We start from the raw sequence: 56,912 nt of genomic DNA, 5'->3' as shown, positions 1-56,912 counted from the left end.
ATTCCCTTTGATGAGTTGATGAAAAACGGGGCCAGTGTTGATAGATGGAACGAACGGCTTTTTGTCTTCAAGAAAGACGGAAAAACTTTTCAAGTGTCTGATAGTGATTATCCGGATGTGGTCCAAAAATTATGCGAAATTTTGGATAAGTTGGCGGAAAAGGATGTGGTGCAGGATGAAGGGCTTGAATATGTGATTTATAAACCATTGGTGAATATTGGCGGAAAAAGCAGGATTGCAGTAGGCCTTGTTGGCGCTTCTTTCATAGCTTTCTTTTTCCCTTGGGAAAATGCTCTTTTTATTGCATGTTACGCTATATTTGTATTTGGCTATTTCTGTGTCGTGTATGACGGTGTGAAAGCAGTTCTCAAAATAAAGTGGTTCAGTGATAAGTTCGTGCTTTGCACTCATTTTGGTGAAAAATCTTTTTTGTTCGAAAAGACTGCACCCCGTAAAATAAAGTACGACAAAAACGGCAATTGCCGATTTGTTTTCAAAAAAGGCTGGTTGACTTTCGCGGTCGATGAACGCTATTTTCCCGAAGTTGCCGCAAAATTGAAGGAACTTTATTCCGAAAAATGATGGAGTCGACGCTTTATGTCGAAGGCTCCGCTGGGGGATCCTCTTTACGAATGAGGTTTGCTTTCTTGGCGGTCATCAGTAGCTCAAGTTGCAGGCAGAAGCCGTTCATGGCGGGTAGTAGGTAACCGACGGTAGATCCGATAATCACGGCCAGGGGCATCATCGACAAGTTCGTTCCGCAGGCTGAAAAAAGAATCGGCAAGACGGCGAATGCAGAACCCGGAATAGGGGGCGCTGCAATGGCGATAATGACTGAGACGAGGACGAGCTTCAAGAGTACAATGATGTCGACTGCTCCTAGGGAAATGTCCGTGAGAACCCAGACGATCGCTCCGAGCATGATAGCCCCGTTGGGCATATAGAAAACGACGCCGAGCGGCAGACCGAAATCGGTAAACTTCTGGTCGATGCCCCATTTTTCCTTGCAGCATTTCATGGATTCCGGCATGGCGGACATCTGCGAACTGGTTGTCAGGTTTATTAGTAGCGATGGTAACTGGGCCGAGAAAAGTTTCGAAAAGGGTTGCTTGGTAACGTATAGGGTGCGGGCGATGGTAATTCCGATGGTGATTGCGGCCCCGGCAAGCGAAATGACAAAGATGCGCGATACCAGGTACACTTGTCCAAGCATATTGCTCAGGAGAAGGTTTGTGACGCCGAGATAAACAAATAGGGGAAGAGTCTTACAGACAAAAGCCATCATCTGGTTGATAATGCTTCCGGCCTCGTCGCAAAATTTTCGGACGATGCGGACCTTGTCGCCCAGCAAAAGCAAGACGATACCGATAAAGATTGCGATGACAATCACCTGCATGTCGTTGTCGGTTTGGAAGGGCGTAATGAGATTGCTCGGGATGATGTCGAGTACAAGTTTCAGCAAGTCGGAGAAAATGTTGCCGCCTTCGCTTGCGGCGTGGGTGGGGACAAGCCCTATGGCAACCCCCACGACCACCATGGCTATCATGGCGATAAAGTATGTACCCATCATGCGCTTGAGGAGGCTTCCGCCTAGCTTACCGAAGGTGGATACCCCTCCGATGCCGCAGATTCCGGAAACCACGGCGAAAAATACAAGTGGCGTCGCCAGTTCCGAAAATACGGAGGAGAGCTTATCGAATGAATTGCTGATGGTTGGAATCAAGTATTCGTTACGCACCGTTTCGGGCATAAACGAAGAGGAAAACCAGGTCAACAGGGCTAGAAGTACGGAAATGAAAATGCTTATGAGGAGCGCGTTTTTACGGGGCTTGAGCGGGACGGGAATAGAAACTTTATTGATGCCATTCTTGTATTCGTAATTGGGCCGCATGTTCAAGCGAACGAGAATGTCGTAGGACAGGTCGTTTTCTTGATCGATGTCAAGTGGATTGTGGTAGGGGCCCTTTTGTGAAACTTCGAAACGGATGTTTCCGAAACTTTTGGTGCCGTATAGGCGGCAACGGCTACCTGTTCCGTATAGTTCGCGAAAACGTAAGAGGATTTCTTCCAGTGAAAGTCTGAATGCGGTTGTGTTGACGGCTCTTTTCTTGGCGACCTGCTTGTAGGCGCTTTCGGCCTCTCCAATCCAGTTGTAGATTTGCTCGTCAGTTAAATATGCGTTTTCCTTGAACAATATCATGCTTCCACCTCTTTTCGATAATTGTAATATATATAATTTTTGGAGTGAGCGACTATTATTATATTTTCGCTTATATGTCCTTGCTGTTGTCCCTTTTGTTTTTGGCGCTGTTCGTAAGTGCCGTTGTCCGTGGAAAGTTTTCCTACGGCAAGGCGGACTATGACTTTCACGAGCATCCGGTGCAGTTTGTTATCGTCGTCGTATTTATTCTGGGGGTGTCGGCGCTTTGCTTTTACCGTTTTCTTGTTGAAATGGAATTTATACGGTAATTTTCTACATTTGGGCGCGCCATGCTCCAAAAGAAATCCCTCATTGTATTTGACCTCGACGGTACGCTGTTCAATACCCTAGGCGACCTTGCCGTGGCGGTAAATTATGCGCTGCGTCATTTCGGCCTCCCGGAACATGACGAACAGCGTGTGCGGACTTTTATTGGAAACGGTTCGATGAAGTTGATCGAGCGTAGCATGGGGGAGGCGGCGCTCCCTGAAAATATGGCTCGCACGGGCATAACCATTGAAATGGTTCACAAGGTCTATTCGGATTTTTACTGGGAACACTGTACCGAGCGTACGCACCCGAATCCGGGAATAGTCGATTTCCTGAACCGCACCACAGTCCGAGTGGCGATGCTTACGAACAAGCCGCTTCGCCCGAGCGAAAAGATCCTCGAACATTTTCACCTCCGCGACCGCTTTGAATTTATCCTTTGCGGCGATACGACGCCTGAACGAAAGCCAAGTCCCGCGGGTCTCCTGAAGATTATCGAGATGGCGGGGGTATCGAAAGAAGAAACGGTGATGGTGGGGGATGACCAACCGGACATTCTTGCGGCCCGCAATGCCGGTGTCGATTGCATTACGCTCCTTTGTGGCTTTGGAAAACCGGTAAACCTGTTGCCGCTCACGCCTGAAAATACGGTCGAAAGCTATGAAAGTCTTTGTAAACTATTGTTAATGGTTTGATATTTAGTTTGTGTAAAAAAATGGAAAAACTTCTTTGACTAATTGTCCATGAAAACGCTTGTCTTTTGTGGAATAGTTTCTGCTTTTAGAGATATATTCACAGATACAGTCATAAGGAGTTTCTATGAAAAAGAGTGTTTGGGAACCTTTTGCTCTGGCCTGTGCCATGGCGGTATCGGCGAATGCTTTTACCGTCTCGGGCAAGGTCAGTGATTCTGAGGGGGCTGCCGTTAGTGGCGCTTCGGTTTCGCTTTTGCAGAACGGTCTTTCGACGCAGACCGATGCTAATGGCGAATTTAGCTTGCATCAGGATTCGTCGACAGAATCGATTATGAGTCGAGTGATGCCGGGCTATATTAGCGTGAATAACGGGGTGCTTTCGTTTTCGCAGCGTTCTAGCGAACCCGTCCAGGTGCAGATTTTTGATATGATGGGCAACCGCCTGCTGAATGAAACCCTGTATGGCAATGGAAGCCTTGATTTGCAGGCTTGCGTCAAGGCGCAGGGAGCCTATTATGCCCGTGTAAAGATTGGCTCTGTCCAAAGGGATATCCGCTTTACTTCCCGTGGTAATTATGGCGCTGCATTTGCGGGCAAACCGGCAAGTACCCGCAACGCTCTTAAAAAGGAAGGCGAATCCGACAATCTTCGCGTGGTTGCAGAGGGCTTTGATACGCTTACCGTAAGCCTTTCGAATTTGGATACTACGCTTTCGCTCAAGCTTACAAAGTCTACTCCGCAGTATGCGTACGGCTGGGGGCTCAAGAACGATCCCGTTCCTACCCGTGGATGTGGCAAGACTTGGAATCGCGTAAAGTCCGGCAGCTACGATTTTCAGTGGAGCAAGGGTAAGCGCACCATCCGCATCGATATTCCCGATAACTATGACAACAACAAACCTTACCGTTTGGTGTTCGGTATGCACTGCATGGGCGGCTGGGCCGGTGGCGTGCAACAGGAAGGCTACTATGGCCTGAAACCGCTCGATACCGAGAAAACGACGATTTTTGTGGCTCCCGAAGGTAACGGTAACCAGGCTCCGTGGGGGCAAGATGACTACCTACTTTTCGATGAACTTCTGGCAGACTTGCAGAGCAATCTTTGCATCGATTCTAGTCGCGTGTTCTCTACGGGCTTCAGCTACGGTTCCATGTTCAGTAACGGTCTTTCCTGGAACCATCAGGATGTACTCCGAGCCGTTGCAGTGTACGAAACGGCTGAACGGAATATATGGCTCCCGCAGCGTGAAAATAAGGGAATCGGCTGGATGGGCGTTCTGGGGCTCGATGACAACCTCTGTACTCCTGAAATGGGCCGCAGCGCCCGCGACATCATCTTGACGCTCAATTCTGAAGGTGGCCAGGCCAAAAATGAGCAGGCAGAAGAAGCTCCGCGCAATTCTCCGCATAAGTGCTACGACTACAAAACGGTCGAGGAACGTTTCCCGGTTCGCTGGTGTACGCAGTCTGGCGGTCACATTTGGGATCATAAGGATCCGGGACAGCAACGATCTTGGGTTCCTGAGACCACTTGGGAATTCTTCAACAAGTTCTAGTTTTACCTAAAACACCTCCCAACGCCCTCCCGCTAAAAAGCGGGAGGGCGTTTTCTCCCTTGTCAATTTTGCTATTTTTGGAAATATGGAATTCAAGCGTTTTGAGGCCTTGATCGAAATGTTTCCGCGGGTGCAGATTTTCAGCACCGAAGGCGAGGACCTGGATCGGGTCATTACTCATTTTTTGAACCAGCAGGAAAATGTCTCCACGATGTCGGAGGCGATGCAGCGTAAAATTCAGCATGCACTTGCGCCTTTTTTTCAGCAACGCTTTATTAGCCTGCACGACGAAGAAGCTCCGCTGGTGCGTCATCTGCTCTTGAAGAAAAAGTTCTTCTTGCAGACGGACCGCTATATCGATGATATGGCATGGCCCGAGACGGACCCCGTGAAGTTGGATGAGGCGCTTTCGATTGCGGATTTGTCGGTCGAAATCTTGGACCGTAAACTGCTGAGCCTTTCGAACGGGGAACTGCGTCGCGTACTTTTGGCCCGCATGTGGATGGAAAAGCCGGAATGGGTGTATTTCAACGATCTGTTCGGAGGGCTTGATCCGGAGTACCGCAGGCATTTGGCGACAAGTGTGGTGGCGCTTTCGAAACGCCCGGGCCTGAAGGTGGCTGTGCGCTTGGCCCGTGAAGATGAGCTTCTTCCAGACATCCCTGCGTTTGTGTATGCAAACAAGACTTTCTCTCAGTACGTGGGTGAACTTCCGCGTGAAATGGCGGCGCCCAAGTACACCAAGAAGGAACTCAAGGACTACGAGATTGTTGATCTTGGCTCTCCCGATACTTCGGACCCGGAAATCCTTTTTGACTTGAAAAACGTGAACGTTCAATTTGGCGATACGCTCGTGCTCAAGAACCTGAACTGGACAGTCCGTAAGGGTGAACACTGGGCGGTCATGGGCGAGAACGGTGCTGGCAAGAGTACACTCCTTGGAATGCTCACGGCAGACCATCCTCAGATTTACAAGAACGATATCACGCTTTTGGGGGAACGCCCGGGGCATGGCCTGAACATCTGGGAACACAAGGCGAAACTCGGATTCTTCTCGCCGGAACTGGCGCTCCAGTACCGCGAGGACTTGAGCTTGTCCGAGGTCCTGTGCACAGGCTTTACGTCGAATCTCTGCAAGGCGGAAAATACCACCTGGGAAGAACGTGCAAAGGCGAAGGAATGGCTCAATTATCTCGGTTTCGAAGATGTTGACGCCCGTTACCGTAGCTTGTCGCCGATTGACAAGCGAGTGGTTCTGATGGCTCGTGCGGCGATTAGGCCTCCCAAGGTGCTGTTGCTCGATGAACCGACGCAAGGTCTCAAGGGAGAATACCGCGAAAAGATTTTCAACCTGTTACAGCTACTTTCGAAGGAGACGACGATTATCCTGGTGAGCCACTACGAAGAGGAATGGCCGCCTTGCATGACGCACCTCCTCCGAATGCCGAAATTCTCGATGTAGGGTCATAAACATATTATGCAACTGAACGAACAAACGATACTCAAGGCCCTGCAGGCGGTTCAAGATCCCGACCTGCACAAGAACATTGTCGAACTGAACTTTGTTCAGAATTTGAAAATTGAAGGCGACAAGGTGAGTTTTGATCTGCGCCTTACGACGCCCGCGTGTCCTATCCGTGACAAGTTCAAGGACCAGTGCATTGCGATTGTGAAGTCTCTCGGTGCCTCCGATGTGCAGGTGACGTTTACCGCCCAAGGCCGCGTGGAAAATTCCAATACGGCCTCGCAGGCTCCAAAGGTCTCTTACATTGGCGATGTGGCGCACGTGGTAGCGGTTGCTAGTGGCAAGGGCGGTGTCGGAAAATCGACCGTGACGGCAAACCTCGCGATGGCGCTCAGTCTTTCCGGTGCCCGCGTGGGAATTCTGGATGCCGATATTTATGGCCCGAGCATGGGACTCATGTTCGGTATCGACCGAGCTCCCGAAGTTTTTGAAGACAATACGATTGCCCCGGTCGAAGCGAAGGGTGGCATCAGCATCGTTTCGATGTGCATGTTTGCCGATTCCGACAAGGCGACCATTTGGCGCGGCCCGATGGTGTCGCAGATGATCCAGCACTTTATTCATCATGTGCGTTGGGGAAAGCTTGACTACCTGCTGGTAGACTTTCCTCCAGGAACGGGCGATATTCAGCTGACGCTTACGCAGAACTGCCCGATGGCTGGGGCCGTTGTGGTAACGACTCCGCAGGAAGTGGCTTTGGCCGACTGCCGCAAGGGACTTGCCATGTTTGATTCCGTGGGAGTTCCGGTGGTGGGCGTCGTTGAAAACATGAGCTACTTTATTTGCGACCAGTGCGGCAAGGCGCATCACATTTTCCGCGAAGGAGGTGGAGAGCGCATTGCGAAAAGCTGGGGAGTGCCCGTGATTGCGAAGGTGCCTCTCGAACCTGCCGTTGCCGACTGTGGCGACCAGGGAACCCCTGCCGTGTTGCGCTACCCGAATTCGGAATCGGCCAAGTCGTTTATGCAGGCTGCCGATGCCATGGTGCGTACGCTCGCGGTATTCAAGACCGAAGGTGACGGTGTGCTCAAGACGTTCAACTACGAATTCGCGGAACTTCCCGAGGAGGATGTATGATCCAGCCTAAAAAAGTTTTCAGGACAAAGGATGGTCGTCTTGGCTTTGAATGGAATGACGGTTCTCGCGGAGCGTGTCCCGTTCGCGATTTGAGGCTTGCGTGCCCCTGCGCCCTGTGTGTTGACGAACATACGGGTGAAAAGCTTTTGGATGAATCTACCGTGCCTTCCGATATTGCGCTTGTCAAGGTGCAGTCTATCGGTCGCTATGCGGCGGGCCTCACCTTTAGCGACGGCCACAATTCGGGAATTTACCCTTACGAAAAGTTATACGCCTTGACGAAAATAAAGTAAAAAGACATATTTGGATTGTCTGCAAGAAAGTTATCTTGAAGAATCGAAGGTATGTGTTTCTATGAGTGATGCAAACGAAGCGCTTTATTTCAGGGACCTGAACCGGTTTCCTACCCTGAGTCCTCAGGAAGAGGAGGCTCTTCTTGCGATTATCAAGAGCGACCAGGCGGAAGAAATCCGTAAGACAGCCCTGCAGCGTCTTATTCGCGGCAACCTCCGTTTTGTGGTGAGTGTTGCACGAAAGTACCAGGGGCGCGGTCTTTCCCTGTTGGATTTGATAAACGAAGGTAATATCGGTCTTTTCAAGGCGGCTAAGCGCTTTGACATGGGCAAGGATGTCAAGTTTATCTCCTATGCCGTCTGGTGGATTCGCCAGTCTATCCAGAAGGCCCTGTTTGAACAGGTGGGTGCGGTTCGAATTCCGCCCAACAAGCTTGCCTTGGTGAATCGCTTTAAACGAGCCCTGATGCAAAATGACGGCGATTACGACCGTACCATTGCGATGGATGAGTTTGCTCCCTTCGAAAAAGACATCGTCGAAGTCATGGAAAAGATCGTGGACATCTCGTTGGATGCTCCCATTGGCGATGGTCCGAATGTCGGCGGTAACGGCGATACCGTCAGCACCTTGATGGATGTCTTGGGCTCCGACGGCAATCAGGACGAGGATATGGAAAAGGATGAACGCAAGAAACTCATCCAGGAAACCTTGTCTGCCCTTCCGCAGCGTGAAGAAGAAATCCTTCGAATGTTCTACGGCCTCGATACGGTCGAGGACACCACGCTTAAGGATATTGGAGAGGACTTGAAACTGAGCCGCGAGCGTGTGCGTCAGATCAAGAATAAGACCTTGCGTCGGTTGCAAAAGAGCAAGGAGCATAAAGAAAAACTGGCTGATTTTTTGGAAAAGTAATGGCGAATTCGTCTTCGGCGGCCCGCAAGGCCGCATACTTGTTTTTGACACTCTGTTGCGGAACTCTGCTTACTTTTGCGGGTATTCGCGCTTATGATATTTATGGCCCGAGCAAGATTGTCGTAGGTGGAAACCCGTACGGACTTCCGGCGGGTTCGATGGTGGTGCGGGGCGATACTCCCGACATGTCTGCCGAGCTTCTGTCGGTCCCGGTTCAGGTGCAGACGGAACTTCGCCGTGCCGCGGAGCTTTTCCGTGCGGGTTCTTATGGAACGGCATACGATATCTACGACGGAATTGTCGTGCTTTATCCGGACCTTTTGCCCGCTCTGCTAGGGCAGGTAAATACGCTGTTCGAGATGGATTCCTTGACGGATGCCCAGCAGGATCGCCTTTTGCTTTTGGTCGATAAGATTCAGGGACGCTTTCCGGGAACGGGAATTGCTGCTTACCTGGAAAGCCGAAAGGTCTACCGTTCGGGAAACGCCACCGCCGCCCAGGAACTTGCGCGGATGGCCTCGGAAAAGGCTCCTGCACTTTACCAGACGAGACTTTGGTACGGAAAGCTCCTAATGGATGGCGGTCGTGCTATCCAGGCGTCAAATGAACTCAAGACGGTCGTGAGCCTCTCGAATGGCGATGAACCGCGGGCGTACGAGCTCCTGGCCGAAATTTACCGTCGCAGCGGGCAACTGGACAGTTGCGCAGCTATCGTCGAGTATGCTCTTTCCCAGTTTCCGGTGAACGCGAACCTTCTTCTGCTGCAAGGTTATTTGAACGAGTACCAGGGACATTTCGACGCCGCCGAAAAGATATACCAGCGAATTCTTGCGTTCAATCCCGGGTTTACCGCGGCGCGCGAAGCCGTTGCGACCTTGGGGGAAAAGTCTCCGCCGGGTTCTGGCTCGGGGGTTGTTCTTTCACCGCAGGACCGCGCGCAGGTCGCCTGCGATATCCTGGAACCCCTAGTGGAAAAATATCCCGAAAACCTCCCCCTGAAAGAGGCTCTCGGCCGCGCCTATCTAAAGGGACGCCTTTTTGACCGAGCCCGTATGCAGTTCCAGGATATCCAGAAGGTTGACCCTGAGTATCCTGAAATTCAGCAGCGCATTCAGGAGGCCAACGTGACAAGGCCTGCTCCCGTGGCGAAAGGTGACGGCTTGACCGCGAACTTGAATCGCGCGATCGATAGCCTGCGTGAAAGTATGGCGCCTGCATCGACGCACGATTTTACGACAATGCTTGGTCATTACGTTGTTCGTTATGGTGCGACTCCGAAGGAATTTTTCAAGAAGTATTCCATCGGAAATTTCAGGCCCGTTGCAAACAATGTGTGGCAGGAATCCTTCTACATTGCGCCCTATATGCATACCTATACGGTGGTGTTCGATTCGCTGAGCCATTTCCGTGAAGTCCACGTACTTGTATATGATTCCTCGTCGACGTCGAATCACCTGGGGGTCGCTCCTGAAATCTTTACCCGTTTCTTGAAGCAGAATTCCAGAATTTCGGGAATCGGGAACAGTACGGGCGAAACGGATTGTGGCGATGGCCTTGTGCTGGATGCTGCCGTTTGGGAAACCCAGGATAATTTCGAAATGCTTGCCCGCGTGGTGGGAAAGCCTGCCGAAATTCGCATGGTCCGCTTCGACAAGTCCGCTCTCCCTCCGGGACTTAAGCTCTGCGACTACACGAAGTATCTGAATCAATACTAGGGTTTAGACGAAAGAACGCTCAGGCTTCGTCTTCGCTACAGACGAAAGACGAGAGTTTTTTCTGTAAATTCCATGTGATAAATTCTTTGTTTTTAAAATTAAGACTTTAGAATCTCTCGTCTGTAGGCGGGAACCGCCGTTCTCTCGTCTATTTTTGTATCTTTATACTCATGTTACGTATCCGCTATATAGCGCTTGCCGTGTTAGCCCTTTTTTTCGAGGGGTGTACTTGCTGTGCTTATTTGAATCACCTGTTCAATGCGGAACGTCTTGACGAACAGGCGGGTGAAATGCGGGCGGCGCGTCTGGACAGCATTCCCGACGGCGAGAATTCCATGCCCGGGTTCGAGGAACGCCAAAAGTACGATAAGATTATTGAAAAGGGTTCCCGTGTCTTGGAACGTTTCCCGGATAACAAGAAACGGACGGCTCAGGCCGTGTTCCTGATTGGTGAATCCTTTAGGCACAAGCACGAGTGGAGCAAGGCCATTACCAAGTACGACGAATTTGAACGCTACTTTGCCGACCACGATTCCATGAGAGCCGTGGAATACCAGCGAGCCTATTGCCTTTACCGAAACCAGGAATACAACATTAGCCGCTTCGCCTTGGAACCGGTTGTCGCCTCCAAGGACCATCCTTACTATTTTCAGGGGCTGAACCTGCTTTCGCTCCTCGATGAACAGTCCGAGGCGCCAGACCAGGCGATTGCGTCGTTGGAAGCGCTGCTTGCCGACACGGCGGGAACCCCGTTTATGCGGGGCAAGGCGCACTTTAGACTTGCAGGACTGTATTATAAGAAAGAGAACTGGGACAAGTCTCGCGAACATTACACCGCCAAAGAAATCAAGGAACTGAACCCGCGCGAACAGCAGACGGCGGGCGAGCAGGCTGCGGAATGCCTGGTGAACCGTAAGGAATACTTGCCGGCTGCCGATGAGTACAAGGAACTCTACAAGAATCCAGACTACGAATCGAAACATCCGGAATACTTGGTTAGAATCGGTGAAATTTCGATGCTTGCGGAACGTTATCCCGATGCCATCATTATCTTGCAGAAGGTGAACTCGGAATACCCGCGTACGGAATTTGCTTCGCGCAGCTATTTCTGCCTGGGTGATTACGAACAGCACAAGCGCATTGATTACGACAAGGCGGTTGTCTATTATGACAGTAGCTTTATTTCGCGAACCATCAGCAAGTGGGGCCAAGAAAGCCGTGATCGCCGTGATGCCCTGAAACGCCTGATCGCTATGCGTAACCAGAATGACAAGGAACGCAAGGACTCGATTCCGAATGTCGACAATTTCTTCAAGTCCGAGTTCCTGATCGCGGAACTTTTCCTGTTCAAGCTGAACGAAGTGGATAGCGCCATTACGCGTCTGAATACGGTTATCGAAGAATCGGGGGACAGTGCTAAGACGTTGCGTGCAATTTATGCCAAGGCGTTTATTTACGATGAATACATGCACGATCCCGATGCCGCCGAAGAAATCTACAAGGAAATTATTGAAAAGTATCCTGACACGGAGTACGCAAAGCAGGCTCAGGTGAACCTCGGTATGCGCGTGACACTCAAGACCCGCGAAGATTTGGCGAAGGAAAAATACATGGAGGCCGAAAGTCTGTGGACTGTCGCTGCCGAAATGCCCTTGGATCAAATGGATAACGTTGATTCGGCGTATGCCTTGGCCTTTACGCAGTTCGATAGCCTTTATCGGGAATTCCCCGAAACGCAGGCGGGAATACAGGCGCTTTACATGAAGGCGATTTATTTCCAGATGAACCCGGAGCGTGCCGATAGCGCGATGGCAGTTTATAAGTTCTTGCGAGATAAGCACGGGCAGACTCCCTGGGGAAAGCAGGCGGCAAAGATGACGAATACCCGCCTTTCGCTGTCGGATCAGGATTTGGAACGCTTGCGCAAGCGCGTAAAAAGCAGCGAAGAACATATCAATAAGATGTCTTCGCAGTATTACGAGACTCTGAATAAGGCTCCCGAAGAAAAGCAGGCGGAAGTCAAGAGCAAGGAAGATGAAATCCTCGAAAATACCTACAACAGCATGTATGATTTTGAATAGCAAACATGCCTTGTTCGCGGTAAGGGCCGCCTTGATAGCACTTCTGCTGGTTGTTTCGGGGTGCGCCTCCTGGAACGAAAAAATTGCATCCCGCAAAGGGTATGTCCGTTTTCCGGGAAAACAGTACGCCGCCGGGGAAAAAGCTGAAATAGGGACCAAGATCGAAGGGGACGCGAGCTATTACGGTCCCGGATTTGATGGCAAGCAAACGGCTAGCGGTGAAATTTTTGATCAGGACGACTATACCTGTGCGCACAAAACGTTGCCTTTCGGAACCAAGCTTAAGGTAGTTCGCAAGGACAATGGAGAAAGTGTCGAGGTTCGCGTGAACGACCGCGGCCCCTATGTAGGTGACAGAATCCTTGATTTGAGTGTTGCTGCGGGTAAAAAGATTGGCCTCGATAAGGTCGGTCACGCCTATGTGACGGCGACTGTTATTGAGTGATGAAGGGGCGCAACCAAACTGGCCCCCTGCGCATCTAAATATTCGAAAAAAGGGTAAGACTTTCTATTTTTAGGTTGCGTTTATGAAAAAGCTTCTGAAAATCTTTATCATCCTGGTGATTCTTGGCGCTATCGCTTATGGCGTCAAGATGTTCTTTTTTTCGGCAAGCGCTGAAAATGCCGCAGGCCCGCTCGTAAGCACCAAGGTGGTGCAGACCACGATTTCGACGACCATTTCTGCAACCGGCACGCTGGAACCCGTCGACCAGGTGGAAGTCGGTACGCAGGTGTCGGGCGACATCGCCAAGATTTACGCCGATTTCAATTCTAAGGTCAAGAAGGGCCAGGTCATCGCCGAACTCGACAAGTCCAAGCTCAAGGCCACGCTCACGCAGGCCGAAATTGCCTTCCGCAGTGCCGAAACGGACTACAAGTACAAGGAATCGACTTACAACCGCGTGAGGAAACTTTCCGAAAGCCATTCCGCAAGCGCCGTGGAACTCGAAACCGCCGAATACAACATGAATTCGGCAAAGCTTTCCGTAGAACGCAGCCAGAACGAAGTCAACCAGGCTCGCCTCAACTTGAGCTACGCGACCATCAAGAGCCCTATCGACGGTGTGGTCCTGAAGCGTGCCGTAGAAGTCGGTCAGACGGTGGCCGCCTCCATGAGTACGCCTACTTTGTTTGTAATCGCCAAGGACTTGAGTCAGATGAAGGTGATGGCCGCCGTGGACGAAGCCGATATCGGCCAGGTCAAGCAAGGACAGCGCGTCACGTTTACCGTGGACGCCTTCCAGAACGATACCTTTAACGGTACCGTACAGGAAGTCCGCCTGAACCCGACGACCACGAGCAACGTGGTGACCTACACCGTCGTGATTACTGCCGAGAACCCGGAACAGAAACTGCTTCCCGGCATGACAGCGACCTGCACCATCGTAACTCAGGAAATCACCGACGCCATCGCGATCCCGGTGAAGGCACTCAAGTTTACTCCGGCTGACGGCACCCCGATGGCGGAACCTCCCAAGGGCATGCGCCCGCCGCACGGTGAATTCGGCGACAGTACCTTTGCCAAGGGAGATTTCCCGAAAGGTGACTTCAAGAAGGGTGAATTTCCGGCACCTCCCGCGGGAATGGGACCGCCCCCTGGCATGGGCGGCGGCGCTCCTGGAAAGTTCGGTCCGCCCAAGTCCTTCAAGAAACGCTCCGATGGCAAGAAGCCGAGTGGCAACCTTGTGTGGGTAAGCATCGATGGTAAGGCCGCCCCGCGCCCCGTCAAGACCGGTATCAGCGACGGCGTGAACATCCAGATTCTCAAGGGCCTCTCCGTGGGTGACTCCGTGGTCGTAAGCCAAGAATCCCTCGGTTCTACCAAGGAAAAATCTGCCGCCTCTAGCCCCTTCATGCCAGGGCCCCCCGGCAAAAAGAAGAAGTAATTAAAAATTGAACTATCCGGAAATTTTGGATAGCTCATTTTTTTTTCAACTAGTTGTTAAAGAAGTTTCTAGACCGGCACAAAGGTCTTGATATTCTCGAGTTCCTCGGCGATTTCGATTTTCAAGTTACGAATGTCGATATCATCTTGCAAGGAGATGAAGTAATCATCTGAAACGCCAAAGAACTTGGCAAGTCTCAAAGAAGTGTCGACTGTAATCCGTCTGCGGTCATGAAGAATGTCTTGAATTCTTGAAACAGGGACGTTGATTGCCTGGGCGACCTTGTAGGCGGACAATCCCATAGGCGTGATAAAATCTTCGTTCAGGATTTTTCCGATAGTGGGCGTTTCAATATGCTTGCTCATGGTCTGCTCCTAGTGATAATCAACAATCTCAACGTTATAAAAGAGCCCTTCGTTCATTGAGGCAGCCGTCTTGAAAACTCTTGGTTATAGACGAGTTCTGTTTCTCTGTCTGCAAAACTTTGTATCATTTAATATACCTATTTCGTATGTATACGTCAAGTGGGTATAATGTGGTGCCCTCCCTCTATTACTATACACGCTTTTTGGGGAGATTTTATGCCGATTTTCCGGAAAATTTATTTCTTTTTACAAAGCAAAATGCCGAAGTTGTTGGATGCTGGTGACAGCTAGATGCCGGGGGTGTTAGGGGGTGGAACCCCTTAGGCGAGGGGGTGGCGAAAGACTTGGACCGATGTTTTAGGCCGACTACGGGATTTGTGGCGAACGACCCCCGGTGAAACCGGCTAGCGAGTGAGTGCAAATATCGTAAGGAGGCTTTCGTTGAATAAGTCAAGGCTTTCGCCAGGGGGATTCTTCCCCCCAAATCCTAAATAAAGCTATTTGTAATTTGACTTGTATCCCGTTTTTTATTAAATTTGGGCTACTTTGAGACTAGATATTGCACAAAAACTTGTTGATTCCGAAGACCGCCGGGTGGTCTGGTCCCGCTCCGATGCCCCCGAGATCTTCGACGAACTGCACCTCAAGGGCGACCTGGTAGCCGAGGTGTTGGTAAGCCCCGAAGGCGAAAGCAAGTGCCTTGTGACAGGTTCTATCTCCGGAGTGCAAACTCTGACCTGCTCCCGCACCCTGGAGCCGTTCGACCGCCCCTTTACGACCGAAGTCGTGATCGAGGTGACGCGTACCCAGGTGGCTAAACAGGAACTGGACGAAGACGATGTTGACGTTTTTGCCTACCAGATTCCCCAGGGGCAGAGCTTCGTAGATGTTTCCGAGTGCATCCGACAGCTGGTTATATTGCAAGAACCAGTCGCGCCCGTGAAAAATCCTGACGAAGATTTTATCTTTGTAACAAACAAACAAGCCGACGGTGGTGACTCGGGCGAAAAACCCATGGATCCCCGTTGGGATAAACTCAAGGCTCTTAAGAGCAAAATGGAAAATAGGAGTTAAAAATGGCAGTACCTAAAAGAAAAACCTCGACCGCCCGTCGTGACAAGCGCCGCACCCACTGGAAGATGGAAGTGCCCGCTATGGCTACCTGCGATCATTGCGGTTCCGTGAAGCGCCCGCACCGCGTGTGCCCGGTTTGCGGCTACTACAATGGTGTCGAAGTGATCAACATGAAGGATGCCGAAGCCTAATTAACGGTTCTACTGTTGTAAGGAGATGTCCATGGTAAAAGTTGCTCTTGATGCTCTCGGTGGCGATTTCGCCCCAGACGTAGTGATTGAAGGTGCGGTTAACGCCGTCAACAAGAATGCTAACCTGCACGTGGTTCTGTGCGGACCGGAGGCCGAGGTCAAGGCTAAGCTCGAAAAGCTTGGCTATGCTGGCAAAGGCATTTCCGTGGTCGATGCACCGGATCCTGTGGCCATGGATGAACATCCTGTCGAAGTCCTCAAGAAGAAGCCCCATTCCGGCTTGGTGACTTGCGTTGCCTTGCAGAAGAAGGGCATGGTGGATGCCTCCGTGAGTGCCGGTAACTCTGGCGCCATGATGGCTAGCTGCCTTATGCTTCTTGGCCGTACTACAGACAAATTCAGCCGTCCGCCTATCGGCTGCGTGATTCCGACCGCTGACCGCCCGATCATCTTGGTCGATGCCGGTGCTAACGTCGATGAACGTGCCGCTACCTTGGTGGATTTCGCCATTGCAGGTTCCGCTTTCGCCGAGACCTACTTCGGTTACGAAAAGCCGAAGGTTGGCCTCCTCAATATGGGCGAAGAAGAACACAAGGGCCCGGCTGTGCTGCAGGAAGCTCACCAGTTGCTGAAGGCTGCCCCGGTAAACTTTATCGGTAACATCGAAGGCGAAACGCTTATCGAAGGCGTGGCCGACGTGGTGGTGACCTCCGGCTTTACGGGTAACGTTGTCCTGAAGATGCTCGAAGGCTTCTACGAACTGCACAAGAAGATGTTCGGTGTCATCGATACCCCGAATGGTCGTCGTTTCGACGAAATGTGGGACTACCGCATGACGGGTGGCGCCTTGCTGCTTGGTCTGAACGGTACCGGCATCATCGCTCACGGTCGTTCCGATGCTCTCGCTATCGAAAAGGCTGTGGAAGTGGCTGCCAAGTACGCCGAAAAGGGTGTCTCGAAAAACGTCAACGAACGCCTGCTCGCGATTAAGGATGAACCCTCCGAAGCAAAGTAAGCTCGCTGATTAGCTTATAAAACCAGGTTTAAGGACGGAATCCCAGCGGGGTTCCGTTCTTTTTTTACCTTGGTGCGCCTTAGCGCACAAGATAGGGCGGCTCGGCCATGTCAAATCCATAAATGGCTTTGCCGCGTCTCTCGCCTTTTTCTATCTTTGCGCGCAAAACTTAGTGAATAATGCCTTATAGGGATTACAAATGAACAAGAAAAAATTCGGCATGCGAGAACTGATTATTCTCCTCGTCATTGTTTTGTCGGCCTACACGGTATGGCCTTCTATCCAGGTTCACACCAAGAAGGGCGAAGAAAAGCAGACCTTCCTCAAGGAAAATCCGAAGGTGGGTGCAAAGTCCATCAACTTCGGTTTGGACCTTGCCGGCGGTACGGCCATTACGCTCGAAATCGACAAGTCGAACGTCAAGGGCGACGATATCAAGGACATTCAGGAACAGTCCCTCGAAATCATCCGTAACCGCGTTGACCAGTACGGTCTTTCTGAACCGCAGATTTCCCCGTCCGGCGACGACCGAATCGTGGTTGAACTGGCAGGCGTGGATGACTCCACTGCAAAGGCTCTCGTGGGTTCGACCGCTAAGCTCGAATTCAAGATTCTGGCCGAAGCCGAAAAGTTTACGCAGGTGGTTGGCCTCATCGACCAGTACCTGACCCGCCAGACGACCGACATCGTGGCTGATTCCGCCGCAACGGATTCTACGGCTGCGCCTGCCAAGGATTCTACGGTTGCCAAGGCTGATTCCGCCAAGGATACGCTTCCTAAGGAAGCTACCAAGGCCCTTTCCGATGACGAATTGCTCGGTAAGGCTCCTGCCGCTGAAGTCGCTGCTACCGATTCCGCAAAGGATTCTGCCGCAGTCGAGGCTCAACCGGCATCTGAGGTCGGCGTTGCCCTTTCCGCTTACTACCTGAGTTTTGGTAATGGTGGCTTTATCGCCGAAGAAAACGTTGAAAAGGTGAAGAAGCTCCTTGCTACCGACGGTGTGCAGAAGCTGATTCCGCGCGATGTCGCTTTCGCTTTCGGCAGCGGTCTCGAACCGGTGCAACGCGATTCCAAGATCAAGGCCAAGCGTCTTTACCTCCTCAAGCGCCGTGCTGAAATGGCCGGTGACGATGTGGTCGATGCTCGCCCCTACCGCGTGTCTGACGGTGTGAGCGCCGGTGAAGTGGCCGTGAGCCTCAAGTTCGGTGGCATCGGTCCGAAAAAGTTCTCTGCTGTGACTGCCGCAAACATTGGCAAGCAGATGGCTATCGTGCTCGACAACCAGGTGATTTCTGCTCCGGTGATCCGCGACCGTATCCCGAACGGCGAAGCCCAGATTACGGGTCTCGACGACATGGCCGAAGCTAACCGCCTCTCCGTGGTGCTCCGCGCCGGTGCCCTGAAGGCCCCGATGAAGATTATTGAAAGCCGCAGCGTGGGTGCAACCCTCGGTGAAGAAAACATTGTGCAGGGCTTCGGTTCCGGTGCAATCGGCCTTATCCTCTGCTTGGTGTTCATGGTTGCCTACTACCGCCTCGGTGGTTTGATTGCAAGCTTCGGTATGGTGATCAACACCTTGGTGACTGCCGCCGTGATGTCTGTGTTTAACGCTACGTTGACCTTGCCGGGTATCGCAGGTTTCATCCTCGTGGTCGGTATGTCTCTCGACGCCAACGTGATTATTTACGAACGTATCCGTGAAGAACTCAAGAACGGCCTGACTGCCCGCGCCGCTGTGGCCAAGGGTTACGAACGCGCCTTCGGTGCCATTTTGGACTCCAACTTGACTACCGTGCTTACTGGCCTTATCCTCTATAAGATTGGTACCGGTTCCGTGAAGGGTTTCGGTCTTACGCTTACGATCGGTATCTTGACTTCCTTGTTCTGCGCTATCACGGTGACCCGCTCCATCTTGGATTGGAAGCTTGCCAAGCGCGACGCAACGACCCTTTCGATCGGTGGCGGCTTCAAGGCTATCAACGAAGCTAACCTCCAGATCATTCCGAACCGCCGTCGTTTCGGTCTCATTTCTGCAATCCTCATTATTGCTTCTATCGCCTTCGTCGCAATCAAGGGCTTTGACTTCAGCATCGACTTCACGGGTGGCCAGGTCTACACCGTGCAGTATCAGGATAGTGACAAGCACGAAAAGGATTTGAGCAACGCTCTCTCCGCTGCCGGCATCTCTGGCACGAAGGTTCGTACTCTCGGTGGTACTTCCGCTAACTCCTACCAGATCAGCATGCGAGCCTCTGACGACGCACAGTTCGAAGTCAAGATGGCTCAGGCTTTCGAAAAGGCCGGTCAGAAGTGCGAAATCGTCGCTAAGGACAATGTGGGTCCGACCATCGGTAAGGAACTCCGTTTCAACGCTATTTTGTCTGTGATTCTCGCATGGCTCGGCATTCTGATTTACGTGTGGTTCCGCTTCGGTAAGTTCGGTCTCGGCTTCGGTGTCGCTGCCGTGCTTGGCCTGGTGCACGATACTGTGATTACGCTTGGCTTCATCTCTGCCTTCGGTCTTTCTTTCGACGGAGCCCTGATTGCCTCGCTCCTCACCATGATCGGTTACTCCGTGAACGACACTATCGTGAATTTCGACCGCATTCGTGAAAACACTGCCGTGTATGGTTCCAGCAATTTCGCCGAAACCATCAACCGCTCTATGAACCAGTGCTTCAGCCGTACCATGGTGACCTCTCTCACGACCTTGTTCGTGTGCGTGATCCTCGCTGTGATGGGCGGTTCTTCGATCCGCGACTTCGGCTTGGTCCAGTGCTTCGGTATCCTTATCGGTACCTACTCTTCTGTGTGCATCTGCTCTCCGATCGTTCTGTGGTGGAGCAAGCGCTTCAAGAAGGGTGTGTAAGTTAGACGAGAGGACGCTCGCGTCGCTCGCTACAGACTAGAGAACGGCGCAGTGAACGCGCCTACAGAAAATGCCCCGGCGAAAAGCCGGGGCTTTCTGTATATTAAGGCGGCCTATCTAGGCGGGGAGTTGAGACTGCCAATGAAGGCTGCTGGTATAACGAAATGGCGGATGAGGAAATGACGGATAACGAAAAAGCTCCGCTATTGCGGAGCTTTTTGAGTGGTCGATACAGAACTCGAATCTGTGACCTCTACCATGTCAAGGTAGCGCTCTAACCAACTGAGCTAATCGACCGAGGTGAGTCCAAATATAGAAAAGACTTTTTCTTTTGTCAAGGGGTTATTAGAACTTATCTTTCCGAGGCGGGAACCCAGTAACGCAGTCGGCCCTGGAGGTGTAGGGGGGCTTTGTTGTTGCTACAGGTTCCTGTGCGGCAATCCTTGAAATAGAGGTCCAGATCGGCGGTCCAGAGCGAATCGTTGATGATTTCGTCGAACTTGATGGTGCTGCTGTCTGGAATGAGGGGGGCTTCGGAGGAATACTGTTCGCGCATCCAGCTGACATACTGGTAGCCACCGTTGACGCTTGCGCGTGCGACTGGCCTGAGTTTTTTGCCGGTTTGGGGAGTGTTGACCATGAGCGATATTTGGTCGCCACGGTCGCTTTCCTGGAGGCGTGTGCGGAAAAAGAAGTAGTGGTGGCTGTTGTTTACGTAATAGGGCGGTTCTACGTCGTTTTTTGCGAGTTCGATGCTGTAAGGGCCTTCTCCGTCGATGGTGTACTTGATGTAGCCTCCACCCTTGTTTTCCCAGCTGCTGTTGATGTCTCCGCAGCCCACTAGGGAGAATGCCGCGAAGATGGTCCCGATAGAGATTATACGGGGCAAAAATGGGGCAATTGCGGCTTTTGTCTTGGTGCGGATTTTCATGCCCCTAAACTAGAAATTATCTTTGGGGCAGGTTTTGCAATGCTAGATGGATCTTGCCGATATGACGCCCGCGTTCTTCGACGCCTTGATGTGGATACTCCGCTTGGAGTGGTTCACCTGGTGGGTTTTGCGCAGAAACCGGATCATCGTTCGGTGATATTTTCCATTCTTTCGGAATTTTGTGGTGAACCCGTTACGGCTGCCGATTTGGGGGAGTCTAGGGAAAATCCCCGTCCGCATTTTGAAAAACTTGATTTTGACGTGAACTGGACGCATTCCAACGGCTACTGTGTGTGCGCGTATGGAGAGCGTGGTTCGAAGGGCCTTATGCACATTGGCGTGGACCTGGAGCGCTATTCGCCAAGGCGTCTGCACCTGGCAGAGCGATTCTTTAGTGTAGAAGAGGCTCAGCTTGTAAAGTCGCTCATGGAAAAGCCGTGTACAACGGAGAATGCGTTGGCGTCTGAAAATGCGAATGATGCTGCCGAACGGGAATTCTTTTGCCTGTGGAGCCGCAAGGAAGCTTTTTACAAGTGCGTTGGGGGCGATTTTTTCGAGGGCGTGCTTCGCCGTTCGATGCTTCAGAATCCGGTGATTGTTCCGTTCGACAAAAAAAGCCCGCCTGCTTTGCAGGCGGGAAGTTCTCGAAGCGGGAAGGTGTATCTAGTCGATGTCGATAGCGCATCGGTCGGAATGTCCGTACCCGCGTCGCTATGCGTTGCCGTTAGTCCTTTCTCTTTTTGACGGCGTTCCAGACCATGTAGCCGATAAAGAGGGCGCCAAAGGCGAGGAGCGCGATGGCGAGTTCGGAGTTGTATTTCTCGATAATGTCCTTTTGACCATGGGCGAGGTAGCCGAGCCCTGCAAGGACGCAGTTCCAGATGGTCGCACCGAGGAAGGTGTAGAGCGTGAACGGAATCAGCTTCATGTTCGCGATGCCTGCCGGAATCGAAATCAGCTGACGGATGACGGTGATGAGGCGCCCTACGAACGTGGAAATGGCGCCGTGTTCGCGGAAGTAGGTTTCCGCCTTTTCAAGTTTCTGCGTGTCTAGCAACAGGAAATGTCCGAGGCGACTGTCGGCGAATTTGTAGATGATCGGGCGCCCGAGGAACTTGGCGAGGAAGTAGTTGATGAAGGCCCCAATGAGGGCACCTGCACTTGCGGCAAGCACGATCAGCACGATGCTGAGGCCCGAACCTGGCTGCAGCGCCTTGTAGGCGGCGGGAGGCACCACCAGTTCCGACGGAAACGGAATGAACGAACTTTCGATCGCCATGAGGAGTGCAATGGACCAATAGTTCAGGTGCGCATTGTACCAGTCGATAATTTGGGTGTAAATTCCCGTGGACTTGGCCGGGGCAGCCTGCGATACCGTGTCGGCGACGGAGGCATCCGCGAAAGCCATTGTTGTAAATAAAGTAATAAGAATGGTGATAAAGATCTTTTTATTCATAGGGGTAAATATAGAAAGTTTGAATCTTCGGCTAAAACAAGGTGATGCTTAAAAAAGAAACCCCTGACGCAGCGTCAGGGGTTGTCTAAAGTTTACCGGAAGTCCTTATTTTTTCTTCTTGGACTTCTTGTTCTGTTTCTTGGCTTTCTTGTTTGCCTTCTTGGAATTCTTCTTGTTCTTGACCGGCTGTTCTTCCTCTTCGTCTTCTTCGACGGCGGCGGGCTCTTCAGCCTCGTGTGCCGGTTCGCTGTAGGTTTCGCCCGTCTGGTATTCGATAATGGAATTTTCCTGGCTGTTTGCCCTGTTGAGGGCCGCCTTCGCTTCTTCCACGTACTTACCGTTCGGGAAACGCTTCAGGTAGATTTCGTAGTCCTTGAGGCGGTTGCCGTTCTTCACCAGTTCGAAGATGCCTGCTTCGGCTTCGTCACGGAATGCTCCGTTCGGATTGTCGTTCAGGTAGGTGAGGTAGGCCTTGAAGGTGTTCTGCGCCTGGATGACGCGGAACTTGTCGTATTCGCTAAGAGAACGCAGCTTGGCTTCGACTTCGGCCCTGCGCGGGGAGTCGGGGTAGTACTGCAAGAACATTTCGAGCATTTCGGGATCGTTGGACGCCATCACCTGGTCGAAACGGGAATCTTCCTGACGGACCTGGTATTCCTTCAGCTGAACTTTGCCGCTATCGAGTGTCGCGTAGAGCAGTTCCTTGGTAGCGAGGTCTGCCGGGTGGCAGAAGGCAAGGAAGCTTTCGAGAACGTCGGCGAACTGGGTACGGGTGTAGGCTTCGCTCATGTCGGGGAGCTTTCCGTCGGCATCGAGGTAGAAGCGGTAGTCGCGTTCAATGGCCATGCAGTCCCAGTCGCTCAGGGTATCCTTGACTTCGCTGTACTTGCGCAGCACGTCGTCGCGGTCATGCAGGGCGTAGCGCATACGGCGGTCACGGCGGCTTTCGCGGCCGAAGTCAAGCGAGAGTTCTAGACCGACGCGGACGGGCCACTTGTAGGAAATTTCGCTGAACTCGAGGTCGGAGTAGGGCGACGGGGTGACTCTGTCGTCTTTCTTTCTAGCCTTGATGTTTTCGTAGGGCAGGAATTCCTTGCGGACATTGATGCCGATCTTGAGGTCGACGTCCTTGAACAGCTCGGCGATGCGGTATTCGAGTGCGGACGAGACGAAGGCCGTCTTGGCCATGACCGTTTCTTGCTTGGTGTTTCCGCCAAATTCGTCGTAGAACGAGAAGAAGTAGAAACCGAAGCCGCCCAGAACCCTGAGGTCAAGGTCGCCTACGAGGTTGAACGAGAAACCGGCGAGCACCGAGGGCGCGTAAGTGTGGAACGAAAGCTTCTCGTCGTCGAGGGGGTTGGTCGTGTCGGCGACCGTCTTACCGTTTTTCTCTTTCGTGAACGTGTATTCGGGAGAATCTTCGATGGTGCCGAACTGGAACGAGTTCACTTCGAGACCCAGCCAGAAGGTGAACGGAATGTCCGCTTTCCAGGCGGGGGTAATCAGCGGAGACCACAAAACGCCCAGCGAGACAGGGATGGTCATCAGGTCCTTGTCGATTCCCCCGTTGATCAGGGTGTGGCTTGAGTCTGCCTTGAAGTTCAAGAATGCAGGCTCTCCTTGCAGGTACAGCTGGGTACGCCAGTTGGATCGCTCAAAATCGGCTGCATACGAGGCAGCCGCCAATAAAGACAAAATGGCTAACAGTTTACGCATCGTGCAAAATTTAATTTTTCTGGAGGTTTTGGTGGAAAGTTTAACGGAAATGAGCGCCTTTTTATCGTTTTTTCGCTGTTATTCTAGAAAGTCAGGACGAATCCGACTCCCAAAAGTATAGCCCCGACACCGAGTAAAGAGCCTCCGATAATCATTTTCCGGTCGCCGCTATCGACTAGGTCCTTGTTTTTCTGGACTTGTGCCTTGTAGTTTTCTCCACCGGAGGCAGGAAAATTCAGGTTATCCTTGATGCGGTCGGCATCGTCGTAATCTACAGTGGCGAGGTAGGTGAAAAGGGCTCCTAGCAGGAAAGGCGCAATCGATGTTCCCATCAGGGTGCGTCCGATAAAATTTTTCTTGCGGATATGCTGCCATTCGTCCTGCGCGATTTGTTCCTGGATGCTTGTGATGGGGGTGAGTTCTATGTTGATATCGGTAATTTCGGTTGGCGAGGCGAAAAACATGACCAGGGTGTCGCGGAAGCCGACCTTGCGCACCTGTACGGTCGAAAGTCCCGGAAGATCGATGGGGAACTTGTTCGGCGAATATCCGATGGGGCTTGATCTTGGGGTAAGCGGAGCGGAACCGGCGTAAATTTCGGCGCCTTCGGGGGTGGTACTGACACGAATTTCCGGCCTTACCTTTTTAAGCTTGAGCGAAATCTTCGCGGTGTCTCCGGGAATGGGCTTGATGGTGGATTTTGCGCTCCACAGCTGTCGGTTCACGTTCCAGTAGGCGTACAGGATGACTTTGCCCGTGTCGGTCGTGGCGAATGTGCAAGGGCTTTTGCAGACATCTTCTTGGCCGTGGATGGCGATGCTTGCTCCCTCGGGGTCCGTTTCGACGTGGATGAGACTCTTGTTGTCCTTGGGGGGAGCGCCTGCTCCTGTTATTTTTTCTCCTTGCAGGGTGGCTACGAATAGGCTAAGCTTGCTGTCCCCTAGGGCGTCGCCGAAGGGCCTGATTGCAGATAAACTTATTTGCGCGGGGAATGTCTTGACGGTGGAATCTTCGGCGATGTAGTGTGTCGCTTGCATGGCAACGGAATCCGGTGCCCGTGCAGCGGTAATGCGCCCTGTGTATACGGATGTTGCGCCATGGGCAAAAAGGGAATCCCTGATGCATCCCGCGTCGGAACAGAAGCTAAGCGAGGCTCCCCTTGCGATGGTGATGGGGGTTCCCGATTCCTTGAGGAGTCGGACGATTAGGTTCTCAAGCTGTTCTGCGAGGACCGAGTCCCGGCTGCGTCGTTCCAGCGATACGAAAATATGCTTGCCTTCTACGGAGTCCAGGAGCGTGCGCTCCCTGGGTAAATCCTGTGCGAGTGAATCCACGTTCATGGAATCTCTGGGTGCATTCCCCTGGGTAAGGGTGTCCTTGCTTTCGGAGGAATCAGGGGCCGAAGAAGGGGCTGAAGCAGGTGCCGCGTTGGGGACGGCCGCAGTGTCGGGGGGCGGCAAGAGGCTGTTTCCCTGTTCGTCGATGATGCTTTTAAAACGGTGTACCGGAATTTTCACGACCGTGAAATGCCCCTTGATGGACCCGCCGAGGCTTACGGTATCGTTTTGAATCCCAAGGAACTGGGCGGATTGCGTCGCGCCCGATACGAGTTCGACGGTTGCCCGGACGCCCGGCATTTCGGCGGCAAGGCACCATGCGATTCCGAAGAACAATAAGGTGAATAGAAACTTTTTCATAGCCGACCTAGAATGATAAGATGAATCCGATAGTCAAAAGCGCACTTCCTAGCCCAAGTCCCGTGAGTGTGGCGTATTTTGCGTGTTTTGCTTTTTGACGGTGATCCTTGAAATCCTTTTGGGTGTCGTGGAAATGCGAACTTTCGCTGATGGCGGAATTCTTGAGGGAACTTTTGCAGTCGTTCGCCTTTTCAATTTCGTAGTAGGTGTAGGCTCCGGCGATGGCGCTTACGGCGAAGGGGATGATAGAGGCTATCATCAGTTTTCTTCCGAAATTTTTCCGAGACCTCTTGGAAAGTTCGCTGTCCTGTGCCTCGATAAGCGCCTCTTCGATGAGGGGCCGCCCCGAGACAATGAGGTACGAAGTGTCCCTGTCGGAAAGCGTAACCCTGATGGTGGTGTCGGCGAAGGTACGGTGGAATAGCGAAAGGAGTATCGTTCCCTCGATGGCCTGGTCTTCGTCAATTTCAATAAAGGCGGGCGAGACGTAGTCCGGGTTGCTTGTGTGGTCGGGAGAGATTTCGTCTAGGTAGATATCGGCGTTCGAGGGAATCGTCGATACGTGTAGAACCCGTTGCGCAAGGGCGCTACTTGCAAGAATCATCAATGCTAGCAGTAGGCGAAACATCTAGGGCTCCTCGCTTGCGAATGGTCCCGAGATAGTATAGGTATTCGACTTGTTTTCGATATACCAGTAGACTTGCGGGAGCGGGTTTCTTGCGTAGTCTTCGCCAATGATCTTGACGTTGCAGGCGAGTGTGCATTTCGCCTTGAACAGGAGCATGGGGGTGTGGAAGTCGCTTTCCACGGTGTCCCTGTTCACGACGACCTTGAGTTTCGAGGGGTTGATTCCAGAACCGTCGTCGTAGACCAAAAAGGCGATGGAATCCTTGATGGAAATGGTGGGGGCGAAGGGGGCGATTTGCGGGGGAATCGCATCGCCTAGGCGGACCGTGTCTAGCTCCAGAACGGTGTACGGAGAAATATCGATGGTTGTGCTTTCGGGGGCGTACTCCTTGCGGAACATTTCCTCGATGAAAATCTTGAGGCCGGTCTGTGCTTCTACCTTGGCAGTCACGGTGCCCGAAGGACTTTCATTGACGAGGGTCTTCAGGGTGTCCCCCTTGGCCGTTATCAGATGAACCTGGGTTTGTAGGAGCACATTGTCGCGGTACCGATCGTATACGATGGGAATCCTGATCGTCGAGGAATCGCTCAGGATTCTGGTCGAAAAATGGAAGATGCTCGAAGAATCCCTTTCACGCTTGCCGGTTTCGATTTGGGTCTGGAGAATGATAGCCCAGTAGAGTGTAAAGGAACTGTCTTGGGCGACGTATTTATTTTCATGGTATGCCACTGAATCGAGGAGCGAACCGGCGAGCAGGGCGTATGAATTGCAGTCGACATATCCGATGGGCTTGTCCCAGACGGAGTCTCGGTAATACGAGGCGAAAACTTGACACAGGGCGGTTTCCCAGGGATCGATTCCGTGGATGGTCCAGTAGAGGGGCTGCTGTTGATTGAGTTCGGGACTTGCCTGGTTGTAGCCGTCGTAGGGGTAGGTGAGCTCGATGCTGTTCGGCGTATTGACGTAGATATGGAACTCGTTTCGAAGCGTGTCACCGTAGAGGTCTACGGTTTCGAGGCTTCCGACGACTTCCCCAGCCGAATTGAACGTGTGGCGGAATGTGTTCAGGTTGTAGTCCTCGTCGCCGATTTTCCAGGAATGTCCGCCGTAGTACTGCTGCAGGGTTTCGTCGATGTAGATCTGTTCTCCGTTGGAATATCCGGCGTAGAATCGGACCGTTTGCCCCTGTTCTATGTACAGGTTCCCTAGCGGGGTAAAGTTGCCTACGATATTTCCCGCATAGCGGTCCGGAACGCCGTAGACATACTGGTGGAGTTCCCCTTCGGATTCCCTAATCAGCGAATCGTCTCCGCACGAAACCAAAAGGCACATCGATAAAAATAGAATGGAGGCGAGGAACTTATTCACTGAATACCTCCGGTAAGGTGGCGTTGGGACGGAGGTAGAATTTCCTTTGCGTTTTGTTTTCGCTATTGTCGGCAAGGGTAATGGCGATAATTCTGTAGCTCCAGTACAGGGCACTTGGGTCTAATGGAATCGCGAGCGTGTCGTGAGAAAGCGAAAGTCCCGTAAGGGTGTGGCTATCAAGCATCGCGCGAATCTTTGATAGCTGTAGAGTGCCCCCGCCGTCATAAACCTTGAAATGTAACGTATCGGCGATATCCAACGTGTCGCTAGAGGTCAAACTTTCGATGGTCGGGGGAATGCTGTCGTAAAACGTGATGGAGGGAATTTCTTTTACGGTGCCGCCCCTTAAGGTGATGTCCAGGGTGTCGGGTTTGAAATCGGGATAATCTTCTACGAGGGTGTAGAGGGTGTAGCTGCCTTCGGGAAGGGGCTTTATGGAAAAGTGGCTGTCGCTACTCTTGAATTTTTTCTTGTAGAGAGTTTGTTGCGCTGAGTCCGTCAGGAGAACCTGGAACGTGAAATCGTTTTCTCGTGTGGTGGTCTCCAGTTTTCCGCAGATGGCATTTTCTCCGTCGATTCCGGTCGTGTAGAAAATGCCTTCTAGTTGTTGCTCTGCGGCTTGCCCGAACTGGTTCTGTACGGATACTTGCCAGGTGTATTTTTGGAGCGTTTTCAGATGACCGGTATAGATAAATTGTGGTGAGTCTAGAAGGGTGTCGACCAGGAGACTGTCGGAATATTCTTCTTGCAACGTAAACCTGGAATGGAGATTCCACATGGAATCGGGGTCGTATGCTCTCCAGACGAAGCGGAGAAAATCGTTCTGCCGGATTCCTTGCGTAAGCGATGCGGGAATGTAGTTCACGTTGTCAAGCTGGGGCGGGCTTGCGACCGTGATGGTGAGGGAATCTTTTAGGGTGTCGCCGAAGAAGTCTACAAAGACGAATTCCACGTCGTGGATGCCGGGGGCCTTGATGGTGCTCTTGACGCTGAACTCGTTTGAAAAGAGTTTCCCGTCTAGGGTCCAGAAGTATTCCTGGTTGCGGATGGACTTAGAGGGAATGACGTTTGTAAGGAAAATCAGCGAATCCCCTGGCTTGATGGTGTCCGCCTTGGACCTGCTTGCCGTGGAGTCGAACGATGTGGTCACGGTCGCTTCGACCTTGATGAATTCCGTATTTTCGGTTTCGTTAAAAAGGAACTGGTCGGAATCGGTACAGGCGCATGCGAAAAAAAGGACGAGGAATGCTAGGACCGTTTTAGGGGGGAGTATTGAAAAGTGCTTCATGTGCCCCCCAAGGTGTCGATGACGAAAAATTCCTTCAATTCGGTCGAGTCCATGTCGCCGTAGGAATCCTGGACGATGATTCTAAAGGTGTGTACACCCTCGTCGAACCCCGATTGCTGTATCAGTGTCAGTCCCCCCACCGGGTAGGAAATCCCGTCTATTTCCAGAAAACTTTGCAACGTGTCGATATCGCTGTTGTCGTAGATATACCAGCGGAAAAGCATCGGGGTGGCCGAATTTCCGTAAAGGGTGTCACCGTCTGCGGGGATGGTCCTGGACGAAAGTTCGGGGGGCTCGTTGACAATGACGTGGAATTCGGTTCCCATTTCGTTTCCTTCATCGTCAACGATAGAAAGACGGTTGGGGATGAAGTTTTTGCTGATATAGCTCGACTGCATGAATTCGATCGGTATCGAATACGTGCGCCCGCTGTCCATGAGTTCATCGTCGTTATACCAATAATAGCGGACGTCATCCCTGTAGGTGTCGGGGGATACCGATGCAATCAGGCTTGCGGAATCCTTGGAACTCACCTTGAGCGGTTCGCTCTTGCTTTCGCCGAACTGACGGACATAGACATCGACTGTCTTAATTTTACCGTCGGTGTTTGGGCTGTGGGGTATGTCGAGGCATGCGACCGAAACAGCGGAGGCCGCTACGGTAAGGCTGATGCCTAAAAAGCGCTTTATGGACATACGGGGAAAACTCACTAGTTTAAAGATAACTATATTCGTTGGCATGAGTACCGAAAATCTTGAATACAAAACGGCAATGGAGCGCCTAGAAGGCATCCTTGGACGGATCGACAATTCAGAAATGGAAATCGACGAATTGGCCGGAGCGGTTAAAGAAGCGACCGAACTCTTGCGCAAGTGCCGCCAGATTTTGCTTTCTACCGAAAAGAGTGTTCAGGAAGCCCTTGCCGGGCTCGATGGTGAAACGGAGTCCGGAACCTAGCCAATGTCTTTGGATAAGCCCGAAAGAATGCCTACCGGTATTGAAAATGCGGCTCAGGGCTATGCCCTGGAGGTGTCGCATCTTACGGTGAAGTTCCCGATGCGCGGGGGCGTTTTCGGTAAGATCCAGAGCTATTTTACCGCAGTGGACGATGTGTCCTTTTCGCTTCCGCAGGGGAAAATCCTTGCCGTGGTGGGCGAGTCGGGCTGTGGAAAGTCGACGCTTGCGAAGTCGCTTGTGGGGCTTGTTCCTATGAGCTGTGGCGAGTACCGGATTTTTGGCGAAAAGGTCGAATCAGGAAAGGTCTCGGTGAAATCGACCGCTACGGAGGGTGGACCGTCGAACGGGGCTACGAGAAAGCACCGCCGAGTGTCCGATCTTGTGCAGATGATTTTTCAGGATCCGTTCAGCAGCTTGAACCCGCGGCAGACGGTCGCAGAAATCCTCACGGCGCCGCTGGTTGCGCGCGGGGTGAAACTTGAATCTGCGGAGGCGCGCGCAAAAGAACTTCTGGAGCGCGTGTCGATGCCCGTGGAATCACTCCAGAAGTTCCCCCACGAATTTTCGGGGGGCCAGCGGCAGCGCCTATGCATTGCCCGGAGCCTCATGGTGCGTCCGAAGATTCTTTTGTGCGACGAGGTGACTAGCGCACTCGATGTTTCGGTGCAGGCGCAGATCCTTCATTTGCTCGACGACCTAAGAAACGAGTTCGGACTTTCGATTCTTTTTATCAGTCACGATATGCAGGTGGTTCGCGCCTTGAGCGATGAAGTGCTGGTGATGTATTTTGGGCATGTGGTGGAACGCGGAGCCGCCGATGTCGTACTGACAAACCCGCAACATGATTATACCAAGAAACTGCTTGCAAGCGTCCCGACGATAAAGAGACCGTAGGCTGTAGGGGCCGTTACAGAGTCCCTAGAAACAGAAATTTTGAAAGAAAGCTGGGAAAAGAAAATGAAATGCTTGAAAATTGGAATGGGGGAGTGGACTTGGCTGGTTGGACTATTAGCCGTCGTCTTTGCGGCGTGTGGCGATGGTTCTACGACTGAAAAAGTGACGGAAGTCGTTCTGTCCAAGTCGGAGGTGGTATCCTCTGTCGAAGACCTTCCGAAATGCGAACGTTCCATTGAGGGCGAGCGAATCCTGGTGAAGGGGGAATCTTCGGTGCGCGTCTGTGTCGATGGTCTTTGGTACGCGACGGTTCCGACGGCTAGGGATTCGGTATCTGCGGGCGAAAATTTCTTCTGTTATTCAGAAGAACTGGATGATTCAACGGGTTTCAAGGTCGTGTGTAACGGGGACTCCATCGGAGTCGTGCTGAATGGCCTGAACGGTGTCGATGGCCCCGAGGGGGAAAAGGGCCGAAACGGAAAAAATGGCTCGAATGGTAAGAACGGCGCCAAGGGCGATCAGGGGGATTCCGGAAACGCTGGTGAAAACGGCAAGAAAGGTGCCGATGGCGAGGGATGTACCATTGTCGACCAGAGTGATTCTACGGTAAAGATTCTTTGCGACGGAGAAATTATTGAACTGAAGGGCTTTGCGCACGCAAGCGTGGAACTTGATTCGGAAAAGGTGGCGGTCGCTCTGGATTCCTTGACAGGATTGTCGCAGAAGGGGCCGTTCCTTAAGGGCGCGACGGTGTACCTGTACGAACTTTCGGATGGTCGTACCCTGAAGCAGACGAACGGAAACTTTGTAAGCTACATTACACGCGATGACGGTCGCTATAAATTTGCGAGCCGCGACCTGGTAAGCCAATATGCGCTTATCGTGGTGGACGGGGAGTATCGCAACGAGGTGACGGGCGTGCCTTCTAAGGCTTCGATTAAGCTACGTGCGGTAACGAATATGCTCATGCGAAAATCGGTGAACGTGAACCTGCTTACGCATTTGGAATACGACCGTGTATACTACTTGGTGACGCATGAAAAGATGACTGTTCGGGCCGCAAAGCGTATGGCACAATCGGAACTGATGAACATTTTCGATATCGATGCAACGGACTTTAAGACAGAATCCGAGGATATGGATGTATTTGGAAAAACGGATGCCGATGCGGCGCTCCTTGCGGTGTCGGTGCTTTTGCAGGGGGACCGCACCGAAGCGGAAATGGTCGCCCTCTTGGCCGAAATTGCAAGTGACATGGAGCAGGACGGAGAATGGAATGATGAGGCGACGAAAAGAAAATTGGTGGACTGGGCTTTACGCACGGACTTGACGGGGCGCCTGATCCGCATTCGAAATAACGTGGCCGGGTGGAAGCTTTCGGAAACGGTTCCCGACTTTGAAAAGTACTTGCGTGGGTTCTGGCAAAAGGAATTGAATGTCGGCAAATGCAGCAAGTCGATGAATGGCGATACTCTCGAATTGAAAGGAAGTGACTTGTCGGTACAGAGTCTCAAATGTGTCGATGGGGCGTGGCGCATTCATCGGATTCGAGATCTGCGCGATGGAAACGTTTATCGTGTGACTACGATAGAAAACCAGCTGTGGATGGCTGAAAATATGCGCTATGTCGATAGTGTCGGCTACCCTGCCTTGCAAGGTCGAATGAAGTGCTTTAGCACGGCCGACAGCATCTATAAGTATGGGTGTCATTATACGTGGTCTGTGGCGATGGATAGTGCCGCCGTGTTTGGCGATAATGCAAAGGGCTGCGGGTGGGAAAATGTCCTTTCGCCGACGTATCCGGTGCGGGGAATTTGCCCGGAAGGATTCCATTTGCCCGATTCGCTGGAATGGATGGCCTTGTATGAGGCTACGGGGAACAACACGGTCGCCTTGCTTTCGGACGAAATTGTGCTTGCGGATATTTCGCCTTCCTATGCAGATTGGGACAATCCGACGGATGAATATGGAATGACGATATATTTAGCGAATTACTATGATTACAGTGGCGAATACCGTAGCATTGGCACTGGAGCATCCTTCTGGACGTCGGCCCAGAATTCGTATGGTGACAATAAATCGGCATACCGATTCTATGTGTATCCGGGGTCTTCCTCTACCGCTTATTTCAATATTTATTCGAATGAAAAAATCAGTTTTCATTCAATCCGCTGCGTCCTTGGACTGGAGGAATAGATGATGTCTTATTCCCTGAAAAAATCAAGATTGGTCCTTTCGTTTAGCTTGTTTTCACTTTTGGGGCTTATGGCCTGTGGTGAGGAAACGACGACCGAGAATGTTTCCCATGAGGCCTCTCCGGTGGATATCTACGCCTCGGTGGGGGAACTGCCCAAGTGCAGTAAAAAAAATAATGGCGAAATGGCCTGGGTGAAAAATGAAGTTTCTGCACGAGTATGCGTCGACGGAAAATGGTTTGCCACGGTCTCTTCGCGCGATACGGTAAAGAAGGGCGACATCGCTTGTAGCTCCGTGGAACTTGCCGATGCGAGCGGAATCAAGATTCTTTGTAATGGAGATTCTATAGGCACGGTTCCTTATGGCCGCAACGGTGAAAACGGTCAAAAGGGTGAGCCCGGTGAAAACGGTGCTGACGGCATCAATGGCACAGACGGGCAAAAGGGGGACAAGGGCGAAGATGGTGATGCGGGCAAGAAGGGCACCGATGGCGAAGACGGCACCGGCTGTACCATTGCAAATCAAACCGATTCTTCGGTGACTATCCGTTGTGGAAAAGATTCCCTGGTACTGGATCTGTTTAATCCGCTTTCTGCGGATACGCTGGTGCTTGATTCGGAAGTGATTGCTGTGTCGCTGGATTCCCTGGTGGGGTATTCCCAGAAAGGGCCGTTCCTTAAGGGCTCCATGGTCTATCTGTACGAATTGACGGATGGCCGTACGCTAAAACAGACGAACGGCAATTTTGTCAGCTATATAACGCAAGATGACGGACGTTACAAGTTCTCTTCGCGTGACTTGGTGAGTCAGTATGCGCTTATCGTGGTGGACGGCTTTTACCGTAACGAGGTCTCGGGAAAAAATTCCGATAAGCCAATCAAGCTTCATGCCGTCAGTAATTTGCTTTCGCGCCGGTCGGCAAACGTGAATCTGCTCACTCATCTGGAATATGACCGCGTTTATCGGTTGGTGACGCAGGCGGGGATGAGTGTAAGGGCGGCAAAAAGACAGGCGCAGTCTGAAATTCTGAAAATGTTCCATATCGATGCGACGGGTTTCAAGACGGAATCCGAAGATATGAATGTATTTGGAAAAACGGATGCCGATGCGGCGCTCCTTGCGGTGTCGGTATTGCTGCTCGGAGACCGTAACGAAAGGCAACTGTCGGAACTTTTGTCGAACATTTCCTTTGACTTGGAATCGGATAGTACGTGGAAAGATACTTTAGGCAAGGTGCAAATGGCGGACTGGGCGTTAGTGGCGGATTCTTCGGGCCGGTATGCGACCATCCATAAGAATGTTGTGGGCTGGAACTTGGGAAATGTTCCGCACTTCCAGAAGCATTTGCGTAAGTTCTGGAGTATCGAAAATGGCCTTGGGGTTTGCGGAAGCGACAGTGTTCCCGTGGGGCTTGCCAAAAATGTGACGAACAAGAATTCCGCTTTCTACGCTTCGTCTTACGAGGATACGACGAATACGGAAATACGCTTTATTTGCGTGGACGCCGACAGTGCCAAGTGGCGGGTTGCAACCGATGTTGAAAAAAATACTTTCGATAAGGATTGTTCTGCCGGTAAAGATGGCGTAGTCTTGTTTGGTCGTATAGATTCGTTGGATTATTTTATATGCGATAAATCGAGTGGCTTTAAATGGCGCTATGCAACCGATATAGAAAAGAATACGTATCAGCAGGAATGTTCCGAAGTGGGAACGGTGATAGATGGCGTTGTCGATAAAGACCACAAGTACTATTGTACATCAAGCGGATGGATTGATTATTTGGCATGGAGCTGGGATGTCCCAAAGGTAATGCGTTTTAATCCAGATTTTGCGTATGATTCGATTGTCGATGCACGAGATGGCAAGGTCTATAGGACTACTAAAATTGGCGATCAGGTCTGGATGGCGGAAAACTTGAACTATGCCGACAGTGTGACGGCTCCAAGCCTAAAGGAACATAGTTGGTGCCCTGATCACATAGATTCTCATTGTGAGATCGGAGGCCGCTTGTATACATGGTCCGCTGCGATGGATAGTGCAGCTGTTTTCAGCAATAATGCTAGGTTCTGTGGCTATAACAATAGAATTGCTCCTACCTATCCTGTTCGTGGAATTTGTCCCGAAAATTGGCATTTGCCAGATACTGCGGAATATAAGTCTCTGCAAAGGTTGGCGAATCCGAGTGCATTCCAGTCTCGGACGGGTTGGGGAAGCTATGGCTTGGATGAATATGGATTTTCCGCATTACCCATAGATCGTAAAGTTTTCTGGAGCTCGACGATGTATAATGGTATTTATGCCTATGTATATTGGGGAAATATCCTTCCTTTAAAATATGATGCGTACCCGGTTCGCTGCGTAAAGGATAACTAAGTTATGAATATAAAGTACTTTATTTGTCTGTTAGCATTGATTCTTGTTGCTTGCGGTGAACAGAAAACCATTGAATCGGTGACCGAGGTGTGGAATTCCGATATGGTTGTTGCGGAGACTGTCGAAAAGCTTCCCGAATGTGGTGCCGAAAACGAAGGCTCCATGGCGTGGATAAAGAAGGACAAATCCACTCGGACCTGTTCTGCGGGAAAATGGGTAGCGACAGAGGATTCTTTCAAGGATACTTTGCATAATTGCTCCATGGCGGAATTGCCCACAAGAAATGGCTATAAGATTGTGTGTGACGGTGATAGTGTCGGCTTTATCAGTAAAGGCATCAACGGAACGAATGGTGAAAATGGTCGTAAGGGGCAAAAGGGTTCCGATGGCGAAAATGGCAAAAACGGAACCGATGGTGTTCAGGGTGATAAGGGTGAAAATGGCACCGATGGCGAAAACGGTGCGAACGGTTCGGACTGCTCCATTGTAAACCAGTCGGATTCGCTAGTGACAATCGTCTGTGGCGAAAATGAACTGACCCTGTACCTGAACCAGGTCGGGGGAGAGCTTCCTCTCGATTCGGAGGTGGTTCCCATTTCCCTGGATTCCTTGGTGGGCTATACGCAAAAGGGACCTTTCCTGAAAGGGTCGGTTGTTTATTTGTACGAACTTTCGGATGGCCGCACCCTAAAACAGACGAATGGTAACTTTACGAGTAACATTACGCAGGATGATGGCCACTACAAGTTTACTTCACGCAATTTGGTGAGTCAGTACGCGTTGCTTGTGGTGGACGGTTATTACCGTAACGAGGTGACGGGGGAACCTTCCAATGCGCCGATCAAGTTGCGCGCCATTACAAACATGCTCTCGCGTAGGTCTGCGAACGTAAACCTCTTGACTCATCTGGAGTATGATCGCGTGTACCGCCTGGTGACCCGCGACAAGATGACAGTCCGTGCGGCCAAAAGCAAGGCGCAAGCTGAATTGATGAAACTTTTCCACATCGATACGACGGGCCTTAAAACACAGTCCGAGGACATGGATGTATTTGGAAAGACGAATGCCGACGCCGCTCTCCTTGCAGTGTCGGTTCTTTTGCAGGGGGAACGTAGCGAAAGCGATATGATGGTCCTCTTGACAGAAATTTCGAATGCGTTTGAGCTGGAAGGAACGTGGGACGATTCAAAGACGAAACGTGAAATGGCTGACTGGGCGATCAATGCGGATCTGTCTGGTGGGCTCTCCAAAATTCGCGCGAATGTGAAGTCCTGGGGATATGCTTCCGTTCCTAATTTTGAAAAGTTTATACGTAACTACTGGATGAAGGAACTGAAGGTGGGAAAGTGTACGGCGTCATTGGAAGGCGATACGCTTGAAATCGCCGGAACGGATGTGTCTGTGCAAAGCCTGAGGTGCGACAAGGGGGAATGGAAAATCAACCGGATGCGCGACCTTCGCGACGGAAATGTCTACCGTACGGTCTATATCGGGGACCAGCTGTGGTTTGCCGAAAACCTGAATTACGGGGATACGCTTGCGAATCCGGGGCTGCGGGGGTGGAATTCTAGGTGCTATGATGATGCCGATAGTTGTGCCCGGTTTGGTCGCCTGTATTCATGGTCTGCCGCTGTGGATAGCGTGGGCATGTATGGAACAAATGCAAAGGGGTGCGGAGCCTATGTGACGTGTTCCCCCGTGTATCCCATTCGGGGAGTCTGCCCCGAAAGGTGGCATTTACCAGATTCTATGGAATGGAAAATTCTTTATGAGTTTATGGGGAGTAATCCCGAGGCGATGATGGCGAAAGATTATGATGAGCTTTGGTCTGGGACCGATGATTACGGCTTTACGGCAGTTCCTGCAGGCTGTTCCTATACGGGTACTCCTTCTACTCCAGGAAGCTTCTGTGATAGGAGCGACGAATTTAGGTATGCTTGGTTTTGGACATCCAGTATGTACGATTATTATGGAGCGTCAACGATACAAATTATGGCAGCCTTTAGAGAAACGACCCAAAGTATAGAAAATGGATATATGATGATGGTTATCGGAAAAGATCGCGGATATTCCGTCCGTTGCATCCATGATTGATTTTAACAAGGAGGCAGTGATGTCTATTGCAGAAGAAGCAAAAAAGTTTCATGCCGATAAGCGTGGCAACTGTGCCATGGCGGTGGCGTACGGGTATGCCCGTGGTACGGGCAAGACAGAATTGGAATCGACGGATGCCGCGCAGACGTTTCGCGGCTTTGGCGGAGGCCAGGCGCCGGAGGGGTTCTGTGGGGCGCTCTACACGGCAAAGCTCATGCAACCGGACCATGCCGATGCAATCGAGGACTTTTTCAAGCGCGGTGCAAAGGGCTGTACCAAGTGCAAGGAAATTCGCCCCAATGCGGTGATTCCTTGCAACCGTTGCGTCGAACTCGCCGGCGAAGCGCTCGATTTTTTGGACAAATGATGTTTCCTGTCGCCTTGGGCTAGGAGAATTTTTTCTAGCTTTGTTCCAAGAGAGGTTTTCATGTCTACAGATCCTATTATCGTGGTTGACTATAATGCCGGCAACTTGACGTCGGTGATGAATGCGCTTGGACGAATTGGTGCCAATGCGAAGTCTAGCCGCGATGCCGATGAAATTGCAAAGGCGTCCCGCCTGATTTTCCCGGGGGTCGGCGCTGCCGCCTCGGCCATGGAAACGCTTACCCGCACAGGTATTGGCGATGCAATCAAGACGGTGGTGAATGCCGGGAAACCGGTACTTGGCATCTGCATCGGCTGCCAGATTATCCTCGAAGAAAGCGAGGAAGATGGCGGCGTAAAGACCTTGGGACTTTTGCCTGGAAAGGCGGTGCGCTTCAAGGACGAACCGGGACTGAAAATTCCGCACATGGGGTGGAACCAGGTGGAATTTACCCGTGAACATCCGATTATGAAGGGTATCCGCAGCGGTTGCGATTTCTACTACGTGCATTCGTATCACCCGGTGGTGCCTTCTGAATACGCCTTTGCCGAAACGACTTATGGAACGCAGACTTTCCAGGGAATGGTCGGGCGCGACAACCTGATTGCCACCCAGTTCCATCAGGAAAAGAGTGGCGATGTGGGCCTTTTGATGCTCAAGAATTTCTGCGACTGGAATGTTTAACTGAAAAAAATTAAACTAGCAACCTATTAGGTTTATATGAAGAACGAAATCGAACAGAAAAAGGAATATTCCGCTCCGAAGATGGAAGTGGTGGAAGTCAAGCATCAGCTGAATCTGTTGCAGTGCAGTGATCCAGATTCGACACAATGTTATCGTGGTCCAGCAGGTTAATTTTTCGAACTTTTAAAATTGTTCCGTAAATCTTATTTTTCGGTTTTCTTGCTCGCGGTGCTGTCGGGACGTTTTTGTCTATCCCGTATTTTCTAAATTGTGGGCGAAACTTTGAAAGTGCGGTATAGCCGCAGAGGTATATATAATGTCTAAGACGATTTTGCTTTTCCCGGGCCAGGGTGCCCAGTACGTGGGCATGGGCCAGACGCTCGCTTCTACTTTTGAACCGGCCAAGAAGCTCATGCAGGCTGCCGATGAAATTCTTGGTTTCTCGCTTTCCAAGCTCATGGCCGAAGGCCCCGAAGATGTTCTGAAGAGCACCGACAACACTCAGCCGGCTCTGTTTACCGTGTCTGCCATGGTGATGGAACTCCTCAAGTCCGAAGGCTTTGCCTTTGACTACGTGGCCGGTCACTCCCTCGGTGAATACTCCGCTATTTACGCCGCTGGTGGTTTCAGCTTCGAAGAAGGCCTCCGCCTGGTGCGTACCCGTGGCGAACTCATGGCCTCTGCTGGTTCCAAGAATCCGGGTGCCATGGCTGCTATCATGGGCCAGGACGAAGCCAAGATTCTTGAACTTTGCGAAGCCGTGAAGGATGCGGGGACCGTGGTTCCGGCAAACATCAACTGCCCGGGCCAGATCGTGGTGTCCGGTGCGGTCGCTGGCGTGAACAAGCTCGTCGAAAACTGCGTTGCCGCCGGTATCAAGGCCATTCCGCTCGCCGTGTCCGGCGCCTTCCACAGCCCGCTCATGCAGTTCGCTCAGGCAGGCCTTGCCGAAGCGATTGCAAAGACCAAGTTTAACGATGTCGAAAAGCCGGTTATCGCCAACGTGATTGCCGAACCGGTGACGAAGGGTGCCGAACTTGCCGAACTTTTGGTGAAACAACTGGTATCTCCGGTCCGTTGGAATGACTGCATGAACAAGGCCATGTCCTTGGGCGTGACGCAGGGTGTCGAAGTGGGTTCCGGCAAGGTGCTCATGGGCCTGATGCGTAAGATCAGCCGCGACGTGAAGGTCACTCCGGTGGAAACGATTGAAGCTTTCCAGGCATTGAAGGGGTAATGAGCAGTGAGCGATGAGGTCGCTTCGCTCTGAGCTAAAGTAAGGCGCCGGAGGCGCGATTATAAAAAGCTCAAAGGGGCGTAGCCCCGACCTCATACCTCAAAGTGCGAAGCACGACCTCAAAGCTATTAACTACTAACCACAGGTAACTACTATGGGTAAACTTACTGGTAAAAAGGCAATCGTGACCGGCGCTTCCCGCGGTATCGGTCTTGCCATTGCGACCAAGCTCGCCAGCGAAGGTGCTGACGTCGCCATCCTTTCCACCTCGGTCAAGGAAGATTTGGCCGCCAAACTTTCCGCCGAACTTGGGGTGCAGGTCAAGAGCTATGCTTGCAACGTGGCCGACTCCGAAACGGTGCAGAGCGTGTTCAAGCAGATTATTGCTGACATGGGCACGGTCGACATCCTGGTGAACAACGCCGGTATTACCCGCGATGGCTTGCTGATGCGCATGAAGGACGAAGACTTCGACGCCGTGATCGCTACGAACCTGCGTTCCGTGTTCCTTTGCACTCGCGCGGTCGCCCGCACCATGATGGGCAAGCGTACCGGCCGTATCGTGAACATTTCTAGCATTAACGCCCTGCACGGCCAGGCCGGTCAGGCGAACTATGCCGCAGCCAAGGCTGGCATTATCGGTATGACCCGCTCCAACGCCATGGAATTTGCCTCTCGCGGTATTACCGTGAACGCCATTGCCCCCGGTTTTATCGGTACCGACATGACCGCTGCCATGGATGACGCTACCAAGGAAAAGTATGCGGCCCAGATTCCGCTCGGACGTATCGGAAAACCCGAAGATGTGGCCAATGCAGTCGCATTTTTGGCATCTGACGACGCCTGCTACATCACCGGCCAGATTCTTGGCGTCGATGGTGGGTTGAACGCCTAGGCATTTTTTACTAAATTTGAACTCAAACAATCAAATCCAAATGGAGATTACAATGAACGAAGAAATTTTCAAGAAGGTCACCGCTGTTATCGTTGACAAGCTCGGCGTTAAGGCTGAAGATGTGAAGCCGGAATCCGAATTCGGTAACGACCTCGGTGCCGACTCCCTCGACCGCGTGGAACTCGTGATGGCCCTCGAAGACGAATTCGAAGTCGAAATCCTCGACTCCGACGCCGAAAAGTTTGCCAAGGTTGCCGACGTGGTTGCCTTCATCGAAGCTAAGAAGGCTTAATTATTAGCCTCTTTCGATAAGAAACTAGACTGGGTGACCCGGCTCGGGTTACCCTTTCTGTTTATCTAAATCCTAGATGCCTATGGAACAATCTAATCTACTCCACAAAGTGCTTAAACTCTGGTTTCGCCAGAAGTCCGATGGCGGGCTTGAGGCGAAGCTCGGGTACCGGTTCAAGGATCCTGAACTCCTGGCGCACGCTCTAGTGCACCGCTCTTTCCTGACTGGTACGGACCTGCCCTACGTGAGCAACAACGAACGCCTGGAGTTCCTGGGCGATTCCGTGCTGAACATGCTTACGACGGAATTCCTCTACAAGACTTACCCCGACGATCCGGAAGGTGAACTTTCCAAGCGCAAGAGCGCTATCGTGTCGGGACACGCCTGCGCCCAGTCGTCCAAGGAATGGAGTCTGAGCGAGTACGTGAAGGTCGGCAAGGCCGAAGAAAAACTCGGTGGTCGCGGCAAGGAAAGCATTTTGGCCGACGCCTACGAAGCGGTTCTTGGCGCGGTCTATCTGGACGGCGGCCTCGAAGAGGTTCGGGCTATCTTGAACAAGTTCCATTTCCCGCGCGTGCAGGAAATTATCTCTGCCGAGGACTTCATCAACCACAAGAGCGAACTCTTGGAATATCTGCAAGGGAAGCTCCGCACGGTGCCGGAATATGTGGTGGTCGATGAATCGGGACCGGAACACCAGAAGGTGTTCACGGTTGAAGTCCATGTTGACGGTCGCGTGTACGGTCGCGGAGTGGGCGGCAACAAGAAGAAGGCTGAACAAGAGGCCTCTCGCGTAACGCTCGAAATGCTATTGGCCGAAGCCGCCGAAGCGAAGGAAAAGGCAAAGGCCGATGCGGCGAATTCACCAGCCGAAGTTGTCGCGCCAAAGCCTAAAAAGCAGAAGCAGCGTCACGTAGGCTTACCCTAGTCCTTTAAAGATGCAAAAAAATCCGCCGGAGAATCCGGCGGAAATTTTTTTGTCTTCGGCTTTGTTTAGCCGGAGAAAATTCCTAGAACTTGAACAGCATCCCGAAGCGCATCTGGCCGTCGCGGACGCCGTCGTTGTCGCCGACGTCCTTGATGGTGGCGAAGTCGAACTGCAGCACATCGGAGAGCATAAAGCCAAAACCGAGGTCCACTTCGTTTCGCTTTCCGGTCTGGTCATACAGGTAGCCTGCACGCAGCGCGATCGTGTTCGCGTAGACGAATTCGGTACCCAGGTTGAACACGCCCTGCATAATGGAGTTCTTCACGGCCGTGAATCCGTCGCCTTCTCTTTCGGGGTTCGCGAGCGATTTCCAGCTGGAAATGTAGAATGGTTCGGGGTTGCCCTTTTCGTCGTCGTAGACCACTTCGCGGTTATAGTCGGCGACGATCGTCCACTTGTAGTCGGCGAGGGAGAGCAACTCGTACGAAAGTCCAAGGCGCCAGGTCAGGGGAATCGGGTCTTCGATCGTCTTGTCCACGTAGTAGACGCTCGGGCCGATGTTTGCAAGGACGAGGGCGAAGTTCAGCTTGTCGACGAGCAGGTTCTTTTTCAAGAGGCCGATGTCGAATGCGTAACCGAAGGTGGTTGCCTCTTCGGCTCCAGCCGCAGCGCCGGAGCTCAGGTCGGAATAGAAGAACTTGATGGAAAGGCCGAGGCCCCAGTCGTTCGGGAAACGCGTACCGTAGCTGAAGCCGCCGACGATTTCGGAACTGTTGTAGGCGACTAAGTCGTCGGCGTCGACATCACCCGAGGCGACGGTCGAACCGAAGCTCACGAAGTTCACGAAAAATCCGAGGGTACCCCAGTCGTTCAGCGGAATGGTCATACCGGCGTAAAGGTGGTACAGGTCGGGAATGTTCAAGACCGGGAGCAGCTTTTCGTAGAAGGCGGTCACCTGGTAGTCGGCGTCCTTGAACTGCTCCATGCCGTTAGCGGTACTGAACCATACGTCGTTTCCTTGCGGAAGCACTGCCCACACCTTGTTGGAGCTGAGTCCGTTTCCGCTATGGTAGTGGATCCATTCGTCTTCGCTCTTGGTGGAGCCTTCTTCTTCGGCGGCGCCTCGTTCGAGTTCCGCCTTACGTCCACTGGCGGTGGCGTAGTCCGGCAGATGGCGCCATACGCCCTTGTCGGTTGCAATCCAGATGCCTCCGCGCTGGTCTACCGAAATGTCGTTTACCTTGTTGTCTGCGAACTGAACCTGTTCCCACTTGCGAAGCGTAAAGTGCGAGAGGCCTCCGTTGTGGGCGGCCCATACGTGTCCCGAACTGTCGACGGCAAGTGCGGTCGGGGTCTTGTCCATAACGCCGTCTTCTTCGGTGAACAGGCTCCAGCGGTCCTTGTCGTTTACGCTCTTTTTCGGGATAAGCCTTGCGACACCAGCACCTTCGACTGCCACGTAAAGTTCCTTCCTGTTTTCGGACCATACGAGTGCACGGACTTTTTGGCTAGGAAGCACCTTGCCTTTCTGTTCGAACTGGCCGTTGCGGTACACGAAAAGTCCGTCTTCGGTTCCAATCCAGATAGAGGCGCCCTGACTGACAAGGGCGGTAATACGGTGGTTGCCGAGTTCACTGTCGTAGCTTTTCCAGGCCTTGCCGTCGAAGCGGTAGAGCGACTTGGGTGTACCCACCCAGAGCTTTTCGGTGCGGCTTTCGTAGAGGACTGCCGTAATGGTGTCCTTCACGACCAGGTTCCAGGGCATCTTGACTTCAACCACGTGCTTTTCGTCGTCGGCCGATTTGATGTCGTTGAATTTCTTGACTTGGCGCACATATTCGTCGAGGCCGTGTTCGGTTCCGACGTAAATCTTGACGGCGTCGCGGACTTTCGCGTTGCCCTGCAGTGTAATAGAATGATAGTCTACCCACTGTTCTCCGTCAAATTTCTGGATGCCGTTTGCGGTACCCGCCCAGAGTTCGCTCTTGCTGAAGAACCCGTTCTTTGCTCGGGCGGCCATGCTCGTGAAGAAGGGGGCGGTCTTGGATTCGGCCGGATAGCTCATGCGCCATTCGTCGGCGAGGGGGCCAAAGGCGAGGCCTGCCGGGTTGTAGTACATGGCGGTTGCGTCATCGGCAAGGGCAGCACCCGCTTCACCCATACCCAGCTGGCGTGCGCCGACGGGCATTTCGAGGGTGATAATGGCGGAACCTGCCGCAAAGGACAATGCGGGGGCTAATACAAGAAGAGAAAATAGGGATTTACGCAAGTTGCCTCCAGTCGGGGACGTCGTAATGGTTGCCATGCGAGGGAACTACAGCCTTCCAGCCGGACTTGCTGGGGTTTTCCCAGGGTTGCTTGGGCAAAAGCCTGCAGTCGCAGCCCAGAACGTAGGGCGGGAGAATTTCCGCGTGGTTGCGGATTTGTTCTCGGGTGATAAAGTTCTCGTCGCTCACGAACTTAACGTATTGCTTGCCCTTGGGGCCCAGTTCGATACGGTAGGTGGCGGTGCCGTTCTTGTCGCCTTCGTCGATGGTGCGGATGGTCGCTTCCATCGAGGCGTTCCAATTGGCGATCAGTTCTTCTTTCTTTTCGGCGGGGATATTCTGGGTGTCGAGCCAGGACCTGAGCGAGGCCTCGGAGGGCTTGACCGCTGTCAGGGATTCGCGGGCGGGGCGAACGACTACGGCGTACTGGCCGGAAACATCGATGACGCGCTTGGGTTCGTCCTTTTCGTCGGAACTATGGATAATGACGTACGCACCGATGGCGGCGAGTATCACAGATAAGACAATAATCGCAATGACGATAATGACTGATAGCATATTTTATTCCATTTGGAATTATTCGTTACTCTCAAAAACTAGCATTTTCTAAATTGTGGTGCAGGAGATTTTATGTCGAAATTGAAGATTTTTCTTGTATTGCTGATGTGTAGTGCCTGTTTTGCTATCCCTTTCAAGGTGGAAACAGTCAGGGAGGGTACTGGAGACACCATTCGGGCAGGTCAGCTTATCCGGGTTCATTACAAAAGTTACGTTTTTTTGGACAGTGTGAAAATTTTGGCGGAAAAGGCTCGCCTTGCCGATTCGCTCCGCCTTGTCGATTCCCTTCGCCTTGCAAACGACTTTAACTCCGACCAGGTTGCGGGTGTGACAAAAGTTGACACGACTGCCCTCCTGGACAAGTCTGCGAAGAATAAGAAGAACAAATCCAAGTCGAAGAAGGATTCCAAGGCTCCGGTCGATACCGTAGCGCAGGTGCCCGCGGTTGCCGATTCTGCTCTGGATTCTACAGCCCTTCCTAAGACCTTTGTGGATTCGATTGCCCCTGTCCCCTCGGATAGCCGTTTCAGGCTGTTCTCGGAATCGTACACGGGGGGCGAACCGCTCGAGTTTACGCTCGGTGTGGGACTCGTGATCCAGGGTTGGGAAAAGGGACTTGTCGGCATGAAACCGGGCGAAGTCCGCAAACTGTATGTGCCTTACCAGATGGGTTATGGCGAAAATTCCCTGGAAGGCGTTCCCGAGTATTCGGACTTGTTCTTTATCGTGGAACTGGTAAGTGCCGATCCGCCGATGGAACCCGATGTGTTCCCGAAAAATGTCGAGGCTCTCAAGTGGCGCGAAGCGGCCAAGGGGCTTAAAATCTACGACGAAAAGGTCGGTGGCGGAAAGCCCGCCATGGTGGGTTCCGTGCTCAAGACGCATTATACGGGCTGGCTTCTTTCGGGCCGCAAGTTCGGTTCTTCTAAGGATATTGGCAAGCCGCTCTCCGTGGTGATGGGCGCCGGCAAGATGATCAAGGGCTGGGAAGTGGGCCTCGAAGGAATGCGCGAAGGCGGCGTCCGCTGGTTCCGCGTGTCGCCTGCCATGGGTTATGGCGCAACGGCCTACTCGATGATTCCGTCGAATTCGACTCTGGTTTTCCGCGTGGAACTGGTAAGCTCCGAAGTGGACGAAGCCGTTGTCGCGAATATGGATTTCTTCCCCGATACGACGACCCTGACGCTTGAAAACGGCTCCGAGGGACTTCGCTATGCGATTATCAAGCAGGGCGAAGGCGAACCTGCGCAGAAGGGTAACGTGGCGAAGGTGCATTACACGGGCTGGCTCACGAACGGCTACAAGTTCGACAGTTCCCGTGATCGTGGACAGGCGTTTGCCTTTACGCTGGGTGCCGGTCGCGTGATTCGCGGCTGGGAACTTGGCGTGCAGGGAATGCTCCCCGGTGAAAAGAGAATCTTGGTGGTGCCCCCAGGACTCGGTTACGGTGCCCGCGGTGCAGGCCCCATCCCCGGTGGCTCGACTTTGATCTTTGCGGTGGAATATCTAGGAGAATAGGGGTGAGGATTTCGACTAAAGGACGCTACGCGCTCCGCGTGATGATTGACCTTGCTAAGAACGGCAGGGACGATTATGTGAAATTGCAGGAACTTGCCGAACGGGAGCAGATTTCCGAAAAGTATCTCGAAGGCATTTTGGGCGCCCTTGTTCGCGGTAAGCTCTTGACGGGTGTCCGTGGCAAGGCAGGGGGCTACCGGCTGAATTGCGATCCCTCTGAATGTAGCGTGTGGCAGGTCCTTTCGATGGTAGAAACCTCGATGGCACCGGTGGCCTGTCTCGATGATGCCGAAAATTCTTGCGAACGTGCAGATTTTTGTGTGACGCTTCCTGTGTGGAAAGAACTGAATTCCTTAATCCGGGGATACCTGGATGGCGTAAAACTGGAACAGTTCCTGAAAAACGAGCCGAAATGCGGTCGCGAAAAACGTAGCGACAAGCCCTTGAAATGCGATCTGTGATTAAACTTTAGGCGTTAGGTCTCAGGGATCAGGCGTCAGTTTTTTCAACGTATATTATTATGGGAGTTTTATAAGGCGACGAAGTCGCTATAATAATCCTGTAACCTGTTACCTACAACCTGTAACCTTAATCGCTTTACTATATTCTTCCTTGTATAAACATGGAGTTTTTTTATGGAAATTAAATGGCTTAATCCCGATGCAAAGTTTGACCGCCTCGTTTTGGCTGGCGATATTGGTGGCACGAATACGAACCTTGGCCTGGTGGGCTACAAGGACGGCAAGTTTACCTTGATTCTGGAAACGGACTGCCCGTCCAAGGATATCGATGGTCTTGAAGCCCCGATTCGTGAAACGCTTAAGATTGCAGCCGAAAGCCGCGCTGACCTTAAGCCGTCCCACATTTGCATCAGTGCTGCAGGCCCCGTATGCAACAACAAGTGTGTCATGACGAACCTTCCGTGGTGCGTCGATGGCGAAGCCCTGGCTGCTGCAACCGGCATCCCGACTCTCGTCATCAACGACTTCATGGCCATTAGCTACGGCATCCCGACTCTCGATGTCGATGACCCCGCCCAGATTCACAAGCTGGTGCACACCGACGGTAGCACTCCCGCTCCCCAGAAGACGACCAAGGCCGTCATCGGTCCGGGTACCGGCATGGGTGTGGGTTTCCTCGCATTTGACGGCGAAAAGTACATTCCGGCCTGCTCCGAAGGCGGACATTCTACGTTTGCCCCGTTCGACAAGGATTCGCAGGAATTCCACGACTACATGGAAAAGAAGATCGGTACGGTTCCGGGTGTCGAACCGCTCGTGTCCGGCATGGGGCTCCGCAACATGTACGAATGGTGGAAGGAAACCCGTGGCGTTCCCGATAACGATGCCTTCAAGAAGATTGAAGAAACCGAACCGAACGATCGCCCGAAGTACATCAGCCGCGCAAGCGACACCGATCCGGTTGCCGCCGAAATGATGCGCCTTTTCGTGAAGATGCTTGCCCGCTTTGCAAGCGACGCCGCAACGCTGTTCCTGCCTCTCGGCGGTTTCTACCTGGCCGGTGGTACGGTGCAGAAAGACCTTCGCTGGCTTGAACGCGACAACCTGTTCATGAAGTATTTCGAAAAGAACTACAACCCGAACATTCGTCCGCTGCTGAACAAGATTCCGGTGTATGTCATCAAGGATTACAGCATCAGCCTGTACGGTGCCGCTAACGCAAGCCTCAACTTGCAGAAATAAAAAAAGGATAAGGGGCCGCACGGTTTTGTAACCGTGCGGTAATTCATTAAGAAGAGGTATCTTATGAAATGGGATCGGGTGTGTAAATGGGCAAGATCGCTTTCCCTGGTGGCATTCTGTGCCGCCGCGTGTGCGTCTGCCGCAGACATTATCGCGACGACTTCGAACGGTTCTACCGTTCTACTGCACGATAACGGTCGCTGGGAATATTATCAGAATAACGCGAAGATTCGCGATGTGCGTCCGAGTGCGATTCCCGAAGACGCCAAGTTCCAAATCACGATCAACTACGAGAGCGTCGATAAGCTCAAGAAGGATGTTCGCATGATGATGGAAGGCGAACTTGCGACCGAAGAGGAAATTCGTGACAGCTTGCGCAAGGTTCCCAAGGGCGGTATCGTGTATTTCCAGGTGCCTACCGAACAGATCAAGAAGGGCTTTGTTCGCGAACTGACATATTCGATTTACGACAAGGGAAAGTCTCCGATTTTTTCGCAGACGGCGCGCGATAGCGAAGCCACTCCGAGCGAAGACCGTGGCATTTCGAATCTGATGGTGGTGCCTCTTTACGCAAAGCCCAAGTCCAAGGTACTCAAGGCGAAGGTCGTCAGCGAATCTGCCCGCCAGACATTGGAATTTGATATCCCGGTAAGATAGGTTTCTAGTTTCAGGTGTGTGGGATGATGATTGACGTCTTTGCGCGTTTAGCAAAGAAATCTGTTTTGGTTTTGTACAATGAAATTTGCTGTAGTGGATCTTGAAACGACGGGCGGCACTGCCGAAGTGGGGCGCATTACCGAGATAGGTATTGTGCTCCTGGATGATTGTGAGGTCGTTAAGACGTATTCGGCGTTGGTGGACCCCGGCATGCCGATACAGCCCTTTGTGCAGAACCTCACGGGAATTACCGACGAAATGGTGCGCGGAAAGCCCCAGTTTGCCTCCATCGCCGAAGAAGTGGCGGAACTTTTGCAGGACCGTATTTTCGTTGCGCATAATGTGCAGTACGATATCAAGTTTATGCGGACAGAACTTCGACGCGCATGCATCAAGATCGACCCGCCGAGACTTTGCACGGTAAAGATTTCGCGTCGCTTTTTCCCGGGACTTCCAAGCTACAGCCTGCATAAATTAACGGAGTCGCTGGAACTGCCGGAGTTCAATCACCACCGTGCCCTGGACGATGCGATGGCGGCGGCGGAAATCCTGAAACTCGCCTACAATAAGGTGGGGCCCGATCGCCTGCTCAAGGAAGTAAAAAACATCACAAATCCGAAGAAAGCGAAAGTGGTGTAACGAAAAATAATAGACATCTTGTAAATTTCCATTTGTATTTAAACGCGAAAGTCTGTGCTTTTGCGTTTTTTTTGCAGGGCTGACTTTTGTGGTGTTAAAAGATTAAATGCCGTTATGGCGGGGAGCTGTCGAATGACAAAAAATCATAAGGAAAACCTGTTTTACCGATACGACGACGATTACCGATGTCGTGAAACCCTTTGATTATGTGGTCCTTAATATCAACTTTACATTTTGTTTCATTCGGAGTCCAAGCCGATAACGATTAATCCGATGCAAGTCTTTGGCGCGGAATCCATTATGGAAGAAAAAAGTCGTATTTATTCGTGGTATAGTGTATGGGTGACTCCGATGGCGGATTCCATCACGGCAATGATTGATGAAATCGCTGCAAAACTTTTATACAAAGATGAAGTTGAAAATGGCAACTTTAAGTCTGGTGAATCTGAAATTGTCGATATCGAGAAAGCCCGCGAATCGGGAATCCTGCCGAATGACGTCCAGTAACGTCCTGTATCATTAGACGCTACTTGATAATTCCCGCCCGGTATTTCATCTTTAAGATGCGGGCGGAGGATTCTTCGATACGTTGCTTGTAGTATTTACTTTGTTTGGATAGTGCGTCCAGGTAGTTGATCATTTCTACCGCTTTTGACGAGTAGGTAATCATGAACATGTCGTTGCCGGCCATCAAGGCGGTGCGCACGAGTTTTCTGAAATCCTTGGCGGGGTAGTTCTTGCTACGCACGCGTTCGTTGCCGCTAATCCAGGCGCGGAGGCTTACTCCCCACAGGTCGTCGGTCAATATGACGGTCTCGGGAGACATGTCGCGGGCCATTTTGACAATTTTCGGCTCGAATACGGCGGGACGGCTTGAAATGCGCACAAAGCTTACGCTGCTCATCATGGTCACGGGAATGTCGTTTGCGAGTGTCTTGAAGAAGCTCACGTTCTTTGCAATCTTTGCCCTGGGGGTTGCGCTCACGGCAATTTGGTGGTCGCTGTTGGTCCAGGAATCGTAACCCGGAAAATGCTTGGATACGCAGACGACTCCGTTTTCGCTCATGCCCTTGACGAATGCTCTTACTTTGAATGCGTTTGTGGTGTCGTTGCCCCAGGAGCGGCGGCTTTCTTCCATGAACGAATTCTTGCCGCGGCTGTCTTTAGAAGGGTCAAGAACGGGAGCCAGGTTCATGTTTATTTTGAGTTCTTTCAGTGCGCTTCCGATTTTGTTGGCGAGCGAGTGGATGTCTGTCGAATCCATGCGTCGCATTTCCAGTGCGCTGGGAACGCCTCGCCATGTATCGGAGTAAGAGGCCAGTCGGTTGACGATTCCGCCTTCTTGGTCCGTGGCGACGACGAGCGGGATTCTTAGGCCGGAGTCGATTTCGGCCATCGTGTTCAGGTAGCGTTTTGCGGAGCGAAGGTGCTGGCCTGTGATAAGCACTCCGCCGATTTCGTTTTCGATAATGAACTGCGACGAGGTGAGGTACACCATGACCATCTGCGCGGCCTTCTGCTTGATTGTCATGGAATCCCACAGCGGCAAGAGCTCGCGGGGGAGTCCGTAAGGCGTTTCTGCCGAATCGTTTTGCGGCAAGGCTTCGGCGGTGTACGGCATGGCTGCTGCCGAACTGTTCTCGGGCTCACTTGCTGCTGCGTTTACGGCCGCATTGGTGTCACCGACTTGTTCCGCTACGGATTCTGTCAGCGAATTCAACGGTACAAAATGAATCTCGTCCTGAGACTCTTCCGCAAAAGCGCTTATGGCCAATGCAAAAAGAAATGTGATTATTTTTCTATACGTCATTGCACAAAGTGCATGACTGGTTCGCCTCGGCAATGTCAAAGCAAGCTTTGCCGCTGCTCTCGGCTCCCACGTCATTGCGAGCCTGAAAGGCGAAGCAATCCATGAACTACAAATTAAAACCATCAAATAAATCTTTCCATTCAGGATTCATGCTTTTTATAAGTTCAATTTTTTTAGCTCTAGAACCGCCCTTAATTTTCTTTTCTCTTTCTATTGCATTAATTATAGAAGTGTGTTCTTCAAAGTATCCTAGTTTTGTAACATTGTATTTCTTAGTGAAACCTTTGAGAAGAGATTTATGCTCTTGCATTCTTTTAACAAGATTAGAGGTAACTCCTGTATATAGAGTACCATTAGGTTTATTAAAAAGAATATAAGTGTAAGATCTCTCTTGCATGTTCTTTTTTGGATTGCTTTCCTTCGACAAACTCAGGACAGGCTTGTTACACTCCTCGCAATGACGTAGTCTTTTATGTCATTGTGAGCGCAGCGAAGCAATCTATTCCTTATGCATCTTTTTTCTTGCCAAAGCGGCGGGGCTTGAACTCGCGCGGCGGAAATTCGAACTTGATTTTTCCTTTTTCGAGCTTCAGGTAGGCGTCGAAATTCCGGTGCGTCTTGTTGCTGCGGAAACCCTTGATGAGCGCCGTCTTTTCGCCGGCGAGCAGCGTCTTGATGATGTCGGGCGAAAGTTCCTTGCCCAGGAGAATCTTCGGAAGCGTGATTCCGCTGGGTTCTTTTTTCAGGTAGGATTCGCTTACGTAACCGGTCATGGTTTCGTAGACGTCCGAACCGTCAACGGGGGACTTTCCGACGACTTCGCCAACTTCCACTTCTTCGGGCTTTTCGTCGAATACGAACTCGATCTTGTTTTCGTCGTTGATGATGACGACTGCCGAGAATTCGGAACCGCGCTTGCTGCGGAATCCGGTGAGCGGGCCAATCTTGCGGTTGGTCAAGAGCTCGGTGATTTCTTCAGGCGTAAGACGCTTGCCGCCGATCATCTTGCGAATCACGATGCCGTCTTCGGTGGTGTAGCGGCTCACGGTCTCAAAGACCTTCTTGCCGTTCACGGGGCTAAACGGGGCTTCGCCGGTGGTGCTTTCTTCCTTGAAACCCTTGATGTTTTTGACCATGGTGCGCGTCATGTCGACGATGCCTTCCATGAACTTTTCGCGGGTTTCCTTGCCCTTCTCGATTTGCTCCATCTTGTATTCCCAGTTGCCGGTGAGTTCCGGGCTGGTGAGCGCCTCGATGTCCATTGCCTTCAAGACCTTGATAAGGTCGAATGCCTTCGCGGTCGGGATCATGTCCTTGCCGTCGCGAACCACGTACTTGTCGCTGACGAGCTTTTCGATAATGGCGGCGCGCGTTGCCGGCGTTCCAAGGCCGCGTTCCTTCATGGCGTCGCGGAGTTCTTCGTCTTCCACCAACTTACCGGCGCTTTCCATCATGGAAAGGAGCGTGCTTTCGGTGTAGTGTGCAGGCGGCTTGGTAAAGTCTTCTTTTTCTTCGAGGGCGACCGTCTTGGCGGACTTGCCCTTGAGTGCCGGAATGCTCGATTCGTCATCGCTGTCCTTGCCGTACACGGCCTTGAAACCCGGATCGATGAGCACCTTGCCTTCGGTGAGGAAGGTTTCGCCCTCGACGGTTGTTACGCGGGTGGTGTTTTCGTACTTGGCTGGCGGGAAGAATACGGCGATGAATCGCTGGCAAATCATCGTGAAAATCTTCTGTTCGGCTTCGGTGAGTCCCGAGGGCATCACGCCGGTGGGGATAATGGCGAAGTGGTCCGAAATCTTGGAGTTATCGAACACCTTGGGCGTCTTCACGACCCAGTTGTTCTTGAGTGCGGTTTCTGCAAACTTGGTGAGCGGGCCTTCGATTTTGCCGAGGGTTGCCTTCACCGGGGCCACGTAGTCTTCGGGCAGGCAACGGCTGTCGGTACGCGGGTAGGTGGTCGCCTTGTGGCGTTCGTACAGAGCCTGCGCAATCGAAAGGGTCGTCTTCGCGCTAAAGCCAAAGCGATTGTTCGCTTCGCGCTGGAGCGTCGTCAAGTCGTACAGCGGACCGCACTTCTGGAGCGAGGGGGCGGAAGTCTCTTCGACGGTTCCTGCCTTGCCCTTGCATTTCGCGAGAATCTCTTTGACGCGGGCTTCGTCAAAAATCTGCTTGACCTTGTCCTTGCCGTCTTCCTTGCTGGTGGTGAACCACTTGCCCTGGTAGTGGCTGCCGTCGTTGTCGAATTCGGCTTCCACGGTCCAGAACTTTTGCGGCACGAACTGCAGGCGTTCTTCTTCGCGGTTCACGATAATGGCAAGCGTCGGCGTCTGCACACGTCCGCACGGAGTCACTTGGAATCCGCCCATACTGCTATTGTAGGCGGTAAGGCCGCGGCTTCCGTTCATGCCGATCAGCCAGTCGGCTTCGCTACGGCAAAGGGCTGCGGCCTTCAGGTTTTCCATTTCGGCGCCGTCGCGCATGTTTTCGAACGCATCCTTGATGGCGGCCGGGGTCATGCTCTGCATCCACAGGCGCTTGATGGTCTTGCCCGTGAACTTGCCCTTGAGCACGTACTGTAATATATAGAAGAAAATCAGTTCACCTTCGCGGCCCGCATCGCATGCGTTCACGATGGTCGTCACGTCCTTACGCTTGATGAGTTTGCTTAAGGCGGAAAGCTGTCCGCGGGTGGCAGGCGTTGCGACCAGCGGGAATTCCTTCGGAAGCATGGGGAGCGTGCTCATTTCCCATTTCTTGTACTTTTCGTCGATTTCTTTCGGGTCGGCGATTTCGACCAGGTGGCCGATGGCATGGCTCACGATGGTGGTATCGCTTTCGTAATGCGTCTTTTCGTTCTTGAAGTTCTTTTGGCCGAGCACGCGAACCAGGTCGAGGGCGACACTCGGTTTTTCGGCGATAATCAGGGTCTTGCCTTCACCTGCGGCGACCGTCTTTTTTGTTGCGGCTGTTTTGGTCACAGTCTTTGCCGTTTTAGCGGCGGTCTTGGTTGCGGTCGTTTTAGTCGTAGTTGCTTTTTTTGTCGTAGTTGCCATCTTTATTTCCATTTAAATCGTCCGAACAGGCCAAAAAGCACGGCCAGCACGGTAAAGGGGGCGTGAATAAATTCGACGGGAATGCACCATTTTAACAGGTGCTGTTGCCTGAATATCCGAAGCCCGCGGAGTATTAAGATCGAATCGCCAATGCACTTGGCGACAAATGCGCTAAGGGTTGCGATAAAGACTGCAAAGCTGAACGGTGAAAGCACCGCCGCGACACACAGCATCGTAAGGAAAAGGAACACCATGCTGAGTACGAACACGATTTTCGGTGTATAGTATATAGTCTTCGAAGCCCAGCGCTTGCGCTGTTCCCAGAGTTCCTTCAGCGTTTCCTTGCCGTTTGTCGTCACGAAGGTGGATTCCGCGATGCAGTAGCGCATGGCCCATGGGCGGTCTGCGGCGAGTTTTTGCATCAGCAGGTCGTCGTCGCCGCTCTGGATTTTAATCACGTTGTCGAATCCATGCACGCTCTTGAAGAAACTCTTGCGGTAGGCGAGGTTGTTGCCGGTGCTGGTGAGCGGGAGCCTCATGGCAAGCCCTGCGGTTCCTGCCACGCGGTAAATCAGGGTTTCTACCGCCTGCATGCATATCAGTAGACTCGATTTTCCGGGAACGGTCGGAATGTAGGAGTGTCCGGCAACCAGTTCGATTCCAGGTTCAAATTCGGCTATAATTCCCGAAACCCAGGTAGGCTTTACGAGGCAGTCGGCGTCCGTAAGGCATAGGATTTCGCCTTCGCAGGCCTCTATAAGTTGCGATAGAGCGTGTTTTTTGGGGCTTACGCCTTCGGGAATTTCCTTGATGGTTAGAACATGCAGTCTAGGGTTCTTGGCGGCGTATTCGGCGAGAATCGTCGGGGTGTCGTCATCGCTTCTGTCGTCGGCGACCCACACGTCCCAGTCTCCACGGTAGTCCTGTGCAAGAACCGAGTCCAGTGTTTCGCGAATTCCGGCGGATTCGTTTCGCGCCGAAATCAGGATACTCACCTTGGGTGGCGGTTCCACGTCGGACGTGCCAGTGCGTACGCTGCCTAGAGCCCGGAAAAAACGGACTTCGAGGACTATATAGAATAGTCCAAACACTGCCAAAAGGCCGATGACCAGGTATGTGAGCACCGTAAAAAACATTTCGCGCAAAAATTTAGTTCATCGGGGCGGATTTGCGAAAGCAACTTTTGGAAAATGGAGGTGTTTTCTTGCTCGCCTTGCGTTTTTTTTGCAAAAACGGCAAATTTATATTTATATTACATCTGTAAAAAAGAAGGTTGTAATGAAAATACACGGATGGGTAAAAACATATAATAGTTCGAATTTGGTGCTACGTATAGTGATTGCCATTTTTTGGGGAGCCATCTTCGGCTTACTGCTGCCCTCACAAAAGTGGATCGGGGAACTGGGTGTCATTTTCGTGAGCGCGCTCAAGGCGGTCGCCCCGATACTGGTCTTTATATTGATCGTTTGTTCCCTTTCGCTAGGAAAATCGCATTTAGACCGTCGTTTTGCGAAAGTGATTTTGTTGTATCTGGTCAGTACGACACTTGCGTCTGTAGTCGCCGTGCTGGCAGGGACGTTTTGTCCGCAGAAATTGTACCTGGTAAATGCCGTAGAGACGGGGGCTCCGCCAACGGATATTTTAGATGTCCTCCATAACCTGCTCGTCCGTGCGGTGTCGAATCCGCTGGCGGCCATTGTCGATGCCAACTATATCGGTATTTTGGTATGGGGGATGTGTCTTGGTTTTGCGCTGAAGAAGATGTCGAGCGATACGACTTTTGCGGTCCTTCGCGACTTGGCGAATGCCGTTTCCCTGGTGGTGCGCTGGATTATCAACCTTGCGCCCTTCGGCATTATGGGAATTATGTTTACGTCGGTTTCTACGAACGGTATCGAAATTTTCAAGACGTATGGTTCGCTGATTCTTTTGCTGGTGGGAACGATGCTCTTTATGGCTTTTGTCGTGACACCTCTCATTGTGGGGGTTGTACTTCGTCGAGATCCTTTCCCCCTGATTCTGCGTTGCTACAAGAGTTCTGGCGTGACGGCATTCTTTATGCGCAGTTCGGCGGCGAATATCCCCGTGAACATGGCGCTTTGCAAAAAGTTGGAACTTGACCGCAAGCTTTATTCGGTGTCCATTCCGCTAGGGGCGACGATTAATATGAGCGGGGCCGCCATTACCATTGCGATCATGACGCTTGCCGCGGCGCATACCCTTGGAATACAGGTCAGCTTTACGAGTGCCCTGGTCGTGTGCCTGTTTGCAACGCTTTCCGCCTGTGGGGCGGGTGGCGTGACGGGGGGCTCTCTGCTCTTGATCCCTCTTGCTTGTGCCCCTTTAGGAATTTCTTCGGACATTGCCATGCAGGTGGTGGCTGTGGGCCTTATGATCAGCGTGGTGCAGGACAGCCTCGAAACAGCCCTAAATTCTTCGACGGATGTCATCTTTACGGCGACTGCAGAATATAGCTCCTGGAAAAAGCAGGGCAAGGAACTGCCGAAGGAAATTTTTAGGGAACATACCCAGGATTCCTTCGCTCCTAAAGTCGACCAAGAATGACTTTAAGAATGTCGTTCGTTAGTTCTTCAGCAGGTCCGGATGCTTTTCGGCGATTCTTCGGGCAAGGTAAACGAACGGTGTGTCCATTAGCGATGTCACGATAAAGATGGCGTAACCGAGAATAAGGATTTCACCGAGAGTTTTCCACGGGAATGTTCCTGCGAAGGCGAGCAGGTTGAAGGCAATCACGTTAATCAGCTGGCTTACCAATGTGGAAAGCCTATCTTAACGCAGCGGCTCGCTTCCCTTTTGCCGTAGAGTTCGCTCATCATATCGGTCGCGAGGAATGTCGAGGCGAAAAGGACGTTGCCGAGGGTCGTGTCGAACCCGAATGCATGCACTGGCATGGGGTTTGTGTTCGCGGTGTTGGCGCTTATTTACGTCTGTCTATGGCGACGAAAAGTCTGCTTTTGG

General features: G+C 52.1%; 54 protein-coding genes and 1 tRNA gene (1 of these 55 running past the window's edge). 36 read left to right on the top strand and 19 right to left on the bottom strand.

The genetic code is table 11. The features are described from left to right. Nucleotides 1-582 carry the 3' portion of a hypothetical protein gene (locus tag Q0W37_RS06565; RefSeq protein ID WP_297699927.1) on the top strand. It extends 453 nt beyond the left edge of the window, so only the last 582 of its 1,035 coding nucleotides appear in the window; its start codon lies off the left edge, out of view; the stop codon is at nt 580-582. Between the two features lie 13 nt (nt 583-595). Here Q0W37_RS06565 and Q0W37_RS06560 read toward each other — a convergent pair whose 3' ends face one another. Then, entirely contained in the window at nt 596-2,200 is a 1,605-nt protein-coding gene (locus tag Q0W37_RS06560; protein ID WP_297699925.1) for a cation:dicarboxylase symporter family transporter, read from the bottom strand. A gap of 74 nt (nt 2,201-2,274) precedes the next feature. Between Q0W37_RS06560 and Q0W37_RS06555 the strand changes: the two genes are divergently transcribed. From Q0W37_RS06555 to Q0W37_RS06505, 11 genes are all read left to right on the top strand, one after another. Then, nucleotides 2,275-2,469 (top strand): hypothetical protein, encoded by a 195-nt coding sequence (locus Q0W37_RS06555; protein ID WP_297699923.1) that lies wholly within the window; start codon nt 2,275-2,277, stop codon nt 2,467-2,469. A gap of 21 nt (nt 2,470-2,490) precedes the next feature. Then, nucleotides 2,491-3,165 carry an HAD family hydrolase gene (locus Q0W37_RS06550; protein WP_297699922.1) on the top strand — a complete coding sequence of 225 codons (675 nt, stop codon included), beginning with the start codon at nt 2,491-2,493 and terminating at the stop codon, nt 3,163-3,165. Nucleotides 3,166-3,289: 124 nt separating this feature from the next. Then, nucleotides 3,290-4,720: an esterase gene (locus Q0W37_RS06545; RefSeq protein ID WP_297699920.1), complete on the top strand. Its 1,431-nt coding sequence runs from the start codon at nt 3,290-3,292 to the stop codon at nt 4,718-4,720. 85 nt (nt 4,721-4,805) lie between these two features. After that, complete coding sequence (locus Q0W37_RS06540) at nt 4,806-6,182, top strand: ATP-binding cassette domain-containing protein (protein ID WP_297699918.1); 1,377 nt, start codon at nt 4,806-4,808, stop codon at nt 6,180-6,182. A gap of 15 nt (nt 6,183-6,197) precedes the next feature. Next, on the top strand, nt 6,198-7,322 hold the full coding sequence (locus Q0W37_RS06535) for an Mrp/NBP35 family ATP-binding protein (RefSeq protein ID WP_297699916.1): 1,125 nt from the start codon (nt 6,198-6,200) through the stop codon (nt 7,320-7,322). Beyond that, entirely contained in the window at nt 7,319-7,615 is a 297-nt protein-coding gene (locus tag Q0W37_RS06530; protein ID WP_297699914.1) for a DUF971 domain-containing protein, read from the top strand. Before Q0W37_RS06535 ends, Q0W37_RS06530 begins: the two co-directional genes overlap by 4 nt. Nucleotides 7,616-7,676: 61 nt before the next feature. Further along, the gene (locus Q0W37_RS06525; RefSeq protein WP_297699912.1) at nt 7,677-8,528 is read left to right on the top strand and encodes an RNA polymerase sigma factor RpoD/SigA; all 852 of its coding nucleotides are present in this window, start codon (nt 7,677-7,679) and stop codon (nt 8,526-8,528) included. Next, nucleotides 8,528-10,243 carry a tetratricopeptide repeat protein gene (locus tag Q0W37_RS06520; protein WP_297699910.1) on the top strand — a complete coding sequence of 572 codons (1,716 nt, stop codon included), beginning with the start codon at nt 8,528-8,530 and terminating at the stop codon, nt 10,241-10,243. Before Q0W37_RS06525 ends, Q0W37_RS06520 begins: the two co-directional genes overlap by 1 nt. Before the next feature lie 200 nt (nt 10,244-10,443). Then, nucleotides 10,444-12,324, top strand: coding sequence for a tetratricopeptide repeat protein (locus Q0W37_RS06515; protein ID WP_297699908.1), 1,881 nt, complete (start codon nt 10,444-10,446; stop codon nt 12,322-12,324). Continuing rightward, on the top strand, nt 12,311-12,769 hold the full coding sequence (locus Q0W37_RS06510; protein WP_297699907.1) for a septal ring lytic transglycosylase RlpA family protein: 459 nt from the start codon (nt 12,311-12,313) through the stop codon (nt 12,767-12,769). The genes Q0W37_RS06515 and Q0W37_RS06510 overlap by 14 nt, the downstream gene beginning before the upstream one ends. A gap of 82 nt (nt 12,770-12,851) precedes the next feature. Continuing rightward, a complete protein-coding gene (locus Q0W37_RS06505; protein ID WP_297699905.1) occupies nt 12,852-14,210 on the top strand; it encodes an efflux RND transporter periplasmic adaptor subunit in 1,359 nt (452 codons plus the stop codon). Between the two features lie 68 nt (nt 14,211-14,278). On the opposite strand, the gene Q0W37_RS06500 is transcribed toward Q0W37_RS06505, so the two are convergent. Then, a complete protein-coding gene (locus Q0W37_RS06500) occupies nt 14,279-14,575 on the bottom strand; it encodes a HigA family addiction module antitoxin (RefSeq protein WP_297699903.1) in 297 nt (98 codons plus the stop codon). Nucleotides 14,576-15,121: 546 nt separating this feature from the next. Between Q0W37_RS06500 and Q0W37_RS06495 the strand changes: the two genes are divergently transcribed. From Q0W37_RS06495 to secD, 4 genes are all read left to right on the top strand, one after another. Next, complete coding sequence (locus Q0W37_RS06495; protein WP_297699901.1) at nt 15,122-15,649, top strand: DUF177 domain-containing protein; 528 nt, start codon at nt 15,122-15,124, stop codon at nt 15,647-15,649. A 2-nt stretch (nt 15,650-15,651) separates the two neighbouring features. Further along, on the top strand, nt 15,652-15,840 hold the full coding sequence (gene rpmF, locus Q0W37_RS06490; RefSeq protein ID WP_072800982.1) for a 50S ribosomal protein L32: 189 nt from the start codon (nt 15,652-15,654) through the stop codon (nt 15,838-15,840). Nucleotides 15,841-15,871: 31 nt separating this feature from the next. Next, a complete protein-coding gene (gene plsX / locus Q0W37_RS06485) occupies nt 15,872-16,855 on the top strand; it encodes a phosphate acyltransferase PlsX (protein ID WP_297699898.1) in 984 nt (327 codons plus the stop codon). A 199-nt stretch (nt 16,856-17,054) separates the two neighbouring features. Next, nucleotides 17,055-19,724, top strand: a complete 2,670-nt coding sequence (gene secD, locus Q0W37_RS06480; protein WP_297699896.1) for a protein translocase subunit SecD — start codon at nt 17,055-17,057, stop codon at nt 19,722-19,724. Nucleotides 19,725-19,947: 223 nt separating this feature from the next. On the opposite strand, the gene Q0W37_RS06475 is transcribed toward secD, so the two are convergent. After that, nucleotides 19,948-20,021 (bottom strand) — tRNA-Val (locus tag Q0W37_RS06475). A 55-nt stretch (nt 20,022-20,076) separates the two neighbouring features. After that, on the bottom strand, nt 20,077-20,655 hold the full coding sequence (locus tag Q0W37_RS06470; RefSeq protein WP_297699895.1) for a hypothetical protein: 579 nt from the start codon (nt 20,653-20,655) through the stop codon (nt 20,077-20,079). 39 nt (nt 20,656-20,694) lie between these two features. Between Q0W37_RS06470 and Q0W37_RS06465 the strand changes: the two genes are divergently transcribed. Next, complete coding sequence (locus tag Q0W37_RS06465) at nt 20,695-21,399, top strand: 4'-phosphopantetheinyl transferase superfamily protein (protein ID WP_297699893.1); 705 nt, start codon at nt 20,695-20,697, stop codon at nt 21,397-21,399. Here Q0W37_RS06465 and Q0W37_RS06460 read toward each other — a convergent pair. The 7 genes from Q0W37_RS06460 to Q0W37_RS06430 all read right to left on the bottom strand — a co-directional run bounded on the left by Q0W37_RS06460 (nt 21,380) and on the right by Q0W37_RS06430 (nt 29,503). Beyond that, the gene (locus Q0W37_RS06460) at nt 21,380-22,111 is read right to left on the bottom strand and encodes a DedA family protein (RefSeq protein ID WP_297699891.1); all 732 of its coding nucleotides are present in this window, start codon (nt 22,109-22,111) and stop codon (nt 21,380-21,382) included. The genes Q0W37_RS06465 and Q0W37_RS06460 overlap by 20 nt on opposite strands. A gap of 105 nt (nt 22,112-22,216) precedes the next feature. Further along, on the bottom strand, nt 22,217-23,827 hold the full coding sequence (locus Q0W37_RS06455) for a hypothetical protein (RefSeq protein WP_297699890.1): 1,611 nt from the start codon (nt 23,825-23,827) through the stop codon (nt 22,217-22,219). A gap of 83 nt (nt 23,828-23,910) precedes the next feature. Then, nucleotides 23,911-25,524: a hypothetical protein gene (locus Q0W37_RS06450; protein ID WP_297699888.1), complete on the bottom strand. Its 1,614-nt coding sequence runs from the start codon at nt 25,522-25,524 to the stop codon at nt 23,911-23,913. A 7-nt stretch (nt 25,525-25,531) separates the two neighbouring features. Next, complete coding sequence (locus Q0W37_RS06445) at nt 25,532-26,152, bottom strand: hypothetical protein (protein ID WP_297699887.1); 621 nt, start codon at nt 26,150-26,152, stop codon at nt 25,532-25,534. Then, on the bottom strand, nt 26,153-27,520 hold the full coding sequence (locus Q0W37_RS06440) for a hypothetical protein (RefSeq protein WP_297699885.1): 1,368 nt from the start codon (nt 27,518-27,520) through the stop codon (nt 26,153-26,155). Next, complete coding sequence (locus tag Q0W37_RS06435) at nt 27,513-28,808, bottom strand: hypothetical protein (RefSeq protein WP_297699882.1); 1,296 nt, start codon at nt 28,806-28,808, stop codon at nt 27,513-27,515. The genes Q0W37_RS06440 and Q0W37_RS06435 overlap by 8 nt, the downstream gene beginning before the upstream one ends. Further along, a complete protein-coding gene (locus Q0W37_RS06430) occupies nt 28,805-29,503 on the bottom strand; it encodes a hypothetical protein (protein WP_297699881.1) in 699 nt (232 codons plus the stop codon). Before Q0W37_RS06430 ends, Q0W37_RS06435 begins: the two co-directional genes overlap by 4 nt. A gap of 43 nt (nt 29,504-29,546) precedes the next feature. Between Q0W37_RS06430 and xseB the strand changes: the two genes are divergently transcribed. From xseB to rnc, 12 genes are all read left to right on the top strand, one after another. Continuing rightward, nucleotides 29,547-29,765 carry an exodeoxyribonuclease VII small subunit gene (xseB, locus tag Q0W37_RS06425; protein ID WP_297699879.1) on the top strand — a complete coding sequence of 73 codons (219 nt, stop codon included), beginning with the start codon at nt 29,547-29,549 and terminating at the stop codon, nt 29,763-29,765. A gap of 3 nt (nt 29,766-29,768) precedes the next feature. Further along, nucleotides 29,769-30,659, top strand: a complete 891-nt coding sequence (locus Q0W37_RS06420; protein ID WP_297699877.1) for an ATP-binding cassette domain-containing protein — start codon at nt 29,769-29,771, stop codon at nt 30,657-30,659. Between the two features lie 63 nt (nt 30,660-30,722). Then, nucleotides 30,723-32,855 carry an FISUMP domain-containing protein gene (locus Q0W37_RS06415; protein ID WP_297699876.1) on the top strand — a complete coding sequence of 711 codons (2,133 nt, stop codon included), beginning with the start codon at nt 30,723-30,725 and terminating at the stop codon, nt 32,853-32,855. Then, nucleotides 32,856-35,228, top strand: coding sequence for an FISUMP domain-containing protein (locus Q0W37_RS06410; protein ID WP_297699874.1), 2,373 nt, complete (start codon nt 32,856-32,858; stop codon nt 35,226-35,228). 3 nt (nt 35,229-35,231) lie between these two features. Then, nucleotides 35,232-37,322: an FISUMP domain-containing protein gene (locus Q0W37_RS06405; protein ID WP_297699872.1), complete on the top strand. Its 2,091-nt coding sequence runs from the start codon at nt 35,232-35,234 to the stop codon at nt 37,320-37,322. 19 nt (nt 37,323-37,341) lie between these two features. Continuing rightward, on the top strand, nt 37,342-37,689 hold the full coding sequence (locus Q0W37_RS06400; protein WP_297699870.1) for a hypothetical protein: 348 nt from the start codon (nt 37,342-37,344) through the stop codon (nt 37,687-37,689). 60 nt (nt 37,690-37,749) lie between these two features. Beyond that, complete coding sequence (hisH, locus tag Q0W37_RS06395) at nt 37,750-38,373, top strand: imidazole glycerol phosphate synthase subunit HisH (RefSeq protein WP_297699868.1); 624 nt, start codon at nt 37,750-37,752, stop codon at nt 38,371-38,373. Between the two features lie 36 nt (nt 38,374-38,409). Continuing rightward, nucleotides 38,410-38,544 (top strand): hypothetical protein, encoded by a 135-nt coding sequence (locus tag Q0W37_RS06390; RefSeq protein WP_297699866.1) that lies wholly within the window; start codon nt 38,410-38,412, stop codon nt 38,542-38,544. Nucleotides 38,545-38,689: 145 nt separating this feature from the next. After that, nucleotides 38,690-39,610, top strand: coding sequence for an ACP S-malonyltransferase (gene fabD / locus Q0W37_RS06385; protein ID WP_297699864.1), 921 nt, complete (start codon nt 38,690-38,692; stop codon nt 39,608-39,610). A 154-nt stretch (nt 39,611-39,764) separates the two neighbouring features. Next, a complete protein-coding gene (gene fabG, locus Q0W37_RS06380; RefSeq protein WP_297699862.1) occupies nt 39,765-40,505 on the top strand; it encodes a 3-oxoacyl-[acyl-carrier-protein] reductase in 741 nt (246 codons plus the stop codon). A 52-nt stretch (nt 40,506-40,557) separates the two neighbouring features. Further along, a complete protein-coding gene (acpP, locus tag Q0W37_RS06375) occupies nt 40,558-40,797 on the top strand; it encodes an acyl carrier protein (protein ID WP_072800986.1) in 240 nt (79 codons plus the stop codon). A gap of 82 nt (nt 40,798-40,879) precedes the next feature. Continuing rightward, nucleotides 40,880-41,725: a ribonuclease III gene (gene rnc / locus Q0W37_RS06370; protein ID WP_297699860.1), complete on the top strand. Its 846-nt coding sequence runs from the start codon at nt 40,880-40,882 to the stop codon at nt 41,723-41,725. Between the two features lie 82 nt (nt 41,726-41,807). Here rnc and Q0W37_RS06365 read toward each other — a convergent pair whose 3' ends face one another. Together Q0W37_RS06365 and Q0W37_RS06360 are read right to left on the bottom strand one after the other, a co-directional pair. Continuing rightward, nucleotides 41,808-43,994 (bottom strand): PorV/PorQ family protein, encoded by a 2,187-nt coding sequence (locus Q0W37_RS06365; protein ID WP_297699858.1) that lies wholly within the window; start codon nt 43,992-43,994, stop codon nt 41,808-41,810. Beyond that, nucleotides 43,987-44,550, bottom strand: coding sequence for a hypothetical protein (locus Q0W37_RS06360; protein WP_297699857.1), 564 nt, complete (start codon nt 44,548-44,550; stop codon nt 43,987-43,989). The genes Q0W37_RS06365 and Q0W37_RS06360 overlap by 8 nt, the downstream gene beginning before the upstream one ends. A 228-nt stretch (nt 44,551-44,778) precedes the next feature. On the opposite strand from Q0W37_RS06360, the gene Q0W37_RS06355 reads away from it, so the two are divergent. The 6 genes from Q0W37_RS06355 (at nt 44,779) to Q0W37_RS06330 (ending at nt 49,574) form a co-directional block, all read left to right on the top strand. Then, the gene (locus Q0W37_RS06355; protein WP_297699855.1) at nt 44,779-46,068 is read left to right on the top strand and encodes an FKBP-type peptidyl-prolyl cis-trans isomerase; all 1,290 of its coding nucleotides are present in this window, start codon (nt 44,779-44,781) and stop codon (nt 46,066-46,068) included. 2 nt (nt 46,069-46,070) lie between these two features. Then, the gene (locus Q0W37_RS06350) at nt 46,071-46,529 is read left to right on the top strand and encodes an Rrf2 family transcriptional regulator (protein WP_297699854.1); all 459 of its coding nucleotides are present in this window, start codon (nt 46,071-46,073) and stop codon (nt 46,527-46,529) included. A gap of 174 nt (nt 46,530-46,703) precedes the next feature. Continuing rightward, nucleotides 46,704-47,771 (top strand): glucokinase, encoded by a 1,068-nt coding sequence (locus Q0W37_RS06345; protein ID WP_297699852.1) that lies wholly within the window; start codon nt 46,704-46,706, stop codon nt 47,769-47,771. Nucleotides 47,772-47,834: 63 nt separating this feature from the next. Next, nucleotides 47,835-48,428 carry a hypothetical protein gene (locus tag Q0W37_RS06340; RefSeq protein WP_297699850.1) on the top strand — a complete coding sequence of 198 codons (594 nt, stop codon included), beginning with the start codon at nt 47,835-47,837 and terminating at the stop codon, nt 48,426-48,428. Between the two features lie 78 nt (nt 48,429-48,506). Further along, a complete protein-coding gene (locus tag Q0W37_RS06335) occupies nt 48,507-49,067 on the top strand; it encodes a PolC-type DNA polymerase III (protein WP_297699848.1) in 561 nt (186 codons plus the stop codon). A 300-nt stretch (nt 49,068-49,367) separates the two neighbouring features. Continuing rightward, nucleotides 49,368-49,574: a hypothetical protein gene (locus tag Q0W37_RS06330; RefSeq protein WP_297699846.1), complete on the top strand. Its 207-nt coding sequence runs from the start codon at nt 49,368-49,370 to the stop codon at nt 49,572-49,574. Nucleotides 49,575-49,593: 19 nt separating this feature from the next. On the opposite strand, the gene Q0W37_RS06325 is transcribed toward Q0W37_RS06330, so the two are convergent. The 4 genes from Q0W37_RS06325 to Q0W37_RS06310 form a co-directional block, all read right to left on the bottom strand. Then, on the bottom strand, nt 49,594-50,787 hold the full coding sequence (locus Q0W37_RS06325) for a glycoside hydrolase family 3 N-terminal domain-containing protein (protein ID WP_297699844.1): 1,194 nt from the start codon (nt 50,785-50,787) through the stop codon (nt 49,594-49,596). A gap of 196 nt (nt 50,788-50,983) precedes the next feature. Next, nucleotides 50,984-51,274, bottom strand: a complete 291-nt coding sequence (locus tag Q0W37_RS06320) for a GIY-YIG nuclease family protein (RefSeq protein ID WP_297699842.1) — start codon at nt 51,272-51,274, stop codon at nt 50,984-50,986. Nucleotides 51,275-51,383: 109 nt separating this feature from the next. After that, nucleotides 51,384-53,933: a DNA topoisomerase III gene (locus tag Q0W37_RS06315; protein ID WP_297699840.1), complete on the bottom strand. Its 2,550-nt coding sequence runs from the start codon at nt 53,931-53,933 to the stop codon at nt 51,384-51,386. A 2-nt stretch (nt 53,934-53,935) separates the two neighbouring features. Beyond that, a complete protein-coding gene (locus tag Q0W37_RS06310; protein ID WP_297700043.1) occupies nt 53,936-55,069 on the bottom strand; it encodes a glycosyltransferase in 1,134 nt (377 codons plus the stop codon). Nucleotides 55,070-55,211: 142 nt separating this feature from the next. Between Q0W37_RS06310 and sstT the strand changes: the two genes are divergently transcribed. Beyond that, the gene (gene sstT, locus Q0W37_RS06305; protein WP_297699838.1) at nt 55,212-56,498 is read left to right on the top strand and encodes a serine/threonine transporter SstT; all 1,287 of its coding nucleotides are present in this window, start codon (nt 55,212-55,214) and stop codon (nt 56,496-56,498) included. An 18-nt stretch (nt 56,499-56,516) separates the two neighbouring features. Here sstT and Q0W37_RS06300 read toward each other — a convergent pair whose 3' ends face one another. After that, nucleotides 56,517-56,708 (bottom strand): VUT family protein, encoded by a 192-nt coding sequence (locus tag Q0W37_RS06300; RefSeq protein WP_297699836.1) that lies wholly within the window; start codon nt 56,706-56,708, stop codon nt 56,517-56,519. Beyond that, the gene (locus tag Q0W37_RS15400) at nt 56,702-56,845 is read right to left on the bottom strand and encodes a VUT family protein (protein WP_367186249.1); all 144 of its coding nucleotides are present in this window, start codon (nt 56,843-56,845) and stop codon (nt 56,702-56,704) included. The genes Q0W37_RS06300 and Q0W37_RS15400 overlap by 7 nt, the downstream gene beginning before the upstream one ends. Nucleotides 56,846-56,912 lie beyond the last annotated feature (67 nt).

The sequence above is a fragment of the uncultured Fibrobacter sp. genome, assembly GCF_947166265.1.
Taxonomy (GTDB): Bacteria; Fibrobacterota; Fibrobacteria; order Fibrobacterales; family Fibrobacteraceae; genus Fibrobacter.
Note: the sequence above shows the minus strand (reverse complement) of the source record. Positions and strands in the feature narration are given on the sequence as shown.

What these genes read in the sequence shown, in the direction of transcription:
- Q0W37_RS06540 (WP_297699918.1), top strand. Translation starts at nt 4,806, where the DNA reads ATGGAATTCAAGCGTTTTGAGGCCTTGATCGAAATGTTTCCGCGGGTG.
- sstT (WP_297699838.1), top strand. Translation starts at nt 55,212, where the DNA reads ATGAAAATACACGGATGGGTAAAAACATATAATAGTTCGAATTTGGTG.
- acpP (WP_072800986.1), top strand. Translation starts at nt 40,558, where the DNA reads ATGAACGAAGAAATTTTCAAGAAGGTCACCGCTGTTATCGTTGACAAG.
- plsX (WP_297699898.1), top strand. Translation starts at nt 15,872, where the DNA reads ATGGTAAAAGTTGCTCTTGATGCTCTCGGTGGCGATTTCGCCCCAGAC.
- fabD (WP_297699864.1), top strand. Translation starts at nt 38,690, where the DNA reads ATGTCTAAGACGATTTTGCTTTTCCCGGGCCAGGGTGCCCAGTACGTG.
- Q0W37_RS06505 (WP_297699905.1), top strand. Translation starts at nt 12,852, where the DNA reads ATGAAAAAGCTTCTGAAAATCTTTATCATCCTGGTGATTCTTGGCGCT.
- Q0W37_RS06530 (WP_297699914.1), top strand. Translation starts at nt 7,319, where the DNA reads ATGATCCAGCCTAAAAAAGTTTTCAGGACAAAGGATGGTCGTCTTGGC.
- secD (WP_297699896.1), top strand. Translation starts at nt 17,055, where the DNA reads ATGAACAAGAAAAAATTCGGCATGCGAGAACTGATTATTCTCCTCGTC.
- Q0W37_RS06500 (WP_297699903.1), bottom strand. Translation starts at nt 14,575, where the DNA reads ATGAGCAAGCATATTGAAACGCCCACTATCGGAAAAATCCTGAACGAA.
- Q0W37_RS06545 (WP_297699920.1), top strand. Translation starts at nt 3,290, where the DNA reads ATGAAAAAGAGTGTTTGGGAACCTTTTGCTCTGGCCTGTGCCATGGCG.
- Q0W37_RS06460 (WP_297699891.1), bottom strand. Translation starts at nt 22,111, where the DNA reads ATGAATAAAAAGATCTTTATCACCATTCTTATTACTTTATTTACAACA.
- rpmF (WP_072800982.1), top strand. Translation starts at nt 15,652, where the DNA reads ATGGCAGTACCTAAAAGAAAAACCTCGACCGCCCGTCGTGACAAGCGC.
- Q0W37_RS06335 (WP_297699848.1), top strand. Translation starts at nt 48,507, where the DNA reads ATGAAATTTGCTGTAGTGGATCTTGAAACGACGGGCGGCACTGCCGAA.
- Q0W37_RS06320 (WP_297699842.1), bottom strand. Translation starts at nt 51,274, where the DNA reads ATGCAAGAGAGATCTTACACTTATATTCTTTTTAATAAACCTAATGGT.
- Q0W37_RS06340 (WP_297699850.1), top strand. Translation starts at nt 47,835, where the DNA reads ATGAAATGGGATCGGGTGTGTAAATGGGCAAGATCGCTTTCCCTGGTG.
- Q0W37_RS06465 (WP_297699893.1), top strand. Translation starts at nt 20,695, where the DNA reads ATGCTAGATGGATCTTGCCGATATGACGCCCGCGTTCTTCGACGCCTT.
- Q0W37_RS06420 (WP_297699877.1), top strand. Translation starts at nt 29,769, where the DNA reads ATGTCTTTGGATAAGCCCGAAAGAATGCCTACCGGTATTGAAAATGCG.
- Q0W37_RS06560 (WP_297699925.1), bottom strand. Translation starts at nt 2,200, where the DNA reads ATGATATTGTTCAAGGAAAACGCATATTTAACTGACGAGCAAATCTAC.
- Q0W37_RS06525 (WP_297699912.1), top strand. Translation starts at nt 7,677, where the DNA reads ATGAGTGATGCAAACGAAGCGCTTTATTTCAGGGACCTGAACCGGTTT.
- Q0W37_RS06520 (WP_297699910.1), top strand. Translation starts at nt 8,528, where the DNA reads ATGGCGAATTCGTCTTCGGCGGCCCGCAAGGCCGCATACTTGTTTTTG.
- Q0W37_RS06470 (WP_297699895.1), bottom strand. Translation starts at nt 20,655, where the DNA reads ATGAAAATCCGCACCAAGACAAAAGCCGCAATTGCCCCATTTTTGCCC.
- Q0W37_RS06430 (WP_297699881.1), bottom strand. Translation starts at nt 29,503, where the DNA reads ATGTCCATAAAGCGCTTTTTAGGCATCAGCCTTACCGTAGCGGCCTCC.
- Q0W37_RS06315 (WP_297699840.1), bottom strand. Translation starts at nt 53,933, where the DNA reads ATGGCAACTACGACAAAAAAAGCAACTACGACTAAAACGACCGCAACC.
- Q0W37_RS06345 (WP_297699852.1), top strand. Translation starts at nt 46,704, where the DNA reads ATGGAAATTAAATGGCTTAATCCCGATGCAAAGTTTGACCGCCTCGTT.
- Q0W37_RS06550 (WP_297699922.1), top strand. Translation starts at nt 2,491, where the DNA reads ATGCTCCAAAAGAAATCCCTCATTGTATTTGACCTCGACGGTACGCTG.
- Q0W37_RS06535 (WP_297699916.1), top strand. Translation starts at nt 6,198, where the DNA reads ATGCAACTGAACGAACAAACGATACTCAAGGCCCTGCAGGCGGTTCAA.
- Q0W37_RS06400 (WP_297699870.1), top strand. Translation starts at nt 37,342, where the DNA reads ATGTCTATTGCAGAAGAAGCAAAAAAGTTTCATGCCGATAAGCGTGGC.
- fabG (WP_297699862.1), top strand. Translation starts at nt 39,765, where the DNA reads ATGGGTAAACTTACTGGTAAAAAGGCAATCGTGACCGGCGCTTCCCGC.
- hisH (WP_297699868.1), top strand. Translation starts at nt 37,750, where the DNA reads ATGTCTACAGATCCTATTATCGTGGTTGACTATAATGCCGGCAACTTG.
- Q0W37_RS06510 (WP_297699907.1), top strand. Translation starts at nt 12,311, where the DNA reads ATGATTTTGAATAGCAAACATGCCTTGTTCGCGGTAAGGGCCGCCTTG.
- Q0W37_RS06435 (WP_297699882.1), bottom strand. Translation starts at nt 28,808, where the DNA reads ATGAAGCACTTTTCAATACTCCCCCCTAAAACGGTCCTAGCATTCCTC.
- Q0W37_RS06555 (WP_297699923.1), top strand. Translation starts at nt 2,275, where the DNA reads ATGTCCTTGCTGTTGTCCCTTTTGTTTTTGGCGCTGTTCGTAAGTGCC.
- Q0W37_RS06405 (WP_297699872.1), top strand. Translation starts at nt 35,232, where the DNA reads ATGAATATAAAGTACTTTATTTGTCTGTTAGCATTGATTCTTGTTGCT.
- xseB (WP_297699879.1), top strand. Translation starts at nt 29,547, where the DNA reads ATGAGTACCGAAAATCTTGAATACAAAACGGCAATGGAGCGCCTAGAA.
- Q0W37_RS06330 (WP_297699846.1), top strand. Translation starts at nt 49,368, where the DNA reads ATGGAAGAAAAAAGTCGTATTTATTCGTGGTATAGTGTATGGGTGACT.
- Q0W37_RS06360 (WP_297699857.1), bottom strand. Translation starts at nt 44,550, where the DNA reads ATGCTATCAGTCATTATCGTCATTGCGATTATTGTCTTATCTGTGATA.
- Q0W37_RS06390 (WP_297699866.1), top strand. Translation starts at nt 38,410, where the DNA reads ATGAAGAACGAAATCGAACAGAAAAAGGAATATTCCGCTCCGAAGATG.
- Q0W37_RS06410 (WP_297699874.1), top strand. Translation starts at nt 32,856, where the DNA reads ATGATGTCTTATTCCCTGAAAAAATCAAGATTGGTCCTTTCGTTTAGC.
- Q0W37_RS06415 (WP_297699876.1), top strand. Translation starts at nt 30,723, where the DNA reads ATGAAATGCTTGAAAATTGGAATGGGGGAGTGGACTTGGCTGGTTGGA.
- Q0W37_RS06445 (WP_297699887.1), bottom strand. Translation starts at nt 26,152, where the DNA reads ATGTTTCGCCTACTGCTAGCATTGATGATTCTTGCAAGTAGCGCCCTT.
- Q0W37_RS06455 (WP_297699890.1), bottom strand. Translation starts at nt 23,827, where the DNA reads ATGCGTAAACTGTTAGCCATTTTGTCTTTATTGGCGGCTGCCTCGTAT.
- Q0W37_RS06450 (WP_297699888.1), bottom strand. Translation starts at nt 25,524, where the DNA reads ATGAAAAAGTTTCTATTCACCTTATTGTTCTTCGGAATCGCATGGTGC.
- rnc (WP_297699860.1), top strand. Translation starts at nt 40,880, where the DNA reads ATGGAACAATCTAATCTACTCCACAAAGTGCTTAAACTCTGGTTTCGC.
- Q0W37_RS15400 (WP_367186249.1), bottom strand. Translation starts at nt 56,845, where the DNA reads ATGCCAGTGCATGCATTCGGGTTCGACACGACCCTCGGCAACGTCCTT.
- Q0W37_RS06310 (WP_297700043.1), bottom strand. Translation starts at nt 55,069, where the DNA reads ATGTTTTTTACGGTGCTCACATACCTGGTCATCGGCCTTTTGGCAGTG.